The organism is Streptosporangium sp. DT93 (assembly GCF_049844535.1).
Classification (GTDB): domain Bacteria; phylum Actinomycetota; class Actinomycetes; order Streptosporangiales; family Streptosporangiaceae; genus Streptosporangium.
The window spans coordinates 167192-224096 of record NZ_JBNCLF010000016.1; the positions used below are offsets into that span (position 1 = coordinate 167192).

A 56905-nucleotide genomic window follows, 5' to 3' on the forward strand; every position below is an offset into this window, starting at 1 on the left:
TGCCCCGCGCGACCATGTCGTCGACGAGCCGGTCGGCCATCTCCGTCATCACGGGCCGCAGGGCGGCCATGCGCTTGGCGGTGAACCACTTGACGACCAGGCGCCGCCAGTGCAGGTGCTCCTCACCCCCGTCGGGGATGATCTGCGCCATCTCGCTGCTGAAGACCCCGCCCCCGTCCGCGGACAGCCGGGCCGCGTCGGGCGCGTTGAGCTGGCGGGTGAGACGCGGGTCCGCGAGCACCCGTTTGACGTCCTCGTAGCGGGTCAGCAACGTCGCCCGGTCGCCACTGGGCAGCGTCACGTGGCTCACCGGGCACCGCCGGCGCAGCTCCGCCCACTCCGCGGGCGGCTCCAGGGCCGCGTCGCTGGAGATCGGGTAGCTCAGGACCTGCTCGCTGGTACTCATTCGGCATCTCCTCGTGAACGGATGGCGTGAATGTCGTCGCTCTCCTCACTCGCTAGCCGTCAGATTAACCGACAGCTGTAGGAAAACCTACAAATGTAGTGAGAAGGTAAAGTAGGGGACGTGGCGACCAGCAGAACGAGCGGTGCCCCCTCGGGTGACCGGCGGGTGCGCCGCACCCACGCCGCCCTGGCGTACGCGCTGATCCGGCTCGTCGAGGAGCGGGACCTGTCCCGGATCAGCGTGGCCGACGTCGCCGAACGCGCCGGGGTGAGCCGCTCGACCTTCTACGACCACTACCGGGACGTCCACGAGCTGGCCGAGGCCGCCTGCACCGCGATGATCGACGACCTGATCGGCTCCCTGCCAGGACCGGGCCCGGACGCGGTGGACGTGGCGGAGGACGCGAGCCGGTCGCTGGAGGCGTTCTTCGCCAGCCTCGCCGCGCACGCCGGGCTCTACCGCGGCCTGCTCGGGCCGCGGGGCAGCGCGCGCGTCGCCGACCACATCCGCCGTCGCGTCACCGCGGGCGTCCACGACCGCGTACGCCAGGCCCTCGCCGGGGGTGACCTTCCCGAGCGGGACGGGTCCTCGCCGGAGATCCCGCACGACGTCCCCGCCGCGTTCGCCGCCGGGGCGCTCATCGGCGTGGTCACCGACTGGCTCCAGCGCGGATGCCCGCGGTCCCCGGCCGAGATGGCCGCCCTGACCATGCCCCTGCTGAGCGCGATCTACGGCGTCGGCGGACCGCCCGGGCGGTGATCGCGCCCCGGACTCGCCCCGGGCCCGCTCCAAGCTTTCCCGGGCCCGCTCCAAGCTCTCTCGCGTCCGCTTCGGGGCAGCGTACGGTCAGGTACCGAGAATGAGAAGGCGGCGCAATTCTCATTACCCGGAGGTAACATGTGGCGCCTCCGGTCCGCCGGGCCGGGCTCGCGGGTACGCTCGGCGGGCCCGTCCGGTCACAGCAGGGAGCCAGGATGACGAAGCCCCGCAAGCCCGGTCCCGTCGGATGTCTCGTGCTCGCCTACTGCGGGCTCGTGCTGATCCTGGGCCTGTCCTCGATCGTGATCCTGCTGACCGCGCAGGACCCGATCCTGCTGACCGGGGCGGCGCTGCTGTACCTGACGTTCCCCCTCGGCTGGCTGGTCCTGCAGGGGTGGGACCTGCTGCTGGCCGGGGCGGCGAGCCCGACCCTGTTCATCCTGCTCCTCATGGCCGCGGGGTTCCTCCAGGCGTGGGCGGTCACGCGCCTCGCGCGGTGGTGGTCGGCCCGCCGCCGCGGGGGATCCGCCTGAACGCGCGATCGGGACGGGCTCTCCTGAAGGCGCGTGACCGGGATGGACTCGCCTGAACGCGCGCCACCGGGACGAACTCTCCTGAACGCGTACGCCCGGGACTGATCCGCCTGAACGTGCACGACCGGCCGGGAAGGGCGGATCCACCCTTCCCGGCCGGTCGACGGGGCGTCGTCAGTTCCCGGACGCGCGCAGCGCGGCGATGAACCATTCGAAGACGTGCGCGACGGGCGCGAACGGCGCGTTGCCGTTGAGCACGCCCATGAGCTGCCAGTACCGCTCCACCCGCCGGTCGGTGAACGTCTCCACCTCGTCGGCGAGCCGGCCGCGGTCCTCGGCGGGCAGGGCCGGGTCCACGATCCGGTCCAGGAACGCCCTGCCCTCGGCCGACCCGGGGGCGACACCGGCGGCCACGGCACTCCCGGCGTGCTCGACGACCAGGGCGGAGTCGAACGGCAGCGGCTGCCTGGACGCGTTCTCCGGCGCGGAGCCGGCCACCGCCATCCGGCGCGCGCTCTCCTGGAAGCCGGTGTCGGCCACGAGGTCGGCGAGCTCCAGCCAGGCCTCCGCCTGTTCCGGGGTGAGGTCGTCCGGTAACTCCGGGAGCCCCCGCATCAGGCCCGCGATGTGCGCCCCCGGCGCCTGGGCGTCCGTGCCGTCGAACGTGCGGTCGACGAAGTCGTCGATCATCCGCTGCCGTTCCCTGGCGGACAGTCGTGCCATCCTGTTCATGAGAATCATCTCCTCGGTCGTGCTCTCCGGACGGGTGATCGACCGCAGCACCGCCCGGCGTAGCCGGAGGGAGCGGATCTGGACGTCCAGCGCCCGCACATGTGCCTGCGCGACCTCGGCCACCGTGCACCGGCTCGTCAGGACCTTCCGGACCGTGTCGAGGTCCAGTCCCAGCTCGCGGAGCGTCCGCACCAGGTCGAGCCGGACGGCGGCCTCCGCGTCGTACAGGCGGTAGCCGCCGGCCGACCGGCACGTCGGCGGGATGACACCGATGTCGGACCAGAAGCGGATCGTCCGCACCGGCAGGCCCGTGCGATCGGCGAGCTGTCCGATGGTGAGCAGGTCGTCGCGGTCGTTCACCACATCAGCATCGACCTTCCAGCCACTGGAGAGTCAAGCCGGCCGTTCCGGCGACCCGTGGAAGTCTCGCGTTCCTCCGGTGTCACCGTCCGTGGCCGGAGGGCGTGCGGGTGGTTTCCGGAGGGAACCGGCGACGTCGCCGGATCGTTGACGCGGCATGACGGCGATGGCGACCGCCCTTCCCGCGCTGGTGCTCCTGCTGCTCGCCGTGGCCGTGCTGGATCGGCTGTGGAGACGCGTCACCGGTTCGGACCTGATCTCATGGTTGCGCGGTCGTTCCGGCCCGTCCCTGTCGGCGACCGGGTTCGACGAGTTCACGGCCGCCTTCCACGGCACGAAGAGGACGGAACTGGAGCACCGGCAGGTGCGGTCGGTCCTTCGCGACGACGGGTCCGACGGCGCGCCGCCCCACGACCGCGTCGACCTCGACCGGGGCCTCGTCGTCATCAGGCTTCCGGGCGGGCGCGGGGACGCGGCGTCGTGACGCGTCCGGAACGGCCGGTCGCCGTCGACCGGGTGCGCTCGGGGCCGTCCGCGTACGCGGCGTACGCGGTCTGCGTGTGCACCGCCGCCTACGGACTCATGAAACTGGCGCAGGCGCTGGGCGCGAACGCCCTGGCGGACAGGGACCCGCTCCCGCCCGAGCTGCGGCAGCGGCTCCTGGCGAGGGACCCGTTCTTCGTGGCAAGTCACTGGATCATGTTCACCGTGGCGGTCGCCGGCATCCTCGTCGCGCTCGCGGCCGTACGCCCGTGGGGGCGGCGGGTGCCGCGACGTCTCCTGCTCGTCGTGACGTGGACGGCGGGGGTGTTCATGGTCGTACGGGCGTTCGGCCCGGTCGGTTACGGGTTCGTCGGCGACACGCTCGTGCTCACGGGGCTGCAGCCGTCGCCGTACCAGGACGCCGAACTGGGCCGGTACCTGGCCCGCTGGGACCTGATGCTCTGGTCGCCGTTCTTCCTCGTCTGGGGCCTGCTGTGGCTGGCGACGGCCTGGCGCCTCACCCGTGCCGGGCGGGCCTGACCCGTGCGGGGCGGGCCTGACCCGTGCGGGGCGGGGCCGGCCTGTGCCGGGCGGGGCTGGCCCGGCCCGGGGTGCCGGGCCGGGCCGGGTCCGCCGGGACGTGGGCTCAGGTGCCGGCAGGCTCGGCGGTGACGAGGGTGAGGCCGTGGGGCAGGGACGCGGTGGAGGAGACCGTGAAGCCCGCCTCGCGCAGCAGTGCCTCGTACTCGGTGCCGGTGCGTTCGTGGCCCTGGGGGAACAGGCTCATCATCCGCAGGTTGATGCCGTACAGGAGGGCGTTGTGGGAGGCGGCCGATCGTGGCCGCTCGGGGAGCAGCGCCTCCACGCACAGCAGCCGGCTGGAGCCGCCGCCGATCGCCGCGCGAACGGCGCGCAGGAGGCGCAGGGCGTCGGTGTCGCCCCAGTTGTGCAGGACGCTGCCGAGCAGGTAGACGTCCCGGGCGGCCGGGAGGTCGGTGAAGAAGTCCCCGGCGACGAGTTCGCACCGGCCGGCGACGCCGTGTCCGGCCAGGTAGGCGCGAGCCTGGGGGATGACCACGTCACGTTCCACCAGTACCCCGCGGCAGGTGTCGCGGGCCGACAGGACGGCGGCCAGGAGCGTGCCGCGGCCACCGCCGACGTCGACGACGACGCTCCCGTCGGGCACCGTCGCCGTGGTGGCCCAGGCACCGAGCCGTTCGGCGATCGGGGCGCTGCGGTGCGTCATGAACCGGTCGAACAGGTGCTGGGCGTCGGGATTGTCCGCCAGGTACTCGTACCCGGACCGGTAGGGGGGCGGCAGGGACGGCCTGCCGGTGCGCACGGCCGTGGACAGGCTCCACATCGCCTCCCACCACACCCGGTCGGCGCCCATCAGCACCGCCGTCCGCATCGAGTCGGGCCGGTCGTCGTGCAGGGTACGGCCCGCGTCGGTGAGCGCGTAGCCCTCCTCCGGTGACGACGCGACGACGCCGAGTTCGACCAGCGCGTGTGCGATCACCTCGATGTCGCCGGGAGGGGCCCCGAGGCGTCCGGCGAGGTCGAGCAGGGGCAGCGGGCCGTCGTACAGGTGCCCGGCCCAGTCCTGCCGCGCGGCGACGAGCAGGGCGGCGAAGTCACCGAAGGCGTTCAGCATGGTGAGGATGTGCCGTCGCGCGTCCATCGTCTCGCCGCCCGTCGTCGACGGTGAGGCGGCGTCGGTGGCATCGGTGCCGCCGCCGTCGGCGAGCGCGGCACCGATGGGGGAGAAGGTGGGCACGGCCGCCGGACGGGAGGCGACGTTGTCGGGCAGCGTCCGCAGCATCTGTCCGTAGGCGGGGTCTCCGTGGCGCCATACGGTCGACTGCAGGGAGTCAGGGCGGTCGTCGACGAGCGCCTCTCCCGGAGGGAGCAGGTACCACTCGTCCCCGTCGGCCGCCACCAGGCCGGCCGGGGCCATGGCCCGCAGCAGCCAGGTCAGCGAGTCCGGGTCGGCATGGCACCGCGCGGCCAGCCGCGCGACGCCCAGGCGCTCACCGGCCAGGGCCTGAGCGACCCCCACCTCGACGAAGGCCAGCAGCCCGCACGCCAGCCAGTGACGCCCGATGACGGCCTGGATCACCTCGCGGGGGTGACCGGGAGCGGGGACGGCGGGAGACGCGGAGGGAGCGGCAGGGGCGGGGGACGCGGCAGGGGCGGGGGACGCGGTGGGGGTGCCGGCGGAGTCCGGCGACCCGGTGTCGGGCGTGATCGTCACTGTCGCTCCGCCGAGGTCGCACCGGCGGGCAGGGGCACCAGTATCGCGTTCACGTCGACCGTGGCGCCCTCGTCGAGGTACCCCTCGTAGGAGTGCATCAGATCGGCGACGCGCTGCAGCCGGCCCGCCTCGAGGGTGACCGGGTAGGTCCCCAGCGCGATGACGCCGGCGACGGCGGGCGGGATCCTGGTGTAGGTCGGAAGGATGTCGGTGACGGCCTTGCGGTCGCCCGCGGCGAGCCGCTGCGCGCGGGTGATGGCGCGCTGGAACGCCGCGACGGTACGCGGGTTCTCGGCCGCGTACGCCGCGGTGATCCCCCATCCCGCCACGGGGAAGTCCGCGGTCGGGCTGTCGGAGGCGGTCATGTCCTGGACGAGCCGGGCGCCCAGGGTGGTGGTCGCCTGGGTGATGAACGGCTCGGTGAGCCAGGCGGCGTCGATGATCCCCCGCCGGAGCTTGTCGACCATGTCCGGCAGGGGGAACTCCAGGAGTTCGACGTCGCTCTCGCTCAGGCCGTGGGTGGCCAGCGCGGCGGCGATCGTCAGCGATCCGATGCTCCTGCGGCTCGCGACCCCGATGGTCTTGCCCTTCAGGTCCGCCATGCTCTTGACCTTCGAGTCGTCCAGTGTCATGACGACGAAGGTCTTGGGCGCGGCCTGGTAGGCGTCGGCGACCACCCTGAACGTCGCGCCCCTGGTGACGGCCTGGAAGGTGCTGACGTAGTTCACCAGGGCCACGTCCAGGGTGCCGCCCTCAAGGGCGGGAAAGGCCTGGGCGGCGCTCTGGGTGGGCTCGATCGCGACGGTGAGCCCCTCGTCGGCGAAGTAACCGCGGGCCTTGGCCAGATAGAGCGGTGCCGAGTCCGGGACCGCCAGGGCACCCACCTTGATGGAGGCTTTCTCCAGGCCCCCGTCCGGGACGGGGGCCGCCTCGCGGGCACAGCCGGTCGACGCCGTCAGAAGCACGGTCAGTGCGGTGATCAATCGTATGGGGAAACGCAAGGAGAACTCCGAGGATGAGAGACGAGATGCCGGGGGCGGGCGTGGACGACCGTCGCCCGGCGGGGAGAGCGCGGTGCGGCCTCCCGGGCCGGACCGGGTGACGGCCGGACCGGGTGACGGTCAGGTCGTGCGGAGGCCGGGCCGGGTGACGGCCGGCGTGTGGAGACCGGGCCGGACCGTGCGACGGCCGGCCCGGCCCGGGGACGCGCGCCCGCCGGCGGGAAAAGGCCGTGCGGGTTTACCCGGCCGTCCGGAGGTTGTCACCCCGCGATGTCCGGAGCCTCGCGGGACAATGACCGGCGCGGGAACCGCGAAGGCGCACCTATAGCGGGCACTGCTTTTAGACGGTCCGCGGAGAACGGGCATTGCGCGCTTCCTCTCCGGTAATGCGATCCGCGAACACCAGGCTTGACAGGCCTGTCATTGAACAGCCCGTGTGCGGCGATGAACAGGTCTTATCTCCTCCGAAGCGGCCGTGCGGCGCCCGTTGAGCGGTCCTCCGGTGGCCTTTACGCGGACGTTCCGCAATTCCTTCGATCACGGTTCGTCAGCGCCGCGCTTGACGGCGCCGAACTCCGTTACGCTCGGAAACGGTCGATCAGTCGGGAGGATGAATGCGTCAGGGCAGGGACGAGAAACGGTCTTTCAAGCGTGCGCGACAGGACGTTCATCTCACTCAGGAAGGGCTGGCGGAGAAACTTTCCGATGTGGCCGAGGTGATGCGAAAGGCCGGCAAGCTGTCGCGCGAGGTGCGGTTCAGCGCCCGGCAGATCCGCCGGTGGGAGAGCGCGGACCCGCCCTATCCCCGCCCGGCGCACCGCAGGGTCCTGCAGGAGTACTTCAAGCGGTCTCCCGTGGAGCTGGGCTTCACCCCTGCCGTTCCACCGCCGGACGGGACGACCCTGACCGCGGTGTCCAGGACGGCCGCGGGACGGCACGACACGCGGGCGGGCGCCCTCTCCCACCGCAGGGGGTTCGCCGTGAACGCGGCGACGAGCACCGCCGCCGTCCCCGGCCCGCCGCCCTGGACGGCCCCGGCCGCCTCCCTGGACTCCGACGGCCCCAGGGTCGGGATCGACGAGGTGGAGTTGCTCAAGGCCACCGCCCGCGATCACGACGCGATCGACCAGCGCCTGGGCAGCGAGGTCCTGTGGCGTACCGCCCACGCCCACCTGGGGCTGGTGCGCTACCTGTACGAGCAGGGGACCTACAGCGACGCGATCGGTGAGGAACTGACCCTCATCGCCGGCCGGCTGACCACGTCACTCGGCTGGTACGCCTACGACGCCGACCGGCAGGCCGAGGCGCGCGTCCACCTGTCGGAGGGGCTGAACGCCGCCATGCTCGATGACGACACCTCCCTGGCGACGCGCACCCTGACCGTCCTGGCCCGCCAGGCGATCGACCTCGGCGCACCGAGGGAGGCGGTGCGCTTCGCCCGCTCCGCCCACCGGCGCGCCCTCACCTGGCGTACGCGGCCGTACGCGAGGACGGCGCCGCCCCGGGTGATGGCGCTGATCGCCATCAGGGAGGCGCACGGGCACGCCGCCGGCGGCGACGAGGCGGCGTTCGAGAGCGCGGTCAAGCAGGCGTGGACGGCCTTCGAGCGGGGGACCGCCGACGACGACCCCTACTGGATCGCCTTTCTCAACGAGGCCGAACTGACCTGCCTGGAGGGCATGGCGCGAGCCGACGCCCACCAGCACAGGCGCGCCGTGAGGCTGCTGGAACGGGCGGGACGCGACCAGAGCGCGGAGTTCACCCGCAACCGGGGCATGTCCCTGGTGCGCCTGGCCGGTGCCACGCTGGCGTGCGGAGAGGTGGACCACGCCGTCGCCGCCGGTCAGGAGACGATGAACCTGATGGATCGGGGCCTGAGCTCCGCGCGGATCCGCCGGCGTCTGTCGTCGCTGGCCGGCGATCTCGTCGCGCACGCGGCCAGTCCTCCCGTACGGGACCTGCGGGCGCGTCTGGCCGAGGTCACCGTCAGACCCTGAGCGAGATCGCCGACGAGATCCACGGCTGTGCGTGCGGGAACGGGAGAAGGTCGCTCGAACGCGCTCCTCCCGGGCGAGAGCGGCCTTGAGTTCCGGTCGTTCGGGGGATTCGTCGCCGAACGGCCCCGAGACCCGCCCGGCGGTGCCCGGCGCCCACACGCCGGGCCGCGGCCGGACGGTCGTAGAGGCACATCCGGAACCGGGGAGGACGACATCGAACGCGCCCGTGTGTCACCGGCGGGCCGGGTGAGGGCCGAAGGTCGGGATACGCGGGTGGAAATACCTGAAACCCTTCGGGGGCGCCGTGTAACCGCTGGTAGACGCGTTTCCCGTCGGCCGGAAAAACTTAAGCATTGACATTCCACAGGGTGTCGACGAAGGTCAGGGTCATGCAGGGAACGACCCGTGCCAGACCGCTGCGAAAGTGATAACGGTCCGGCCGAAACTCACGAAGGACGCCAAGTCGCTTGGGAAAACCGTCTGAAGACCGCCAAATCCAAGAAACGTTCGACGATGTGATTTCGGTCGACCAGACAGGGAAGCGCCTGGAAAGGCTGGCCGGTCTGCGAAAGGCCGGGATAGACCCTTATCCGCCTGCGGAGAGTGGCGTGGAGGTGCTGCGTCACCTGTTGCCCGAGTTCGTCGGGCTGCCACCGGGAAAAGAGACCGGAAGAAAGGTGAAGACGGCCGGTCGCCTGGTGGGCCTGCGGGATTTCGGGCACCTGTGCTTCGCGACCCTGCGCGACGACGGCGAGGAGATCCAGCTCATCCTCACCAGGGACACCACGGGCGACGCGTACGGGATATGGAAGGCGCACGTCGACCCGGGGGACCACGTCGTCGTCGAGGGTGAGGTCGTCACCAGCCGGAGCGGCACCCTGTCCGTCCGGGTCGACGCGTGGAGCATCGCCGCCAAGGCGCTGCGGCCCCTGCCGGAGAGGACCCGTGGCCGCCGCCCGCGCCCGCGCTACGAGGAGATGCTGGCCGACCGCGCCCTCCTCGACCGGATACGCGGCCGGGACGCGATCCTGCGCCACCTGCGCCGCCACCTGCACGACGACGACTTCGTCGAGGTGGAGACGCCGCTGCTCCAGCCGGTGCACGGCGGCACCGCGCGTCCCTTCGTGACCCGGCTCAACGCCTGGGGGGCGGACCTCTACCTGGGGGGAACGTCCGAGCTGTATCTGAAACGACTGGTCGTCGGCGGCCTGGAGCGGCTCTTCGAGATCAGCCGCGCGTTCCGCAACGAGGGCGTCGATGCGGCGCACTTCCCGGAGTTCACCCTCTTCGAGGGATACATGGCCCACGCCGACCACATGCGGATGGCCCGTCTGGTCGAGGACATGCTGCGCGGCGCGGCCCGCGAGACGACCGGTGAGGACGACGCGCTGCGGGAGCCGTTCGCCAGGGAGGACATGTACGACCTGCTCTCCCGCGAGTTCGGCGTTCGCATCGGCCCCGAAAGCCCGCGCGAGGAGCTGAGTCGTGCCGCCGATTCCCGTGGCGTGGCCCACGGGCCCGGCGACTCGCCGGCGCGGATCGCCGTGCTGCTGCTGCGCAAGGTGGTCCAGCCCCGGTTGCTCCGGCCCACGTTCGTTCTCGGCCTGCCGAGGGACGCCGCGATCCTGGCCCGGCCCTCCCCCGGCGACGAGAGGGTGGCGGAGGCCTGGAAGCTCATCGTCATGGGCACCGAGGTGAGCCAGGGGTGCAGCGAACTCACCGACCCGGCCCGGCAGCGGGAACGCTTCGTGTCACAGGGAGTGGGGACCGGGCGGGACAAGAGGATCGACCACGAGTTCCTTCGCGCGCTGGAGTACGGGCTGCCCCCGCTGGCGGGTTTCGGAATCGGCGTGGAACGCCTTTTGACGGCTCTGAACCCGGGCACCCGGCTGCTGGACCACCAGGCACATCCGATAAGCCGGCCGGGCGGCCGGAGAAGGACGTCCCGGCCCTGAAAGAACGACGTCCCCCTGTTGTCCCGTGCTCGGCCGCCGTTTCTCGTGACCGTACCGCGAAGGCGAACGGCGGGCACCGTGGCCCGTTCACCCTCTTTTCGCGTTGACCAGGAGGATTCCCATGACCGGCCCGGTTCTCTCCGGCGACGTCGATCGGCCTTTCGAATCCGCGAGAAGCGTCCGCGAAATCGACCTGCGATATCTGAACCGCCCGCCCGCGCTGAACCACCGTCCCTATTTCCCCTTCGTCGCCTCCCACGCGTTCGGACCGGCGGCCGGCGGGGCGCCGGTCTCGCTCCTCGACATCGGCTGCGCGAACGGCGCGTTCCTGCATTTCGTCACCTCCCGGCATCCGCGCGTCCGCTGCACCGGGATCGACGCCCTGGCGCCGCTGGCGGAGTACGCGGCGGCGCACGTGCCGGCGGCGGACTTCCTCCACGCGGACATCTCGGATCGCGAGTCGCTGCCCACCGGCCGGTACGACCTCGTCACGATGCTCACCCTGCACAGCCATTTCGACCGGCTCGACGGCTGGCTCGACAACGTGATGCGCCTGGTGGCCCCGGGCGGCAGGGCCCTGCTGTTCGGCCCCTTCAACGACAGGCCCGTCGACGTGCTGGTCAGGCTGCGGTACGCCGGCGACCGGGACGGCGCCGGTGACGGCGAGAGGGGCTGGATCCCGGGGTGGAACGTGCACTCGCGCGCCTCGTTCGCCGGATACCTCGACGCGCGGGGCCACCGCCATGTCTTCCACGACTACGCGCCCCCCGCCGACCCGCCCGTCACGCGCGCGGCGTCTCCCGGCCCGCCCGTCACGCACGGGGCGTCTCCCGGCCCGCCCGTCACGCACGGGGCGTCTCCCGGCCCGCCCGTCACGCGCGCGGCGTCTCCCGATGCGCCTGTCACGCACGGGGCGTCTCCCGGCCCGCCCGCCGACCCGCTCTCCACCCGGGTGGCGATGCTGGACGGGCGCCCGGTGCTCACCAACGACTCGGGCCTGTGCCTGCCCTTCGCCCTGCTGGAGGTTCTCGGATGAGCGCCGGAACCCGGTACGCGGCCGACTGGGCCGGGCTGCTGCGCAGCCCGCTCAACGGCGAGAGCCTTCGGGCCGAGGGCCCCTGGCTGCTCGGCGACGGCGAGACCCTGTGGCCGTGCCTGGCGGGCATTCCCTACCTGCGGGTCGGACGCGACGAGCTGCGCGAGGCCGCCGTCTCCGCGATCTCACGCGGGGACCGCGCCGGAGCACTGGCCCTGCTGCTGTCCGATCGCAAGGACGACACGATCCCCGCCGTGGAACCGGCCTCCGTCCTGCGGGCGATCGGCACGGGCCTCACCGCGCGGGAGACCATGGACCTGCTGGGCTACGGCGCGCTGGCCCCGTACTTCCTGCACCGGTGGTCCCTGCCGACCTTCCTCAGCGGGATCGCGCTGCTCGAAACGCACGCGCGGGCCGGTGACGTCGTCTGCGAGATCGGGTGCGGTCTCGGCCAGTTCCTCTACGCCTGGACGGCGGCGGGAGCCGGGACGACGGTGTTCGGATCCGACCTGGTCTTCTCCCACCTCTGGCTGGCCCGGCGGTACACCTGTCCCGGAGCCCGGCTCGTCTGCTTCGACGCCGACGCGACCTTCCCTCTGGTGGACGCGGTGGCGGACGTGATCTTCTCCCACGACTCCTTCCACTACTTCCGGCGCAAGGCGCACGTCCTGTCCGAGATGCGGCGGATCTCGTCGAGACGCGCGCTCCTCCTGGGACACGTGCACAACGCCGAACACCCCAACCACTCCCCGGGCAGCCCGCTGTCCCCGGAGGAGTACCGCGACCTGATCGAACCCGACCTCGTCTACGACGACGCCGACCTGACGGAGGCCGCCCTGACGGCCACCGCCCCCCGTCCGCGAAGCACACGGTCGCCGCCGCCGTCCCCGGCGCTGGCGTTCGTCCGCGAAGGCGCGTCGTCCGCGTCCGGCCCGTCGCGCCCGCCCGGCGTGTCGCACCCGTCCGTGCCCCGCACGCCATGCCTGTCCGTGCCCGCGCCCGGGGCCCGGCTGCGGGTGAATCCGCTCATCGGCGCGGCGGGCGTGGAATGGCCGGGCGCCAGGTTCGAGGACGAGTTCGTCGACGGCTGGCCCTACCTGTCGGAGCTGCGCGCTCCGCATCCCGACGAGATCCGCCCCGGCGAGATCCGCCTCATGGAGGAGAACGACGAACGGCTGGCCGTCCTGGCCCGCCGGCGGGTTCTCCTGCAACTGCCGGACCGATGGCTGTGACCCGCAGCCCTGCGCCCACGTGTGAGGAATGCCCGTGACGAACCAGCTCAACGTCCAGCCGGTCGCGCTGGACCATCTTCCACCCGGCTGTCGCGTGGGGCGGAACGTCCGTGTCCACGCCGCCCGCTGCCGGATCGGGGAGAACGTCTCCCTCGGGGACGGCGTCACCCTCGTCGCGGAGGACATGGTGATCGGCGACGGTGTGACCATCGGGGCGGGTACGGACCTGCGCGCCACCTCCCTGCACGTCGGCGGGGACTCCGAGATCGCCGCCGGTGTGAGGGTCCTGGTGGCCGAGCGGTTCCGGGTGGAGGAGGCGACCCGGATCGCCCCGGGCGCCGCGATCGTCTGCCGGGACTTCGTGGCCGGGCGGCTGCTCTACTTCGGCGACGGGTCCACCGTGGGCTACGGGGGGACCGCGACCTCCACGGCCGTCGTGCGGATCGGCGACCGGGTGACGATCGGCCAGCACTCGATACTCAACGCCAACTGCGAGATCCGCATCGGCGACAACGTGGGGACCGGCTCCTACCTGGCGATCTGGACGCACGGCTATCACTTCGGGCACGGGCCGCTCATGGGCGTGCGACCGGCGTACGCCCCGGTCAGCGTGGAACGCAACGTCTGGCTCGGCTTCCACGTGACGATCCTGCCCGGAGTGGAGATCGGGGAGAACACGATGGTGGCGGCCGGTTCCGTGGTCACCGCACCCGTTCCCCGCGACGTGCTGGTCGGCGGCGTACCGGCCAAGATCAAGAAGCGGCTCGACAACGAGGCCGTCACGGGTGAGCGGGCGGACGAGGCCGTCGCGGAGGTCTTCCGTACCTGGCGCGGGGAACTGCTCTGGAAGGGCTGCGAGATCACCGGGGACGATCCGGAGAGGGGGCTCGTCGTGGCCACGCCGGACGGCGGCGACAGGCTCAGGGTCGTCTTCCTGCCACACGACCGGAAGGCCGGCGCCGAGGGGACGGAGAGGCGCGACGATCTCCCGCTGGCCGTCGTCACGGTCGAGGACCGTCCCGAACTGGGCGTGGACGACGACACCCTCACCGTCTTCGAACTCCGTTCCGGAGTGCTGCGCGGTCCCACGTCGCCCATCGTGGAGGATCTGCGCGACCAGTTGCGGCGGCACGCCATGCCGTGCGGTGACACCAGATGTTTCACCTCCATCCCGCCGGCGCCCTTCGCCGCGCTCCTGGCCGCCGTCCCCTAGCGCCGCGCGAGGAGGTCGTCCCGCACGGAGTCCGCCGAGGGGTGCCGGGAGACGTCCGCCCGGTTCCGCCCCTCGCCACCCTCTCAGCCCGGCCCCCCGCTCCCGACTCCGCCTCTCCCCGCCCGGAACCGTGACCGGACCGCGGCGGCGATTTCAGCGATGAATCGACGACCACGACTCAGAACGGCACCGGTTCGAGAAACATCGATATGCTCGGAGATTCAAAAGGCATGCCCTGAATAAATGCCGGAAACGAAATTCCGGCCACCGGTGAACCAATCTTGACGGCACCGTCCGACGGATTTACTCTGACAATTGTAGAAGCGCCACCTGATGCGCCTCCCCAGAGCGGTGAAAGAGGATGAAATGAAGGACGGAAACACCATCGGCAAGATCGTAAAAGCGGCTGGAGTCGCCGCCGTCGCCTCCGCGGCCATTTTCGGCTCGGTGGCCGTGGTCAGTGTCGCCTCGGCGGACGTCGAGGGCACGGTGATCGGGCCGGCGAACGTGCTGGCAGGCGGCCCCGGCTTCGTTCGCTGGTAGGTCGGGTCATGGTCCGCCGCGGAGGCCGGTGCTCCGCGGCGGGCGGCGCCCGGAGCCGGGGGTCCGCCCCCCGGCTCCGGGTCTCAACCATTTGCGAAAAACGGAAATCCGAGTATGACAATGAACCAGCCTCAGCTCATTCTGGCCGACCCGTCGTGCCTGTCCGCCGTCAAACCCTATGTGGACGCCGTCGGGGCGTCATTGTTCGTGGCGGACGACTGGAAAACGCTGACGGAGGCGATGAACGACCGTCCGGAGCGGGACGTCCTGGTGGCCGCGGGAAAGGACGTGGCCGTCTGGGAACTGGCCGAGCTGGTGACCCTTGCCACGAATCGCCGCAAGCACATCGGTTTCGTCGCCGGCTGGGCCGGCGAGGAGTCGATCCGGCTGCAGGTGCGGAAACTCCTCGAACCGGTCACCGCGCGACGTGAGGGCACCCTGCTGTGCAGCGAGTTCTCCTTCGCCGGCATCGCCCCGCGCTCGCACCCGGATCTGACGGTGCTCGCGCTCGAGGACCCGGCGCTGGTCACGGCGGTCGGCGAGGGCTACGAACTGGTCGGGCTCGTCAGCCACGGCAGCGGAGCCGACTCGCCGTTCGGCGAGGCCGTCCTGTGCACCCTGGCGGACGGGAACGCGCGCGACACCGACGACCCCTGGTTCCTGCCCTGCGGTCACGACGCCGACAAGTGCGTCAGGCGGCGCCGTACCGGAGACGGCTGGGTGACGCCGGAGAGGGTCGGCGCCGCCATGTTCGCCGCCGGGACGATGGTCTGGCAGACGTGCACCGGAGTGCCGCCGCACGGCAGCACGTTCCCTCCGGCGGCCACGCTCGGCCAGCGCATGCTGGAGAACCCCAGGGTCGGCTCCCTGCTGACGACCTTCCAGATCGTCGACGCCGACGACTCCATGCTCCTGTACGCGACCGCGCTGCTGAGGAGGGGCCACACCCTCGGTGAGACCTGCATGCGGCTCAACGCCGCCACGCTGAACAGCACCGGTGACACCCCCTGGATCCTGCTCGGCAACCCGGCGAAGAGGCTCGGCGACCCGGCGACCGGCCAGGACCGGGACCGGGAACGGGAACGGCCGGAGGGCGCGCGACCGGCCGGTTCCACCCCCACCCCGCCCACGCTGACCCCCCTCACCCTGACCCCGGGTCTCGTCGACACGGCACGGGGGTCGGGAAGCCCGGGAGACGACCTGCTCATCGTCCGCCCCACCACGGACACCGCGATCGCCTCGGACGACCTGCGCCTGGGCCATGTCCGGGGCAGCGACGACTACGTCCTCCTGCACACCGGACCGCGACCGGTCGAGGTCGTCGTCGAGGCCTACCCCGACCACGCCCTGCCCGACCAGGCCAAGGCGGTCCTCTCGATCTGGGGGAGCGCCCGGAGACTGCAGTTCTCCACCCGTCTCCTGGCCATGCTGGAGCGCCACCCCAAGGCGGCCCAGATGCGGGACCTGCCGGCGACCAGGGCCGCCGCGGAAAGGCTGCTGGAGTACTACCTGCCCGCCCACGCGACCACCGTGCGCAAGAAGACCCTGCTGAACGGGACCGCCCGGGGTCTCGACGACAGATGCGCCTACGAGGTCGGCCAGTGGCTGGCGCTGCAGCGCGGCCTGGTGTCCGTCGCCGGGGACATGTGCCGGTTCGCCACCTCCCGGATCGACGAGTTCTACCTGCGCGAGAGCCTGCCCGGCCCGTACGAGCGGGACGCGGCGCCGTGCCACTACTGCGAGAACAAGGTCATCGGCGCGCGCTTCGACCTGCCGGGCTTCGGCCACATCGGCCGGAGCCAGATGGAGTGCCACCGCTGCGAACGGGTCCTCGACGCCTCCACCGCGTGCCGGGACGCCTGGCTGGCCGGACCGGATCTCCTGAAGCGCGGGACGACCTACTCCTTCGACCTGCGCGCGCGGCTCGCCGAGCCGGTACGGGGATTCCAGTTCTTCGCCGCCGGGCTGGCCTTCCGCCGCTGGTCCTGGGGGGATCCGCCCGAGGCCCCGGTCGAGGAGTTCGTGCTCGGCGAGGGCGGCACGGAGATCGAGGACGTCACGCTGGAGGTCGACGTCCCCCGGCACATGCCGGTCGGCGCGCACACCGTGTGCGCCGCGATCGCCGCGCACGGGGACGTGTGGATCGTGACCAAGCCGGTCGCGGTCGTGGCCTAGGCCCCGCTCGTGCGACGAGCCGGGGCCCGGGCCGGGCGGTACGTCCGAGGGGCGGCCTCAGGCGCCGAGCAGCTTGCGCACCCGCTCCGCGCCCACCGCGAGCAGCAGCGTCGGCAGGCGGGGGCCGGTGTCACGGCCGACCAGGAGCTCGTAGACCAGCACGAAGAACTCGCGCTGCGCGGTCTTCACCTCGGGCGTCGGCGCGGCGTCCGCGGGCAGCCCCGCCTGGACCTTGGGCACGCTGTAGACCAGGGACGTGAGACCGTCGAGCGACCAGTGCGCGTCGAGGCCGTCGAGCAGCAGCCGCAGCGACTCCCGCTGGGGCTCGTCGAGGGAGGCGAGCCGGGTGACGTCGGGCTCCTCGCGGATCCGGGTGCGCTGGTCGTCGGGCACCTGGGTGTTGACCCAGCGCCTGGCGCAGTCCAGCCGGGGGCGGACCTCGTCCAGGGAGGTCACCGGGATGTCGGGGTTGAGGTCCCGGATGATCCGCAGCATCTGGTCCTCCTCGCCCGTCGTGATGTCGGCGATGGAGGCCAGCGTCCGGTAGGGCAGCGGCCGGGGCGTGGCCGGCAGCGCTCCGCCGGCGGTGGCGACCGAGCGGTGGTAGGCGATCTCGGCCGACTGCCCGTCCCCCCCGGCGATCTTCCGCTCCAGCGCGTCCCACTCGTCGTAGGTGCGCTGGATCTCCTGGTTGAAGGCGATCTTGAAGGACTGGGACGGCTTCCTGCGGGCGTACATCCAGCGCAGCAGCGGCGCTTCCATGATCTCCAGCGCGTCCGCCGGAGTCGGCACGGCACCCTTGGAGCTGCTCATCTTGGCCATGCCGGTGATGCCGACGAACGCGTACATCGGGCCGATCGGCCGCTGCGCCCGGAACACCTCGGAGATGATCTCCCCGCCGACCACCCACGCGGAACCCGGCGAGTGGTGATCGACACCCGAGGGCTCGAAGAGCACGCCCTCGTGGGCCCAGCGCATCGGCCAGTCGACCTTCCACACCAGCTTGCCGCGGTTGTGCTCGGACAGGTACACGGTCTCGGAGTGCCCGCAGGCGCAGACGTAGGTGAGCTCGGTCGTCTCGTCGTCGTAGGACGTGATGGTGGTCAGGTCGCGGTCGCACACCGAGCAGTACGGCTTGTAGGGGAAGTACCCGGCGCTCGCCACGCCGTCCCCGTCCCCGTCGTCGGCGGTGTCGGCGGTGTCGGCGGCGTCGGTCCCCTCGCCCGCCGGCGGCTCCTGCTGCTTCACCTTCGTGCGGTAGCGGGCCAGGATCGCGTCGATCGTGGCGCGCTCGCGCATCGCGTGCAGGATCTGCCGCCGGTAGACGCCGGAGGTGTACTGCGCGGTCTGGCTGATCGGCGTGACCTCGATGCCCAGCTCGGCCAGCGCGGCCGTCATCGGCGCCTTGAAGTGCTCGGCCCAGTTGGGGTGATCGCTGCCGGGAGGGGCCGGTACGGAGGTCAGCGGCTTGCCCACGTGCTCGCTCCAGGCGGGGTCGATGCCCTGCGGCACCCGGCGGAAGCGGTCGTAGTCGTCCCACGACAGGATGTGCACGCACTCCAGGCCCCTGCGCCGGATCTCGTCGGCGACCAGGTGGGGCGTCATGATCTCGCGGAAGTTGCCGAGATGGATCGCCCCGGAAGGGCTGATCCCCGAGGCGCATACGATGGCCCGGCCCGGGGCGCGACGCTCCGCCTCGGCGATGACGTCATCCGCGAAACGCGAGACCCAGTCGGCTTCGCTGTTGTGCACCACGATCGGTGTTTCCTTCCTGGGAGGCGGGCTCATCGCGTCGCGGGACCCCTGCGGGCGGGCCGCGACCAGGCCAGCGGGATTGGGCGAGCCCTCAAGACCGAGCCTCTGAGAGAGGTGAACTATACCGCGCGCGGAGGCGGCGCCTCCGCCGGGGAAGCGCCGGTGATCGCGCCGGGCCGGGCACGCGGCCGCCGCGGCGCCCCGGCCGTTCCCCGATTCCCGGCCGGACGCGGAGCGCCGTGGCGGTCGCGGGGGGGGGCGGCCCCGGCGGCGGGGCCCCGCGCGGGGGGGGGGGGGGGGCGGGCGCCCCCCCCCCCCCGCCCCGGCGGCCGGGCACCTCGGGCGGGGGCCGGGGATATCGCGGCGACCTGTTCCGCCCGGCCTTTTCCCGCATCCGGGACACGTGGCGGGGATGCCTTTCATCGCCGCGGAGGAGGGTGGGGTGCGCCATCGGGTCAACGGCCTTACCGGGTGTACGCGCATTGTGCTCCACCGTGCCGATTCTTTCGGCAGTCCAGGTGAAGAAGTGCTCTGACCTGCGCTTATTTGGACGGTCGCGGATGCCGATAAATGCGGGAAACGGGTGTTGACAGTCCCTCGCACCCTGATTCATAATCGCCATGATGGTTAATCGGTCACCCCGGAATGAGGAAATGGAGAAGCGGGCGGCGTCCTTTTTGTTTTTGTTTCCCGTCAATCTGGACGATGGCTCCGCGATGCTTCGGGGCTCGTATTCGTAATTTCTCGTGGAATGGACGTTGGCCAGTTGAGCGAACCTGTTCGGCTTTCGGTGGACACATGACTGACAATCTCGGCGGCCGACGGCTCGACGCCCTCCTGGACGAGGCCTGCGCGCGGTTCGCCGGCTCGCCGGCCCTCGTGGACGACGCCTCCACGGTGACCTACGGTGTCCTCGCCGAGCGGGCGCGGCTGCTCTCCGGGAGGCTGGCCGCCGCCGGGCACCGGCCGGGCCGGCCGGTCCTGCTGGCCGTCGACAACAGGTGCGCGGACCTCGTCTGCCAGCTGGCCGCCTGGCGCAACGGCGCCGTGGTCGTCCCCGTGCACCGCGGGTCCCCGGCCGCAGCCGTCGCGGAGACCGCCGGACGGACCGGAGCCGAGATCCTCCTGGGGGACCCGGCGGGCACGCCGGAGTCGTGGGAGGCCCTGCTGGAGACGGGCCGGGACGACTGGGTACGGCGGCTCGGCGCCCCGGCGTCCGGTGTCCCCGCCGAGCTCGACGCCGGCCAGGCCCTGGTGATGTTCACCTCGGGTTCCACCGGCCGCCCCAAGGGCGTCGTCGTGCCGCACGACGCCTTCGCGGCGAAGCTCGACGCGATCGCCGCCGTCCTGCCGTTCGGGTCCCGGGAGACGACGCTGCACGTCCTGCAGCTCAACTTCGCCTTCGGGCAGTGGACCTCGTTGCTGACCCTGCTCACCGGCGGGACGGTGCACCTGGTGCCGCGCTTCACGGCGGAGGACGTCCTGCGGCGGCTCGCGGCGCGGCCCTTCGACCGCGTCGCCGTGGTGCCCAGCATGATCAGGATGATCCTCGCCGAGCTGGACGACCCCGCGGTACGGCGACGGCAGGCCGCCGCCGCCGGATCGCCGGGCGTGTGGATCACCGGGGGAGAGCCGCTGTCCGCGGGAGCCGGCCGCCGGCTGCGGGAGCTCCTCCCCGGTTCCGGCATCGCCGACGTCTACGGCCTGAGCGAGACGTCCACCTCCGACTTCATCCTCACCGCCGACCGCTACGACCTCGACGCCGGCACCATCGGCCGTCCCGGCCCCCGGGTGACGTTCATGATCGCCGCCTCCGACGGCACCCCCTGTCCCGAGGGCGTCACCGGCGAGCTGTGGCTGCGCACCCCCTACCTCATGACCGGCTACCTCGACGACCCCGAGGCCACCGCGGCGACGATGACGGACGGCTGGTTCCGCACCGGGGACCTGGCGCGCGTCCCGCCCGGCAGGGACGTCGTCGAGCTCATGGGACGGTCGAAGCACCTGATCGTCCGCGGCGGGATCAAGATCTCCCCGCTGGAGATCCAGGCCCGCTACGCCGAGCATCCGCGGTGCGCGGGCTGCCTGGCCGTCGGCATGCCGGACGACCTGCTCAACGAGCGGGTGCACCTGCTGTTCGTGCCCAGGGGGGACACCCCGCCCGACGAGGCGGAGCTGCGGACGTGGGCCCGGGACAGGCTGGAGCCGTACAAGGTCCCGGACCGGGTGCACATCGTCGCCGACCTGCCGGCGGGAAGGACGGGCAAGGCCGACACGGACGCCGCCCGGCGGCTCGTGGCGGAGCTTCTGGGGGCGGCCGGCGGTGGGACGGCATGACGCTGCTCGGCGTCTCCACGAGCGTGCTGCCCCGTCGCGAGGACCTGGAGGACCTGCTCGTCTACGAGCCCGACGTGGTGGAGTTCTACAACTATCCCTCCGAGCTCCTGCCCGGGGTGGAGAGGTTCTGCGCGCGGCACGGCATCCGCCCGGCCCTGCACACCCCCACGCCCTACGACGAGCCGGAGCCGCTGCGCCGTTTCGCGCCCACCGGCCCGGACCCGGAGGGGGTCTCGGCCGCGATGCGGCTGACCGAGCGCACCGTGCGCTACGCCGCCCGCGTCGGCGCGCTCCACGTGGTGGTGCACTTCCCGAGCCCCTACCCGCCGTTCACCACCGCCGGTTTCGCCGGACGGTGCGAGCGCTTCCTGCGCTGGCTGTCGGATCTCGCCCGCGACCAGGGGGTTCCCGTCCTGCTGGAGAACCTCTCCGCGAACCCCCTGCTGCGCGACCCCGACCAGTACGGCCGGCTCATGAGGGCCCACCCCGGCCTGGGATTCTGCCTCGACCTCGGGCACGCCCACCTCATGGGAGCCCGGGGCGACCCCCTGGCCTACGCCAGGGCGCTGGCGGGCTCCGTCCGCAGCATGCACGTCTACAACACCACTGCGGACAGGTACGCCGAGCACGGCCACGAACTGGCCAGGCCCGAGCAGAGCGCCCGGGACGGCTACCTCGACCTGTCCCACGTCATCCCGGCCCTGCTGGGGCACACCTCGCCGCGGGTGCTGATCCTGGAGCACACCCACGCGGGCGTCGGTGCCGGGGACGCCGCCCGGAGCGCCGGATGGCTGCGCGATCTGCTGAAGGAACGAGATCCGCCGGGCGAGCGAGACGCGCCGAGAGAACAGGATCCGCCGAAGCAACAGGATCCGCCCAAGGAACGGGAGAGGAACGCGGTTGACGATCAAGGATCATCTTGACCTCGTCCGAAGGCTGGCGCACGCGGAGGGCTCCGAACGCGAGACGGTCGTGAAGGAGGTCTCCGAGCGCACCCGCACGCTGGTGGAACTCACCGGCCGGGGCCTGCAACTGGCCGAGGCGGACCTGGGAGGTCTCGACCTCACCGGCGCGGACCTGCGCCGGGCCACGCTGAACCGGGCGATCCTGCACGGCACCTGCCTGCGGGACGCGGACCTCGGTGAGGTCACCATGGTCTGCCCCGGCATGGAACGCACCAACCTGTCGGGGGCCAGCCTGCGCTCGGCCTACGTGCACGCGCTGGCCGCCCAGACGTGCGTCTTCGACGGCGCCGACCTCACCGGTCTGCGCGACGCCACCGGCACCCTCTTCCACGGGTGCAGCATGCGCGGCGCGCGGCTGGGCGAGAGCCACCTCGCCGGATCGGCCTTCTACCAGTGCGACCTGTCCGGCGCGACCTTCCGGCGGGCGAACCTCCAGGGGGCGGTGCTGAACGAGTGCCTGCTCGACGAGGCCGTGCTGGACGAGGCGTGCGTGGACCAGCTCACGGTGACCAAGACGAGCATGCGGGGCGCCTCCCTCGCCCGCTCCACCGGCCGGGGCGTGGTCCTGCAGCGCATCACCGTCGGCGACGGGCTCGTCCTCACCGGGGCCGGCCTGGCGGAGCTGCGGCTGGACGGCGTGCGCGGCCACGACTGGCGGGCGCGCGGCCTGCGCGCTCCGGGCGCCGACCTCGTCGACGTCTCCGTCACCGGCATGGACCTGCGCGAGGCGGACCTGACCGGCTCCCGGCTGCGCAACTGCGACCTGCCCGAGGCGGACCTGACCGGCGCCGTGCTCAACGACGGCAAGGTCTCCGGCAGCCGCCTGCGCGGTGCCCGGCTCTCCGGCGCCCACGGGGAGAACCTGCACCTGGTCGAGAGCGACCTGTCCGAGGCGGACCTGAGCGGCTTCACCGGCCGGTGCCTGACGGCCAGGGACGTCAACCTGACCGGTGCGAACCTCCGCAACGCCAACCTCTACCGCGCCATGCTGACCGGCGACCCGCCGCGCGGCATGAGCCTGCGCGGGGCCGACCTGGAGAACGCCACCCTGGTGCAGGCCTACCTCGCGGCCGACCTGCGCGAGGCGCGGCTGATCGGCGCGAACTGCGCCTACAGCCGCTTCAGCCAGTCCGACCTGTCGGGCGCCCTGCTCAACGGGGCCGCCATGTACCAGTCGACCTGGGTCAAGGTGACGCTGCACGGCGCCACGCTGACCGGGCTCCAGGCCCCGGTCTTCGTCGACCGGTGCGCCGGGCTCGAGGAGGCGCTGGAGAGCGGCGGCGGGGCGGGGACGGCCGAGTTCACGAGGTTCACCGGAGGACTCGCCGCCCTGCTGGCGGGCGTACGCAAGGGATCCACGTGACCGAGGTCCTGGTGGTCGTGGCGCATCCGGACGACGCCGAACTCGCCGTCGGCGCGACGATCGCCCACCTCGTCGCGCGCGGCGTCGGCGTGACCGTGGCCTGCTTCACCGTCTCCGAACCGAGGCCGGGCCCGCGTCGCGAACGCGTGGCGGCGGCCGGGCGCGCGGCCGCCGTGCTCGGTCACCGCCTGCTGTGGGTGGCGGACGCCACCCTCGACCAGGTCGAGGACATCCCGGAGTACGAGGCCGTCCGGCACGTCGACGCCCTGGTCGAGCGGGTGCGGCCGGACGCCCTCATCACCCACTGGGAGAACGACTCGCACGGGGATCACGTCCGGGTCGCCCGGGCCGTCGTCTCCGCGTCCCGTCGCTGCCCGGGAACGAGCCTGCTGCAGTTCGGGCCGAACGAGTACGCCACCGCGCGGCACGCGGAGTTCGTCCCGAACGTCTACTTCCCGATCGCGGACCAGCTCGACCTGAAGAAGGAGGCGATCGCCTGCTACAGCTACCCCGGCCAGGGATTCCGTGGCGTCGACGCCGACGCGGTCGAACTCCTGGCCCGCGCCCGGGGCCTCGCCGTGAACGTGCCCGCCGCCGAAGGGCTACGCCTCGTCCGGCACACGGCCGGCCCCTCCCGTGCCTCGTTCCTCTAGTCACCGATCCACGTCGAGTCGAGAGGCCGCGCATGACGGTTCACGACATTCCTTCCACCGGGTACGGCGACGGCCTCCCGCGATCCGGACGTCCCGTCCCCGGCGAGCCGCCGGAGCTCTACCGGGAGGCCCTGCTGGGAGGTCACGCGGCCGCCTGCGTGTGGGGCCTGGGCCACATCGGGTGGTCCACCGCCACGGCGCTGTCCGCCGAGGGCGTCCGCGTCGTGGGATACGACACGAGCCCGTCCCGCGTCGCGCGGCTCACCGGCGAGGGTGTCCCGGAGACGGTGACGGTGAGCCACGACCGGCGACGCGCCCTGGAACCGGACATCCTTGTGCACTTCATCGCGGTGCCGACCGAGAGGCACGCCGAGCCGTACACGGAGGCGTTGCTCGACGTCCTCTCGGCCGTCGCGGCGGCGACGGCGGCCAGGAGGGGCCAGCCGCCGCCCCTGGTGGTCGTCGAGTCCACGATCACCCCCGGCACGGTCGAGACCCTGCTGCTGCCCCTGCTGCGCCGGGCGGGACTCACCCCCGACGTGGACCTCCTGCTGGCCCTGGCGCCGCGCCGGGACTGGTTCACGGCGGAGGGCTACGGCCTGCGCGAGGTGGACCGCGTCTACGGCGGTGCCGGCCCCCGGTCGGCGGACGCCGCCTTCGCCGTGCTTTCCGTGCTGTGCGACACCCTGCACCGCGCCTCCGGCCACGTGGCGGGCGAGCTGGTGAAATGTGTGGAGAACGCCTACCGCCACCTGGAGATCACCCTGGCCAACCAGCTCTCCCTCGCCTTCCCGTCCGTGGACATGGTGGAGGTGCTGCGCCTGGCCGGCACCAAGTGGAACATCGGAACCTTCCACCCGAGCTTCGGGACCGGCGGGTACTGCATCCCGCTCTCCAGCCGCTACCTGCTGCAGGGCGCCGAGGAGGTGGGCGAGCTGTCGCTGCTGCGGCAGGCCGTCGAGACGGACGACCGGATGCGCGTGCTCGTGGCCGAGGCGGTCGCCGGGCACGGGCCCGTCCTCATCCTCGGGCTCGCCTACAAGGGAGGCATCAAGGTCTGCACCCACAGCCCGACGGTCCGGATCGCGGCCGAGCTCGCCCGCTCCGGCGTGCCGTTCAGCGTGCACGACCCCCTCTACGACGGCGACGAGATCGAACGGGAGCTCGGGCCGGGCACCGCGGCCCGGGATCTCACCGCCGCGGTTCGCGGTGCCGGAACCGTCCTCGTCGTCCCCGACCATCCCGAGTTCCGCGGCGAGCCCTACGCCACCCTGCTCAGGGAGGAACGGGAGACGACGCTGTCCATCCTGGACAACCACGGGGTCCTGGCGGGCCAGGAATGGCCGGCGCACGTCGGCTACCGCCGCGCGGGGAACGCGGCGTGGCTGGGGACGGCCGTGCCGGACCGGCCGTCGGAGCCGGCCGGGACCCCGGACACCCGGTGGGCGGAGGCGAGCGGCACATGACGGCACCCGTACCGGAGATGGGGGTCATCGGCCTGCTCGGCGGGATGAGCTGGCCCTCCACCGTCACGTACTACCGCGAGCTGAACCGCGCCGTGGCGGCCAGGCTCGGGGTGCCGCACTCCGCGCGGGTGCTCCTGTGGTCGGAGGACTACGCCGAACTCGAACGCATGCAGCTGGCGGGCGAGTGGGAGGCCGCCGGGCGGCGCGTGGTCGCCGGCGCGCTCCGCCTGGAGGCCGGCGGAGCCGACCTGCTGGGCATCGCCTGCAACACCATGCACCGGGTGGCCGACTCCGTACGGGAGCGGTGCGGGCTGCCGCTGGTCGACCTGGTCGAGGCCGCCGCCGCCGAGGCGGCCGCCCGCCGGATGACGAACGTGGCGGTCCTCGGCACCCGCTTCACCGCCCGGATGACCGCCTACCCGGCCGAGCTGGGCAGGCGCGGCGTGGCGACGGCGGCGATCACCGAGCGGGCGCAGCAGGACCTGGACCGCATCATCTACGAGGAACTCTGCAGGGGCTCGGTGACGCCGCGGGCGGGCGAGCGGCTCCACGAGATCATCGGGGAGCTCGCGGCCTCGGGCGCCGACGGCGTCCTGCTCGCCTGCACCGAGCTGAACCTTCTCGTGGACGACGGCCCGCAGGCGGAGATCGGCCTGATCGACACGGTCCGGACGCACGTGGGGGCACTGGTCGACGCCTCGTTCGCGACCCGGCCCGGGACGTCGCCGTGCTGAGGGACGTCGTGCCGGGAAAGGACGCCGTGCGAGGGGACGTCCCGCCGGGGAACGCCGTGCCGGAGGACACCGGGCGGGGGAACGCCCCGCCGGGAGACACCGGGCGGGGGAACGTCCCGCCGGGGGACGTCGGACCGGGGGACACCGCCTCACCGGGCGCCACGGCCGGGGTCGGCGGCGAGCACCGCGAGGCGGCGCTGGAGCGGATCGCGGCCCTGGCCGCCGAGGCCGAGGAACTGCGCAGGCTCCCCGACGAGCTCGTCGGCCTCCTGCGTGCCCACGGCTACCTCAGGATGACCCTGCCGCGCCGCCACGGCGGCGAGGAACGCGACCTGCCCGGGCTCATGGCCGATCTGCGGGTGCTCGCCGGGTACGACGCCTCCGTGGCGTGGACGGTCATGGTGTGGGCCCAGTCACAGATCACGATGGCGCGCCTGCCCCCGGAGGCGTTCGAGAGCGTGCTCGCCGGCGGTCCCGACGTCATCGTGTCCGCCTCCTCCGCGGGGGAGGGGGAGATCGCGGCGGGCGCCGGAGGCGTACACGTGCGCGGGCGCTGGGGCTTCGCGTCCGGCGTCCACCACTGCCGCTGGATCCTGGTGCACTGCCGCCCGCCCGGCGGCGACCCCCGGGGGGTCCTGCTCCCGATGGGGGAGGTGGAGATCGAGGAGACCTGGAGGGTGCTCGGCCTGCGCGCCACCGGCAGCGACACGGTCCGGGCGAGGGGGATCACCGTCCCCGGGCACCACCTCTACGATCTGCGCGGAACACCGCCGGCCCTCTCGCCGGGCCCCCCGCGGGGAACGCGGCGGGGAACACCGTCGCACGCGGCCACGCCGCACAGCCTGCTGCCGGTACGACCCGCGTTCGCGCTGCACATGGGCGCGGTCGCGCTCGGTACCGCGGAGGGAGCGCTGCGCGACCTGCTGGACCACGTACGCGAGCGTGGCGCCGCGGGGGAGCGGGCCGAGCACCGGCTCGGGCTGATCCGCGTCCGGCTGGACGCCGCCGTCGCCCAGCTCGAAGCCGTCGCGGCGGTGGCGTGGCGTCTCGCCGCCGGCGGAGCGCCGTTCCCCGCGGGCACGGCGGCGGCCATGGCCGCCTCGGCGGCGCACGCCGTACGCACGGCGACGGAGGTGACGGGAACGAGCTTCGCGCACCTCGGAAGCCGGGCCCTGTTCGACTCCAGCGTCACCCAGCGGCGGCTCAGGGACGTCCTGACGATCGCCCAGCACGCGAACGTGTCCGCCGACGCCCTCGGCGCCCTCGGCGGAACGCTGCTGCGGGAACGCCCCTGACGTACCGCCGGGACCTCACGGCCGGCGGCGACGGAGATCTCCGGATCACCCGGCCCGGCATCCGCCGACGTGATCGGCCGGGTGGTCCTCCCACCCCTGTGCCGCAGGGCGGCTCGGCCCGGGCACCCGATCCGGGGGCGGCTCCGAGTGATCTTCCTCGCGTGACCCGCCTCGCCCCGCCAAGACTTGAATGAGTCAACATATTTAGCTATTCATTTTATTGGGGTATGTTGGGGCCATGACCGCATCCCAGCCCCCGACCACCGCCGAGGAGCTGCGAGGTGCCGGCCTGCGGGTGACGGCCGCCCGTGTCGCGCTGCTCGAAACCGTACGGAACGGTGATCACCTCGGGGTCGAGGCGCTCACCTCGGGCGTGCGCGACCGTATCGGCCAGGTCTCCCTCCAGGCCGTGTACGAAGGACTCCACGCGCTCACCACCGCGGGGCTCGTCCGCCGTATAGAACCGCCGGGCAGCCCGGCCCTGTTCGAGGGTCGGGTCGGCGACAACCACCACCACATCGTGTGCCGGTCGTGCGGCGTCGTCGCCGACGTCGACTGCGCGGTCGGCGAGGCGCCCTGCCTGACCGCGTCCGACGATCACGGCTTCGCGATCGACGAAGCCGAGATCATTTACTGGGGCGTGTGCCTCGACTGTTCCACCGCAAGCTGATCCGGAAGGATTTTCATGACCGAGAACAACGACGCGACCGGCTTCGACCCGAAGAGCGGGGGTGCAGCAGGCGGTTGCCCGGTCGCGCACGACTCCGTGACCGCGCACGGCAGCGAGAGCGAGAACCCGGCCATCGACTCGCCGACCCCGAAGACCGGCGGTCGCCCCCACACCAACCGGGACTGGTGGCCCAACCAGCTCGACCTGTCGATCCTGCGCACCCACTCCTCCAAGAGCAACCCGCTGGGGGAGGACTTCGACTACGCCAAGGCGGTCGAGCAGCTCGACGTCGAGGCTCTCAAGCGGGACATCACCGAGGTGCTCACCACCTCGCAGGACTGGTGGCCGGCCGACTTCGGCCACTACGGCGGCCTGATGATCCGGATGAGCTGGCACGCCGCCGGCACCTACCGCATCCACGACGGCCGCGGCGGCGCCGGTGACGGCTCCCAGCGCTTCGCCCCGCTCAACAGCTGGCCCGACAACGCCAACCTCGACAAGGCCCGCCGCCTGCTGTGGCCGGTCAAGCAGAAGTACGGCCAGAAGCTCTCCTGGGCCGACCTGCTCGTGCTCGCCGGCAACGTGTCCCTGGAGTCCATGGGCTTCAAGACCTTCGGCTTCGCCTTCGGCCGCGAGGACATCTGGGAGCCCGAGGAGATCATCTGGGGTCCCGAGGACGCCTGGCTGGGTGACGAGCGCTACGTCGCCGACAACGAGATGTCCCCGGACGTCGGCGCGGCCGAGATGGGCCTCATCTACGTCAACCCGGAGGGGCCCCGCGGCAGCGCGGACCCGCTCGCGGCGGCGTACTTCATCCGCGAGACCTTCAGGCGGATGGCGATGAACGACGAGGAGACCGTCGCCCTCATCGCCGGTGGTCACACGTTCGGCAAGACCCACGGCGCCGGGCCCGCGGACGACCACGTGGGCCCCGAGCCCGAGGCCGCACCGCTGGAGACGCAGGGGCTGGGCTGGCTGAGCACGTACGGCAGCGGCAAGGCCGGGGACACGATCACCAGCGGTCTGGAGGTGACGTGGACCGACGTGCCGACCCAGTGGAGCAACCGCTTCTTCGAGATCCTCTTCGGCTACGAGTGGGAGCTCACCACCAGCCCCGCCGGCGCCAAGCAGTGGGTCGCCAAGGACGCCGAGGCGATCATCCCCGACGCCCACGACCCGTCGAGGAAGCACCGGCCGACGATGCTCACGACGGACCTGTCGCTGCGCGTCGACCCGGCGTACGAGAAGATCTCCCGCCGCTTCCTGGAGCACCCCGAGGAGTTCGCGCTGGCCTTCGCCAAGGCCTGGTACAAGTTGCTGCACCGCGACATGGGTCCGGTCAGCCGCTTCCGCGGACCGTGGGTCGCCGAGCCCCAGCTGTGGCAGGACCCGGTGCCGGCCGTCGAGCACGAGCTGGTCGGGGAGGGCGACATCGCCGCCCTGAAGGCCAAGGTCCTGGAGTCCGGCCTCACCACCGCCCAGCTGGTCTCCACCGCCTGGGCCTCCGCCGCGAGCTTCCGTTCCACCGACAAGCGCGGCGGCGCCAACGGCGCCAGGATCCGCCTGGAGCCGCAGCGGAGCTGGGAGGTCAACCAGCCCGAGCAGCTCGGGAAGGTCCTGGACACCCTCGAGGGCATCCGGAGGGAGTTCAACGAGGCCGGCGGCGCGAAGATCTCGCTCGCCGACCTGATCGTGCTGGCCGGCTCTGCCGCCGTCGAGAAGGCGGCGCGCGACGCCGGCGTGACGGTGACGGTGCCGTTCCGCCCGGGTCGCACCGACGCCACCCAGGAGCAGACCGACGTCGAGTCCTTCCAGGTCCTGGAGCCCCGCGCCGACGGGTTCCGCAACTACCTGGCCGACGGCGTGAAGCTCCAGCCGGAGACGCTGCTCGTCGACCGTGCCTACATGCTCAACCTGACCCCGCCCCAGATGACCGTCCTCCTGGGCGGCCTGCGCTCCCTCGGGGCCAACGTCGGCGGCACCGGGCACGGCGTCCTCACCGACCGTCCCGGCGTGCTCACCAACGACTTCTTCGCCAACCTGCTCTCCCCGGGCACCCGGTGGAAGGTGTCGGAGTCCGAGGAGCACGTGTACGAGATCCGTGACGTGAGCACCGGCGAGGTGAAGTGGACCGCCACCGCGGTCGACCTCGTCTTCGGCTCCAACTCCCAGCTGCGGGCCCTCGCCGAGGTCTACGCCAGCCAGGACGCCTCGGAGAGGTTCGTGACGGACTTCGTCGCGGCCTGGACCAAGGTCATGGAGCTCGACCGGTTCGACCTCGCCTGATCCGTTCCCCCGACGAGCCCGGCCGGGCACCACGCCCGGCCGGGCTCGTCCGTCGTCAGCCCCGTTCGGGCCACCCTCCGCGGCGCGGTCCTCACGTTCCCCGAGGACCGGTACGACCCGTACCGGCCGCCCGGCGGGATCAGGTGAGGTTGCGCAACCGCGTCCCGATCCCGCAGTTCTGGGACACCGCCCCCAGCCTGTGGTCGTGGCCGGTGGTGAGACCGTTCACCTTGGGTGACGTGGTCCCGGGGTGAGGCGGTCGCCAGTACTCGCGCCAGCGCCCGTTCCCGCACACGCGGCCGACGAAGCCGGCTCCGTGCGGGAGGTAGCGAGGCTTGATGTCGGTCCCGTCGGGGAAGGTCGCGTCCGAGAGCAGGTTCGGGCCACGGCAGGAGCCGTCCGGGGACGCGTGGACCGGAGGCGTGAGGCCGAGCGGCGCCTGGCGGTCATCCGTCACGTCGAACAGGTCCCGGGCAGCGTCGCGCCGACGTGCCACCACCACGGAACCAGCCGACGGGTCTGCCACATCACCGTCACGAGACATGGGACCGGTCCCGCCGATCACACGGCGGGACCAGAACCCAAGATCTTCATCGGCCTTCCATCGGCCCTTTCCGGCTGCTCAGTATCCGCGCGCCCAGGGCGAACAGTTCGCGGTGCCCGAACCGGCACACACCCTGAGCTGATCGATGCTGCCACCGTCGGCCGGTCGCTCCGATCCACAGCCGTCAGCGGACCCGTTGGCGTCGCCGACGAAGTCGCGCAGTCCCTTGGAGGTGACGTACTCCGTACGGATGCCGAGGTTGTCGGCCCTGACGTCGCAGGCCCGAACCATGGTGCTGCCGCTGTATGACGTACCGGAGCCGGCCTTGGCTCCATTGACGTACGTGACCACCGTTACGTCCGCCGCGCTCGCCGGAGCCGCGGAGAAAAGCATTCCCAGTGCCGCCACCGCGGTGAGCCCCATCATGCGCACTGACTTGCCCATACTTCCTCCCTGCATCAAGCGGCGAACACCTCACCGAAATTACTCGTGATGGATCCGCCGCGTTCCCGTTGAACAAGAACATCGCAATCATCGGGCGATCTGTCATTGACCGGTCGCGCCAGGTCCTTGCCGTTCAGCGCCTGATCTCCGCCGGCGGCACCGCCACGGTCGCCGGCCAGAAGATCCGGGCCGGCAGTGCGCACGTCCGCAGGACCTCGGACGTGAGCGGTCGAGGCCCCCCATCTCACCGTCCACGTCGACGACGTGAGACCTGACGATCTCTCGCCTGATCACGCAGGAGCACGGCCGAGAATCGACGTCGTCCCGAAGGGCGAACGTGTGGTCGTCCAAACGAAGATCACGCGGAGGACGCCCGTCAGGAAAGACGTGGCCGAATAACTCGTCGCAGGAATCGAGCGGTACAAGGGGCGCCCGGATTCCGGGGCTGTCGCCGGCCTGACCTGAGATCCAGGCATCGCATCGATGATTCCCACGGATTCGAGCACGATCCGGCACGCAGGCACGACGGCCTCACGGCCTACGTACATGCGATCCGATGAAAAACGTCTCGGCCCGTCTGCGATTTCAAGCGGCGGCCAAACCTCTCGATCTTCAAATCGCAAGGGGCCGGCCTGAAACGGCCCACCCTCGTCGCGCATACCGGGATCATGCCGTGCGAAAGATCCTCAAGCGTGGGTGGGCTGCACCGGATCGCGTCACTCCTCGCCGGAGAACCGCTCCCACGCGGACTGGCGGGTGATCCCGAGAGCCTCCCCGAGCCTGGCCCAGGTGACGCCGCGCCGGCGCAGTTCCTGTGCCCACGAGCGCAGGTCGGCCTCGGCCCGGTCGATGTGCGCGGCGACGCGCGGAATGTGGCTCAGCATCTCCTCGTCGGTCAGCGACTCCCACATGGGCACGTGCGGTCCCGCGGTGCTTTCGGGGCTTCCGCCGATGATCGACGCGGACAGAGCCACGCACTCGTCGCAGATGTACACGCCGGCGGCCGGGTGCTCAGGGCGGTGGGGGATTCGCCCTCAGCGCGCGCACCTGGGGTGCGCAGACGGTGAACGCGGCGGCCGCGCAGACGAGCACGGCACACCCCGCGAGGGTGGGCCGGACGCCCAGTTCGCGCGCCCCGATGCCGGCCGCCGCCACCGCCACCGGAGCGAGCGCCAGCGACCCGAACCAGTCGTAGGCGCTCACCCTCGACACCGCGTGAGCGGGAACGTGCTGCTGGACGACCGTGTCCGCGACGACCATCAGCAGGCCGTTGCCCACACCGGCGACGACGGCGCCGGCCACCACGACGGGCACGGGCAGGGCGGCGGCCAGCAACGCGATGGGGACGGCGCCGGCGGGAAGGAGCAGTGCCGCGACGAGGGCGGGGCGAGGGGGCCGGACCCAGCGGGCGACGACCGCGCCGGCCAGGGTGCCGACCGCCTGACCGGCGAGCACCGCGGACCACGCCCGGGGCCCGCCCAGATAGGACTGGGCGGCGAACGGCCCGAGCACCCCGGTGACGGCCGAGGCGACGGCGTAGGCGACCGAGTAGCCCGTGACGAGGACCCACAGCCACTGGCGGCCGGTGAACTCCCGCCACCCCGCGACGAGCTCCCCGGCCATCCCGGTCCCCGGGAAGGAGGCCGGGGCGGCCGGTCGCAGCGCGGCGAGGAGCACGGCCGCCAGCAGGTACGTGACGGCGTCGACCGCCAGCGCCCACCCGGCACCGGCCCACGCCACCGTCGGACCGGCGACGACGAGTCCCACCGTCCGCGCCGTGTACGTGGCGGAGCGCAGCACCGAGTTCGCCCGGGGCCGCTCGGACGCGGGCACGACGTGCACCACCATCCCGGTCAGCGCCGGTCCCACCGGGGCGGCCGCCGCACCGGCGACGACCGCGCAGGCCGCCAGGAGGGGGACGGGTGCGCTGCCGGTGCCCACCATGACCGCCATGCCGCCCCACGCGAGACCTGCGGTCACCTCCGCGGTGGCCAGCAGGACGGTTCTCGGGAGACGGTCGGCGAGCACACCGCCGAGCAGGACCAGCAGCAACTGGGGAAGCGTCTGGCAGGCCACGACCAGCGACAGCGTGCCGGTGTCGGCCCCGGGCAGGCCGAGGACGCCGAACCCGAGCGCGACCGGCCCGAAGCCGGTGCCCGCCGAGGAGACGACCCGCGCGGCGAGCAGCAACCGGAAGTCGCGCCGCCACCCCGCCGCGTCCGGCCGCCGGGCCGTCGCGACCCGCCGCGCGTTCGTCATGGACCCGCAATGTACGCCCAAGATCCTGTGACGACGCTGAGCCGGACCGGGAGGATCCGGCGCGGCCCTCCGGTGGCGGAAGAGGCCGAGCCCGTGAGCGGGAGGAGCACCTCCGCCTCATGGATCAGGGTCTCGGTGGCCGCGAGGCGTGCCGGATCATCCCGGGCCGTGGCGCTCCGGGCCGTGGCGCTCCGGGCAGGGGCACTCCGGGCAGGGGCACTCCGGGCAGGGCGACGCCGGGTCCACCTCGCCGTCAGGTTCGCCCGGATGATCCTCCGGCCACGGTGCCTGATGGAGTGACGGCCGGTTCACATCGTGACCGTCTCCCGCGAGAAGGGGATGTGTCGAGCACCCACCGAGCGAGCACGGGCCCTTACGACTCCGCGGACGAGACCACCCGCGCGGCCGTCGAGGCCGCGTCCGCTCCGCGGGAGGTTGGAGAAACGGTGGTTCCCGGCGTGAGGAACGACCCCGCAGGGGTTGCCGTCCAGCTTGTTCTGCCTGGTCAGAAGGCACTTTTGAGTAGGGCGCCTGGGACTCGAACCCAGAACCTACGGATTAAAAGTCCGCAGCTCTAACCATTGAGCTAACGCCCCGCAGGTGACAGCGTACCGAGGATAGTGTCCACTAACGTCCGTCGCCAGGCCCATTCATGGTCACCTGTTTGCGGAACGGCAGGTGGAGGGCCGGGGCGGCTCCTAGAGTGGCAGGCATGACGAGCTCGGGGCCTGAGCCCGCCCGCGGTCCCCATGTCTCCACCGTGTCCACGCGGCAAGGGTATGTCGTGGTGGACGTGGAGACCACCGGATTCTCCCCGGCGAGGGGCGACGGGATCTGCGAGATCGCGCTCGTCTCGCTGGACGCCCGGGGCGAGACCGTCGGCGAGTGGCACTCGCTGGTCGACCCCCGCCGCTCCACCGGGGCCGTGCACGTCCACGGCATCACCGGCGCGATGGTCACGGGCGCGCCGGTGATCGAGGAGCTGCTGGACGAGATCTGGCGGCGGGTCGCCGGGCGGGTCCTGGTGGCCCACAACGCCTCCTTCGACCTGCGTTTCCTGCGGCCGCTCCCCGGCAGCGAGTGGGTGAGCCAGACCCTGTGCACACAGCGGCTGGCCCCCTCCTTCCTGCCGGACGGCAGGTGGACGCTGGCCGCGTGCTGCGAGCGCGCGGGCATCCCGCTCACCCGCGCCCATGCCGCCCTGGCCGACGCCCGCGCCACCGCCGAGCTGCTCCGCTTCTTCCTGGCGAACGGCGCCTCCTGGGAGGACGAGCTCCGCAAGGCGGACGAGACCCCCGAGTGGCGGCCCTCCGGCCTGCTCCAGAGGCTTCCCCGCCCGCGCTGAGCCCGCGCCGGCCCAGGCCCGCCTCGACGTCCAGGCGGGCGCGGCGCGGACGCCGACGTGGACCTGGACGTGAGGATCCGGGCGGACGTCAGCGGTAGGCGGCGATCCCGGTCAGCGCCTCGCCGAGCACCAGCGTATGGATCTCCTGCGTCCCCTCGTAGGTCAGCACGCTCTCCAGGTTGTTCATGTGCCGGATCACCGGGTACTCCAGCGTGATCCCGTTGCCACCCAGGATGGAGCGCGCCTGACGGGCGATGTCCAGGGCGGCGCGGACGTTGGCGAGCTTGCCGAAGCTCACCTGACGCGGCGTGAGCGTCCCCGCGTCCTTGAGGCGTCCCAGGTGCAGGGCGGTGAGCTGCGCCTGCCCCAGGCCGACGTACATCCAGGCGAGTTTCTCCTGGGTCAGCTGGAAGCCGCCGATGGGCCGCCCGAACTGGACGCGGGAGGTGGAGTAGTCGACGGCCGACTCCAGGCAGGCGCGGGCGGCGCCGACCACGCCCCAGACGATCCCGAAGCGCGCCTCCGACAGGCACGACAGCGGGCCCTTGAGCCCCTGCACGCCGGGCAGTACGGCCGACGCCGGGAGGCGGACGTCGTCGAAGAAGAGGGAGGAGGTCACCGAGGCCCGCAGCGACATCTTCTTGTGGATCTCCGGGGCGGTGAAGCCCGGGGTGTCCGCCGGCACCACGAAGCCGCGGACGCCCTCCTCGGTCCGCGCCCAGACCACGGCGACGTCGGCGATCGAGCCGTTGGTGATCCACGTCTTCGAGCCGTTGAGGATCCAGTCGCCCGAGGCGTCCCGCTCGGCGTGGGTGCGCATGCCCGCCGGGTCGGAGCCGTGGTCGGGCTCGGTCAGGCCGAAGCAGCCGATCGCCTCGCCCGCGGCCATCCGGGGGAGCCACTCCTCCTTCTGCTCGTCCGAGCCGTACTTCCAGATCGGGAACATCGCGAGCGAGCCCTGCACGGACACGAACGACCGCAGCCCGGAGTCGCCGGCCTCCAGCTCGCGGCAGGCCACGCCGTAGGAGACCGCGTCCAGTCCCGCGCAGCCGTACCCGTCCAGGTGCATGCCCAGCAGGCCGAGCGAGCCGAGCGCCGGGGCGAGCTCGCGGGCGGGGAAGGCGGCCTCCTCGAACCAGTCGCCGACGTGCGGGAGCACCCGGTCGGAGACGAGGTCCCGTACGGTGTCGCGGATGAGCCGCTGCTCCTCGGAGAGCTCGTCGTCGATGCGCAGGAGATCGTCCATGGTGTCCCTCTCTCGTCGGCCCTGTCAGGGTATTGCCGAGCAGGACGGGGTGCATGTCAGGGTCGCGCCAGGGGGAATCCCGATGTGAGGGAGCCCCGTCTCCGGGCATCCTCGATACATGAACGAAAACGACTTCTCAGGCGTCAAGAAGCTCCAGCGGACCAGGGACGGGCGCATCGTCGCCGGTGTGGCCTCCGGCCTCGGACGGTACGTCGGCGTCGACCCCAACATCATCCGCGCGGCCCTCGCCGTCGCGACCTTCTTCGGGGGTCTCGGCGTGGCCGTGTACGCGATCGGCTGGGCGCTCCTTCCCGAGGAGGGGCGGCAGAGGTCGGTCCTGCAGGACGTGATCGACAAGAACAAGGACAACCCGATCTGGGTGGACGCCAGGACCAAGGCCGAGCAGAGCTGGGCCAAGGCCACCAGCCGCCACGCCGGGCCGCAGTCCGCGCACGACTACCCCACCCACCAGGAGCCCTTCCCGCCGGCTCCCGAGCCCATCGTCTCCCCGACGCCGTACCAGGCGCCGAGGCAGGGCGACGACACCCGCCTGCAGGGGTGAGTCAGGTGTCCGCCTCCGCGCGGACCCTCTCGATGATCTCCCTGCGGGATCCCCTCCAGAGCACGGCCAGCGCGGCCGCCGTGACCAGCCCGGCCGCGCCGGCCAGTGCCACCACCGTCTCGGGGCCGAGATGGTCGGCCGCCACCCCGCCGGCCAGGATGCCGATGCCCTGGGAGGCCAGCAGGCCCGACTGGACGAGCCCGAAGGCCTGGCCGCGCTGCGCGGCCGGCACGCACTGCACGAACGCGGCGTTGGCCGCGAGCTGGTAGGCCCCGCCCAGGCCGGAGACGAACCACAGCAGCAGCACCACCGCGAGCGGCGGCCTGACCGCGCAGAGCATCAGGGGCGCGCAGGTCAGCATCGCCATCCAGCCCATCGACCGCAGCCGGTTCGACGGGCTGACGTAGCGGCTGAACAGGAACGCGCCGACGACCGTCCCGGTGGGCATGGCGGCCATCAGCAGGCCGGTCACCAGGGAGAGCCGCCGGGGATCACCGGTCAGCTCCCCTGCGTACGGGGTCGCGATCCCCTCGGGCAGCACGTAGAAACCGCACAGCCACGCGAAGAGCACCAGGGTCCGCAGCCGGGGGTCGCCGAAGACCAGCCTGGCGCCGGCCCGGGTCATCCTCCACATCGAGGGCCGGCTCTCGTCGGCGGAGACGGGCGCGGGACGCCGCCGTACTCCCGAGACGATGATGAGCGCGGAGGCCAGGTAGGTGGCCGAGTCCAGGGCCAGCGCGCGGTACGGGCCCATGCTCATGATCAGGACGCCGCCGAGGGCGAAGCCCAGCATCTGCGCGCCCTGGTTGGTCATGTTCTGCAGGGCCGAGCCCGCGACGTAGCGGTCGCCCTGCAGCAGTTCCGGCAGCAGGGCCGCCCGCGCCGCCGAGAACGGCGCGCTGAGCAGCACCACGCAGAAGACCAGCACGCACAACGTGGAGAACGAGGTGCCGGGGAGCGCCATGAGCCCGACCAGGACGGCCCGCAGCAGATCGCAGGCGATCATGACGCGCCGCCGGGCGTAGCGGTCGGCGAGTCCCGCGAGCAGCGGCCCCCCGACGATCGGCGGCAGGTAGGTCAGGGCGTAGACCGACGCCGTCGCCAGGGGGGAGTCCGTCCGCTCGAAGACGAGGACGGACAGGGCGACCCGCGAGAGCTGGTCGCCGAGGAGGGAGAACCCCTGGCCGATCCAGAGCGCGCGGAACTCCCTGACGGCGATGACCTCGCCATAGGTCGCTCGGCGTTCCGCCGGACGGCGGTGCCGACCGGGTAGTCGGCCGGACTTGGTGGCCGCCATAGGACTCCGCTGAGTTCGCAGGCACACTGACTGTGGGTGGTCGCTGTGTGACCTACGGTGCCTTCTGTGGAGCCTGCGCGCAACCGAAAGCAATCAAACGCATGCAAACCGTAACGATAAGCGATGACATTTCGGAACGGCCGCATTTGGTGGGTGTTCCGGGGGTACCTACCAGCCCAGCTCGTGCAACCGGTCATCATCGATCCCGAAATGGTGAGCGATCTCGTGAACGACGGTTATCTGCACCTCCTCGACGACCTGATCCTCGGAGTCGCACATCGCGCAGATCGGCCCCCGGTAGATCTCGATGCGGTCGGGTAACACTCCCGCGTACCAGTCCCCGCGCTCCGTGAGTGGAATACCGGTGTAGAGACCTAGAAGCCCTGGTTCGGGCGGATCGTCCACGACGACCATCACCACGTTGTCCATGACCTTCGTCAGCTCGGGGGGGATGGTGTCCAGAGCCTCGGCCACGAGTTCCTCGAACTTCTCCCGCGAGATCTCGATCACACACGTCATTCTGCCTCCGTAATCGGGGGTAGAGGTGGAGGCGCATGAAACTCGCTGATCTGGCCCCCCGGGCCCGCCGTCTCGCCGGCGGGCGTCTCTCCCGCGCTCTCGCGCGGGCCGTCGCCGTCGCCGCCGTCGCCCTGGCCGGCGCCTGGCTGGGCATCATGCTCGGCGGGACCGTACGGGCCAACGTCGGCCCGGTGGAGCTGGGCATGGCGGCCGAGCCCTCCTGGAGCGGTGAGACCGTCGTGGACGCCCACCCCTTCGGCACCCTCCTGTTCGACACCCACAACGCCCCGGTCGGCCTGCGCGTGACCCTGGAGAACATCAACCCCGACCGGGCCAGGGGCTTCCTGGACGACCCCAGGTACTCCGCGGACCGGCTCCCCGCGCTCCTGGAGGAGGAGCTGGGCGCCGGGGTCAGGACGCTGATCCTGCGCGCCGCGTTCTGCGGCCTGGCGGGTGCCCTGGTCACGTCCCTGGTCGTCTTCCGCAGGCCGGGGCCGGCCCTGGCGGGCCTGCTGGGCGTCGCCGTGGCGATCGCCGGCACGGGCGCGGCCATCGCCCTGACGTTCCGGCCCGACTCGGTGGTGGAGCCCAAGTACACCGGCCTGCTGGCCGGGGCGCCCTCCCTGGTCGGCGACGCCGAGTCGATCGTGACCAGGTTCGAGTCCTACCGGGTGCAGCTCGCCAAACTGGTCAACAACGTCTCCCAGCTCTACGACGTGGTCTCGGCCCTCCCCGTCTACGACGCCGACCCCACCTCGATCCGGGTGCTGCACGTCTCCGACGTCCACCTCAGTCCCATCGCCTGGAACCTCATCCGCTCCGTCACCGCCCAGTTCAAGATCGACGCGATCATCGACACCGGCGACATGACCGACCACGGCACCGGCCCCGAGGACAGGTTCGTCGAGGAGATCGGCACCTTCGGCGTCCCGTACGTCTTCGTCAGGGGCAACCACGACTCCGCGACCACCCAGCGGGCGGTGGCCCGGCAGAAGGGGGCGGTCGTCCTCGACGGCCAGGCCGCGACCGTGGCCGGGCTGAGGATCTACGGCCTCGGCGACCCCCGGTTCACCCCCGACAAGACCGTCCCGGTCGACTCCGACCTCGAATCCCTGGCGGCCCTGGGCCGCTCGCACGCCGACAGGCTGGCGCGGCTCCCCAAGCAGGTCGACCTGGTCGCCGTGCACGACCCCACGATCGCCAAGGGGTTCTCCGGCGCGGCCTCGCTGGTCCTCACCGGTCACTCGCACGTGCGCTCCACCGAGCTGCTGCCGTCGGGGACCCGGGTCCTGGTCCAGGGATCCACCGGAGGCGCGGGCCTGCGGGCGCTCGAACACGACGAGCCCACCCCGGTCGAGGCCTCGGTTCTCTACTTCGACGCGCAGACGCACCGGCTGCGGGCCTGGGACGACATCACCCTCGGAGGGCTCGGCGAGCAGTCGGTGCAGATCCAACGTCACGTGGAGACCGACCCTGGCCGTACAATTTCTCCTGTGCCGACGACCGCTCCGTCTCCGACGGGGTCGGTCGGCGTCACACCGACGCCGTAGACCGCTAACCGCTTTGGCATCGGGGCAAAAGTCCCCTATGCTTCAGAGGTCTCCAGCGGAGCACGGCGAAGGAACGGGACGCGAGTCCCGGGCCCCCATCGTCCAGTGGCCTAGGACACCGCCCTTTCAAGGCGGCGACACGGGTTCGAATCCCGTTGGGGGCACGCTGAGCCAAGGCTCACCAGGGAAACGGAAGGTCGAAGACCTCCGGAAAACTGGTAGGCTAAGCAAGGCAAGAAAGACCGGGACGAAAGCCCCGAAACGCAAGGTCCTGTAGAGCAGTTTGGAGTGCTCGCCACCCTGTCAAGGTGGAGGTCGCGGGTTCAAGTCCCGTCAGGACCGCTCTGGTAGGTGTTCGATCCACCACCGAGGTCAGGTAGCTCAGTCGGTACGAGCGTCCGCCTGAAAAGCGGAAGGTCGGCGGTTCGACCCCGCCCCTGACCACAGTAACTAAGCAGGAAAGACGCCCCGAACGAACATCGTTCGGGGCTTTTTTGAATCCTCGGTGACAGCAACATCGCCGGAGCATGGTGGGCGGCAGAGGAACACCAGGACGTGTCAGGAACCGGCTGATCTACGAATCGTTCACCACAAGCCGCAGCCCTAAAGCCCGGTAGATCAGCAGGGCTTGCAGATCCGTGTCGTCGTCTACTCCTTTGACCAGCGCTGTTCTATAATCGCACAGTGAGCACCGCAGACGGGGATGAGCTGGGCGAGCGCATCGCACATGCTCGGCAGCGCGCTGGAATGACGCAGGCCGACCTGTCCGTCGCGGTGGCGCTCGACCGTTCCAGCCTTGCCAAGATTGAGAACGGCAGTCGCCGGGTGTCCGCCCTGGAGTTGGCCCGCATTGCTCGCGCAGTGAACGAACGGATCGAATGGTTTTTCCGGCCTGCGCCACCCGTTGTGATCTCTCACCGCAACCTTCAGGAACCCGGTGCGGCCAGCCCCGCCATTGACCGCCTGATCGAGAGGGTTGCGCGAAACGTCGAGTTCGTCGTCGAGCGCGGCAGACAGGCACAGCCGGACACCCCCGCTCTCAACAGGCCCGGCACTGCGGCGCAGGCTGAGGACATTGCCGCGAGAGCCCGCGCCTTATTGGGCACCGATCCCACTGATCCCGTCTCGGCGCTGGTCGATCGTATGGCCGCTCAAGGCCTGTTCGCGTTCTCCTTCGATTTGGGCACCGATGCCGCCGATGCCGCCTCCCTGCTGCTCCGCGCAGGCGGCGTGGCAATCGTCAATGGTGCCCGTCACGTAGGCCGCCGCCGCTTGGCCCTGGCGCACGAGTTTGGCCATTTTCTGTTTGCTGACGAGTACACCGTGGACTGGCGGATCGCCGAGCAGGACGGTGTCGAAGGCTGGGAGTCGCGCCTGGACCGGTTCGCCCGCGCGTTTTTACTGCCCGAGGCCGGCCTGCGCGAGGAATTTCGCCGCCTAACCAACGAGGGCACCGACCTGCGCACGATCGCGGTGAAGCTCGGCAGCTTCTACCAGGTGGATATGGCGACGTTGGCGCGCCGCATGGTTGAGATCGGGCTGATCTCTGTCTCGGATGCTCGCCTTGTCCGATCGGTACGCACCGGCAAGGCTGACATCGTCGAACTGAACCTGGTGGTCAAACACGAACTCGAACCGCCCTGCCTGCCTAATCCTTACGTCAAGTCTGTCCTTTCCCTGTATCGCGGCTCTGAGATCTCTGCTGCCCGTGCGATCGACCTGCTGTTCGACACATGGACCGAGGACGAGCTTCCCCAAGTGCCGGAGCTGCCAGAGAAGGCGATCTGGGAGTTCGTCTCGTAATGGAAGATACGGGCGAGGCATTCGTCTTCGACACGGGCCCGCTGAGCGCCTTCGCCACCAACAACTGGTTGGGTGTGCTCAAGGCGGTGGTCGGTAAACGCCGTGCCCTCGTTCCGGATGTCGTAGTAGCGGAACTGATGGAGGGTGAGGCGAAAGATTCGCGCATCGGCGCCGCGCTCACTGCGGATTGGATCGAGCACTACGGGCTGAGGTCCCAAGCTGAGATGGAGGCGTTCGCTGACTTCTCCGAACTGCTGGTCGTCGGCAACAAGAACGTCGGTGAGGCGGGCGTGCTTGCCTTGGCGCGTACGATGGGGGCCACGGCTGTCCTGGACGACAGTGCAGCGAGGAAGGCTGCGGCCTCCTTTAACGTCGACTGCTGCCCCACTTTGCGGCTGCTGTGCTGGTCTATCAGGGACGGCCTGCTGACTGTCCCGCTCGTCGCCGAACTGGCTGATGACTTGTTGTCCAGCAAGTATCACCTGCCGTTTCGGCGTGGTGGTTTCCAGCTGTGGGCTGAGGAGAACGGCCTTCTTGACAGCCCCTGAGCCACGCCACTGGATTCCGGGTGCACATGCATGGATATCGATCAAGTGGAAAGAGCTGTCGAGCAGGCACTTCTGGTGGCAGCAGGCGCTACAGACCGTCTCGACCTGACTTGTAGTGCATAAGTTGTGGCGGATGAAGTGACAGCACTGCTGACATCGCCGTCCTGACGTGACGGCCACGCATCACCCAAAGCAGACCAGCCGAAGCCGCACTGTCAAGCATCAGCCGAAGTAGGACAATTCCACGATGTCGAATGATGCTTTACAGGAAGTCTCGCGCTCTGATCCATCATCCTGCGCCCAGACGCAGCGACGAACAAGGCGAACCGATCGGCCGGGAAGCGACGTCTATGAATCATGAAGCTTTCCACGTCGATCGGTCTTGGCCTGGCGGCAGCCGGGGTGTGCGGGGCGGCCCTGCTCCTCTTGGGAGCGGTTGGTGAATCACCACCCGTACCGTCCATCTGTCCGCAATTCTGGGGCGGCAACGACATCGGTGGCTGGGTGCCCGCGCGCGCCGACATCGACGGCGTGGAGAAGTCGCTCGTCCCCGGCTCGCCCATGAAGGCTCTCATTTGCGCCTACCCCGGGGACAACGCGCGTCCGGGTGGTGAGCGGCTGGCCGGTTCGCGCACGCTGACGGACCAGGCGACGGCGATGGCCCGTGACCTCGCATATCTCCCGGTGACCACCACCCCCATGGGCCGTCCATGTGGGCTGGTGGGGGGACCGATGACCAATTACCTCATCCGGTTTGCCTACCCCGACGGCCGCGCCCTGTGGATGGGCAGCGCCGAGGAGGTCAACCGCTGTGTGAGAACCACCAACGGCACCGCCGGCAGCAACTCCTACGTCGGGTCCGCCATCACCACCGCCTACAGGGACGGGATCTGGCGGCCCGTACCCCCGGAGGACCCCTGCCGAGGCCCCGGCGACCGCCGAGGGCAGGACGAGCTGATGGTTCCCGGACGCCCCGGCCGGCTCACCGTGTGCAGGGAGGCCACGTACTCAAGACCGCCCTACCGCAAGCGGCACAACAGGGACATCGCCCGCGTCCTGGCCGCGACACTGAACTCCCTGGACACCGTACCGAGCGAGAACACCTGCAAAGGGCTCGGAGCCACCAGCGAACGCGGCATACGACTCATATTCGACTACCCGCAAGGACCCGCCGCCGTGGTCGACATCTCGACGAACTGCGCCCCCGCCATCAACAACGGCCTGCTCCAAGCCGACCTGGACGCCTCCGTCCGCGATCAGATCCTTCGTCTCGCCCCACCGTGAGGATGAAACATGCAGGCGAATTCCGATGATCTTGAGCGTATGGCGACTGTCGTGATGCCCTCATCCGGTGCTTCACGAGGTGTCGCTGAGCGGGCCACCGTGGTCGCGGGTCCAAGCCCAAGGGGTAGGCCGGGAGAGGCACCGACGCCAACCTCGCCAGGGAATCAGCTGCACCCGTTGTGTCGGTCGACGCTGAGAGCATGACGAGATGATCGCAAAACCCGCCGACTACACCTGGCTCGTTGAATCGGTGGACGGCGCCTGCCTCACCTACGTCCACGGCCTGACGCCCGAGGAAGTGATAGCCCGGCGCGGTGGCCGGCCGGAAAGCTTCACCCCCACGTCGTTCTGGGACATGGGCGGCACCGTCGAGTCCGGCGAGCCCCTCGGCGTGACGACCATCGGCGACTGGGTGCTGACCATCGAGTCCGGTGGGAGCGGCATCGCCGAAGAAGTGATCATGCCCTTGTCGGCCGGCACCCGCGTCGTGTCCCACTATTTTCTCAGCATCAAGGACCTCGACCACTTCTACTGGATCGAGGACGGCGAGCTCCGGTTCTGCTTCATCGCCCAGGAGGGCTACAGCGAGGAGGTGCCAGATGAGCTCGTGGAGACCATGGAACGGATCGACGCCCTTTATCCCCCACTCCCCACCCCCCACAGAGGGCCGATGTTCCTCCTGGCCGAGCGCCTCACCGGGATCACGCTGACACCACACCTACTGGAGGAGCCCACATACCTGGGCGGAGCCGTTCCCGAACCCCGGTCCTGGACGGTGCCCTGGCCGCAACGAGCCGGATACGGCGGGAACAGCCCTGACCGATAAAGATCATCAAAGCTTGTGGACTTGTCAGGGCTCAGGACACGTGTGACAGAGCCGAAAACCGCACGGTGCCGCGCAGCGCGGAGAGGTGGAGCTGGAGCCGGATGCCGTCTTGGGGATCGCGTGACGGCGGTCGGCGGAATCCTGCTCGTCAGGTCTACCGGTAGAGGGTGGACTGGGCGTCTTCCCTCAAACGCCGCGCCACGCGTCCGGCCGCCCTGTCGAGTTCCCCTTCGATCCGCTCCCATCCCGCAGCGGACACTTCAGGCGCCAGATATGGCAGTGCCAGTACGCGTTGTATGCGCAGGTACGTCGGCGGATGGGTCGTGTCGACCCCGATCCGCTCAAGGCGGGCGAACTCGCGGTGTCGTTCGAGCTCGGTCTCGGCAACGGCGTCCACGTGGGACCGGAGAGCCGTCCACAGGTTCCCCGTTCTGACAGCCACCGCGCTGGATGCGAGGAAGTCGCCGACCGAGTGCGTCCTGGTGGCCAGGACGTCCAGAAGAGAGGCTGCGGCTGCGGTGCCTGCTATCTGGGCCTGCATCTCGTCGGCACGGTATTCGGCGTGCTGGGACGAGCGGTTCAGCAGGAGTTCCAGCAGGAAGATCAAAACGCGGACGGGAATGCCCAGGATCGCGAGGAGGCACCCGGTGACGAGCATGGACACGCCGTCGCCGGGGTGCCACCCGAAACCGGTAACGATGCGGAGTTCGTGGAGTGAGTGCAGGGCACTGCCGACGACGAGGCCGTGCCTGGCGTCGCCGTTCTTGGAGTGGGCCATCTCGTGGGCCAGGAGGGCGACGCGTTCCTGCGGGGTGAGGATCAGCCAGAGAGGGTAGCCGAGCTCCACCAGACGGTCGCGTCGCCAACCGTAGGTACGGAATGAGGCATTGACCGCTCCGCTGACGGCGATCAGGTCCGCCCGGGGGCTCCCCAGCTCTTCGCCGATGCGGTCGACGAGAGCGTACAGATGGGGAGCGTCCTCGCGAGCGAGGGGTACGGCGGAGGCGGGGAAGGGGGCGGGGCGGGGACGCAGCAGCCAGGCAAGGTCGAGGACCACGAGACCGAAGAGAACGCCGCCCACCGTCAGCCGGGTGACCAGGTACATGCCGGTGACCAGGAGGGCCGGTGCCAGAAGGTGGACGACCGAGGCAAGGATGTAGCCGCCGGCTCGGGACACGCGACCGGTCGCTCGGCGCGCCTGGACGGGGGCTGACGGAGGGGGTGGGAAGGGGGCGGGGGAGAGCGGAGGCTCCTGAGACGCGCTCGGTGTTTCGGCCGGTAGATCGGTGGACACGACGCACAAGGTGCCAGAACCCGAGCGTGGCGGCAAGACGCCGGTACGCCGAGAGACGGTGTGGTTCCGGGGGCTGGGGTGGTCCTGGGCCATCCGGTTCGCGGTTACCGATGAAAGGGGGTGGGGTGATGGCGTCCCGGATCGGCTGTCGAGGTCTTTTCGTCATCGTGCCTTGCTGTCCAACAGCCATGGCCGAGAAGCGCGAGAGATGACGACGGCAGTGACGACGTACGCCAGGTGGCCGGGGAATCACGTGGAGCCTTCCGGGCGAGCTGGATTCTTGTGGTGAGACCTCTTCTACCGGAGGCTCCGCGCCCGTTTTCGGCCGTCACCGGCCTCTCCCGATGAGCCCGGAATTTTATCGTTCGTGTCTCGGAAATCTCCGCTGTCGGAACCATTCCTCTGGGATCAACTCATTGAATAGCTGAAACTTTCAGTGCCGTTGACGGTATTCGACACCGACCGTATTGTTCGATCATCGCCTATGCGCGCGTCTTTCGTCGCGCGCACTTCCTGACAGGAGAGGCCAATGGCAGAACGGTACGTCCGTCGGCGACGGCGCCTGACCATGTGGCTGGTGGCCGCCTTGCTCGGCGCGTTCACCGTTGTCACACCCGCCGATGCCGCCGCCACCACCTGCACGCTGACGTTCCAAGCCAACTACCGGGGGACCGTCGGCGGGCAGTACAGGTGGCAGATCGACGCGCGGCTGACCAACACCGGCACGACATCGTCGACCACCTGGGGGGCGGTCATCGACTTTCCCCTCTCGGCGGGCGCGGCCGTTCACCTGTTCTGGAACGCGAAGAGGCTCTCGACGAACGTGTGGGGACCGGCGTCGTGGAATGGCCCCATCCTGCCGAACCAGTACGCGTACTTCGGGTTCGAGGTCGGCATGCCTATGACGACCACCGCGCCGCCTCTTCCCACTTCCAGTCAGTGCACCATCACCTACTGATGAAACGGGCGAGTCCATGGGGCTCGTCCGTTCGTCGGTTTTCGATGTGTCATGGGATGGGGAAGTTCTCGTATTCTCCGACGACGTCCGTCCGGGCCATGAGCGTGGCGTGGTCGTCGCCCGCATAGGTCAGATCGGCGCTCATGTATGTACCGTCGGCGAGGAACGTGATGGTGTCAATATCCGGACGAGCTGAACGAGGCCCTCGACATGCTGAAGGGCCTGGATCACTTTGATACGTCCAGTTCAGGCCCATTTTGGCATTGAACAGGGCGAGAAACCGCAGGTCAAAGCATAGTGAAGCACGACGCGTAGCGAATGAGTGTCCATATGTGGACATATCCGTGATGTTCTGGTGCCATCGGGCAAAGCGTCTAGGCCGCCCGCGTGGGGCCAATGCCCAACCGGTAACGGTGAAGGTCAGGAAGTGAGGCAAGAAGAAAGGACTCGTCGTGAAGATGTCCGCGACCGCCGGCCGGAAGGCCGGGCTCGTACTGCTGGGAACGACGCTGGTGGGAGGACTGTTGGCCAGCCCTCCGCCGGCCAGTGCCACCAGCTGGAACTGCCGGGTCGTCACCGCACAGGACGTGCGGTGGTTCACCTCCTCCACCGGAAGCGCGACCAACCCCCCGCACACCCTGTACAACGGCTACCTGTTCAAGAGCTTCGGCGTGTCCAACGGCCGGTACAGCGCGCAGATCGTCTACCCCTACGCGGCCGCCGGCTGGGTGACCGCCGACAGCCAGTACGTGTCGCGCGTGCCTGACAGCACCTGCAACTGGTGATGCCGGCCCGCCCGCGGCGGGCGGGGTGACCGCCGTCCCCCGGACATTCAGGGCCGTGTCCGGGGGACACTCCGCTGCCCTGCCATGAGGAGGGACACGACGACGTCCCGCCTCTTCGGGCGGCGGGACGTCGTCGTCTCGTCAGGAGCCGGTTCGACGGAGGCGTTCGGCGAGGGTGTCGTCGTGGGGCAAGCTGATGGCGTGAGTGTCCATGTGCCCTCCGACGACGCCGGAGCCCCCCGGGCGCAGGCCGGTCCCAATCCGCAGCACCTGCTGACGACCCTGCTCGGCGAGTACCTCGACTCCTCGGACGCCGACCTTCCGTCGACGGCGGTGGTCGCGATGCTCGGGGAGTTCGGCATCAGCGAGTCCAGCGCGCGGGCCGCGCTGTCCCGGCTGACCAGGCGCGGCCTGATCGCCGTGCGGGGAGCCGTGCGGGGAGCGGGGCGGGGAGCGGGGCGGCCGCCGGTGTACCACCTCACGCCCCAGGCGATCGCCAGGCACCGCTCCCGGATGGATCATTTCCTGAGCTTCGGCGCGCGCCCGCCGCGCTGGACCGGTGAGTGGGTGACCGTCTCCTTCTCGATCCCCCAGCCCGGCCAGGCGCCACGGCACGCGGTCCGCAGGGCCCTGGGGGCGCTGGGGTTCGCGCGGCTGTACGACAGCGTGTGGATCCGGCCCGGATCCGACTCCGGTCCGGTGAACCAGGCGCTGCACGACATCCTGAACGACGTCGACGTCGACGGTGGTCGGTGATGCACGCCCGTTTCGACGACGAGACCCGCCCGCACGGCCCGGCCGCCGCCTACGACCTGGCCGGCCTCGCCTCGGCCTACGAGGCTTTCGTCGCGCGGTACGCGGACCTGCGGACGGCCGTACGCGACGGGGAGGTCGACGCGACCCGGGCGCTGGTGGCCAGGACCTCCGTCATGGATTCCTGGCGCAGGTTCCCCGACACCGACCCGGACCTTCCCGAGCACCTCCCGCCGGCACCGTGGCCCCGCCGGGCCGCCAGGGACCTCATGCTGGAGATCCACTCCGCTCTCGGCTCGCCCGCCGAGGCGCGGCTCGTCCGGGTCGCGACACCGTACTGGCCCGACGCCGCGTCCTGGATCACCCACTTCCGGGTCTCGGAGACCTTCGTACCGGTCCCGGCCGGCGGGGACGGCTGAGGGAAACTTTCATTCGCCCGGACGACCGATCGGCCGCCGAAGCGCGTTTCCCTACGGCCGCGGCACGCCGGTCTCCCGACCGGCCACCGTCCGCCGCGGTCCCCTTGGAGCGCCGGACCGGCCGGGCGTCGTGACCTGCGCCGGAGCCGCTCGCACCGGCGCGTCCTTCCGGTGGCGCCGTCGCGGGGACGGCCGGCCCAGGCCCGGAGCCGGGTAGGCCAGGAGCGTTCTCGGCCCGCGCGCGTACGACTTGACCGGCCGGGTGCGATCGCTTGACGCTTTTTATTACCGCGGTGATAGTAACTGCACATTGCTCTCGTCGGCTCGTTCCGCCTCATGCGAGCGCGACCTGTGGTCGACGATCCGCCATGTCGATCTCCGGATCCGGCCGGTGCCGACCGGCCCGGCCACGGTGGGGGTGGTCGTGCCGCTGCCGGGCTCCTCCGGTGTGCGCCGCGCGCGCCGCATCCGACATGGAGCGCTGTCGTGACACCTTCGGAGGGCGAAATGAGAAGACGCTCGATCATCGGCGCGGTCCTGGCGACCGTGGCCGCCCTGGCCGGTGCCGGAACGGTGGCGCTCACCACGACGCCGAGCGCCGCGGAGACACGCGCCGCGGGTCCCTACCCGGCCGGCTACGAGACCTCGGCCGGCCTGCCCAACCACACCATCTACCGGCCAGGAACCCTCCCGTCCGAGAAGCTTCCCGTCTTCGTGTGGGGCAACGGGGGGTGCTCCGCCAACGGGACGTCGCAGCTGAACTTCCTGCGCGAGATCGCCTCGCACGGATTCCTGGCCATCGCCAGCGGCGGCCCGAACGGCTCCGGCTCGACGACGTCCCAGATGCTCACCCAGTCCATCGACTGGGCGGTCGCGGAGAACAGCCGTCAAGGCAGCAAGTACTACGGCAGGCTCGACACCGGCAAGATCGCCGTTGGGGGCTTCTCCTGCGGGGGACTGGAGGCCTACGCCGTCTCCAACGACCCGCGCATCACCACGACCACCATCTTCAGCAGCGGGTTGCTGAACGACGCCGACGACTACCAGCTCCGCCGGCTGACGAAGCCGATCGCCTACTTCGTCGGCGGGCCCAGTGACATCGCCTATCCCAACGCCATCGACGACTGGGGAAAGCTGCCGGCCGGGCTGCCCGCGTTCATGGGCAACCTGAACGTCGGGCACGGCGGCACCTACGGCCAGCCCGACGGCGGCGAGTTCGCCCGCGTGGCGGTGCTGTACCTCACGTGGCGGCTGAAGGGCGACACGACGGCCGGCGCCACCTTCGTCGGCCCCGGCTGCGGGCTGTGCAACACCCAGTGGCAGGTCCAGCAGAAGAACCTCACCCTCGACGGCGGCACCCCCTCCCCGTCACCCACCGTCAGCCCGTCCCCGTCTCCTTCCCCGTCTCCGTCTCCGTCCCCGTCTCCGTCCCCTTCCCCGACACCGGGTGGGCCCGGGGGCTGCTCGGCGACCTACTCGGTTCAGGATCAGTGGGCAGGCGGGTTCGTCGCGGCCGTCAACGTCACCGCGACCGGCACCGCGATCAACGGCTGGAGGGTCACTCTCACCCTGCCCGCCGGGGCCACGATCACCTCCCTGTGGAACGGCGTCAACTCAGGCACCAGCGGTACCGTGACCGTCGTCAACCAGAGCTACAACGGGCGGCTGTCGGCCGGGCAGAGCACCGTCCTCGGGTTCCAGGCCGGCGGGACCGGCGCCGGAGCCACCGTCACCTGCGCCGCAGGCTGATCCCGGCCCGCCGCGGGCCTGACGGTGGCCCGCCGTTCACGGCGGCGTGGCCCGCGGTTCGCGGCGGCGGTGGTCAGGCGGGCCGGGCCCGGGTCAGCTCCACCAGCTTGACGACGGTGTTCCAGTTGCGGCTGGTGGCGACGACACCGTCGGCGGGCGGGATCTTCGCCAGGGCCTCCGCGAGCTTGGAGCGGCCGATGCCGTCCGGAAGGTAGAGGTAGAGCGCGCGGTCGCCGAGCCGGAACTCCTCGGGGAGGTACCTCGTCGCGTCGAGGGACGCCAGGTGCGACGAGGTGACCGGCTCGGAGAAGTACGTGACGTGCAACTGCCTGCCCTCGAGCGAGGCCGCGGGGAACGGGCAGGTGTCGGCCACCGCCCTCAGATACGCGTGATCACGCACCAGGACGTCGACGCCGAAGCCGAAACGCTCCTCGACGGCCTGCTCCAGCCGTGCCGCGAGCTCCCGCTCGTCGTCCACGGCACTGGTGAAGACGGCGTTGCCGCTCTGCAGGTAGGTGCCCACGTCGCCGTGGCCGAGCTCGGTGAGCAGCGCTCGCAGCTCGGCCATCGGGACCTTCTTGTGGCCGCTCACGTTGACGCCCCGAAGGAGCGCCGCGTACGCCTTCGTCGTCATCCCCCCACCCTACCGGCGCCCGATGCGACGCTTCGGGTCACAGGCGGCTCAGCGCCCGCATGGCCTCCCCCTCGATACGGGAGAGATCGTGGAGGATGACGCCGGCCCGTTCGAGGTGCTCCGCGTCGCCGCTCTCCCCGGCCTTCGCGATCAGGGCGGACACGTCGGTCCACAGGGCGGCGGCCTCGGCGTACAGCCGGTGACCGGTGCGGAGGTGGTCGTCGTCGATCAGCCGGGTGCACTCGTCGAGGAAGTCGCGGTAGAGGATGCGGAACAGGGCGCCGCCGGTGCCGCCCTCCTCCATGAGGAACGCGGCCTGCGGCAGGTCACGCCGCGGTTCGTCGGCGCGCAGCAGCCATCCGGGCACCCGTTCGGCGGCTTTCCCGATGCCGCGGTGGCCCAGGTTCGCGATGGGCGCGGCGAGGAAGGCGGCGGCGCAGTCCCTGACGGCGGGGACGATCCGCTCCTGCCAGGAAGGCGGACGAGCCGGGAGGGCGATGGTGAAGGATCGGTTCCTGGCGGTCATCGGGCCGCGTTCGGCGCGCGCCAGGGCGAGGCCGGCCCGGCCGGTGCGTACCGCTCCTCCCTGCTGCCCGGTGTCCACGAGGTAGGCGTCGTGCTCGTCGTAGCCGTACATGGCGACGACATGACCGCCGAAGTGCGTCGTGGGGCGGAAGTAGTCCAGGTGGTGGCAGTCGAGCTGGAGGCCGACCGGCCGGCCGGCGTCGATGGGGGCGGCCACGTTCTCCCACGCCCTGCGCGCCGAGGTGGTCTCCTTGGTCGTCAACGTCAGCCCCAGCCTGGCGGCCAGGTTCCTGGTGAGGTCGAAGGGCTTGACGCGGCCTCCGAGGAAGGGGAACGCCATGTTCCTGCCGTCCCAGTAGACGAAGGACAGTCCCGAGCCCAGCCCGAACAGCATGGGCTCGGACAGATCGAGCCCCTCGTGCCGCAACAGCACCCCCAGCGCCGTCGTCTCGCAGTGGCGCGTGTCACGGGACTCGACGTCCTTCACGATGGGCATGGGTCGCTCTCCTCGGGCCGGCGCGCGAACGGTCACACCGTCCTCACCCCTGACCCCTTCGTGACCAACGGCTGAGGACCGCTGGGACGAGCATGAGGCCTCCCACGGAGGGAGAGTCCAGCCGAGGTGGATCACCGCGGGTCTGCCTCGACGCGTCGTCGCTCATGTGGGTCACCGGCGGGTCTTCCTCGACGGCTCGTCGCTCATGCCGCAACGAGCCGACGGCGTCTCAGGGCGCGTTCACGCTTGCTGCCCGGCGCCGACGATGAGCGTGTAGTCGACGCCCGTGCGGAAGTCGCCCGAGGACCCGCGAAGGGTCAGCGTATGACGGCCGGGCGGCAGCGGCGGAAGGCGCACCCACAGGCCGCAGGCGTAGGAGGAGGTCGTTCCCTCCTCGCCGGTCAGCGGGTTGCCCGCCACACCGGTCACGGCGACGTCGTCGTCCTCGATCCGTTCGGGCGTGACCGGCTCGCCGTCGAGGGTGGCCCTGCCTTCGGCGACGGCCATGAGCTCCTTGCACACCGCCTCGGAGCAGAGCCGGTTCACCAGCGGGAAGACCACCGGCCGTCCCGGGGGAACGGCGCAGGTCCGCCGTACGGTGCCGCCGAAGGTTCCGGCGAGGAACCACACGTCGTCCGGCTGGTTCCGGTCGCAGAGCCTGCCGGTCGTGTCCGTCACGGGGTTCGTGCTCTCGCCCTCCGAGGCCGCCCAGGTCCACCAGCGTCCCTGGATCGTGTCCGCCGGCGGGGCGGCCGCTTTCGAGGAGGCGGCTGTGGTCGTTCTGTTCGCGTCGCTCCCGGAGGCCGTTCCGCAGCCGGTGAGGAGACATGCGGCCAGCAGAAACGATATGGCGGATCTTGGAGGCATTCGGGAATCATAGCTTCGGAGGTGATTTCCATCTGGCCGGCCGGTGAGCACACGAGCGCCGATGCGCAGTCCTTCCACCAAGGAGCGGTGACCGGTCCCGCACCCACGGCGCCGGGACGTACGGTCAAAGCCTTCCTGACCGGGGCCGCGGAGACGCTGGACGCCGGTTTCGAGGCCGATGTCTCGGCGGCCCGGGATGCGGTCGGCCACGAGACGAGGGACGCGTGGCCCGACGCCTGATCCATGCGCCGATGTGCTGATCGCGGCAGAACGGGGCACCCACCGTCTCGGGGGACACGGCGATCGGGGCGTCGCCGGTGTGGTTCAGCGTTCGACACCCGGGAGGATCACCTCGTCGAGGACGACCGAGGCGGTGCGCTGGCCGGGGCTGTCGTACCGTCCCGCGGTGACGGCGACCACGAGGTCAAGCGGGGGCGCCACGTGGAGGAGCTGGCCGCCGTTGCCGGACACGGCCGCCCACCCCTCGCCCGTGTACCAGTGGTAGCCGTACCAGGAGTCCTCGTCGATCCGCACGTGCGGGCGCAGTGCCGTGGCGAGCCAGGACGCGGGTACGACGCCGCCGCCGTCGTCGAGGACGAGCCGCCCGATCGCGAGGAGGCCGCGGGGGGTCAGCCGCAGCCCGGCGGCGGCCATGGCCGTCCCGTCCGCGCCGGTCGCCCACTCGAAGCGCGTGATGCCCAGCGGCTCGAACAGCCTGGCACGCGCGTAGTCCGCGAGCGCCGAGCCCGTGCCCTTCTCGACGAGCCGCGCCAGCAGCGCCGTGGCGCCGCCGCAGTAGGAGCGGCGAACGCCGGGCTCGTCCGCGATCGGCCGCTCCAGGACGTAGCGGTGGCGGTCGGGGGCGCGCTCCATCGCGATCTCGCTGTTGGCCGCGCTCGTGTAGGGGACGTTCTCGTTCCACTCCAGGCCGAGGGTCATCGTGAGGGCGTGCTCGACCGTCAGCGCGGCGCGGCGGGGGTCGCCCGCGAGGTCCGGGTACTCGGGGAAGTGCCGCAGCAGCGGCTCGCGCGGTTCCGGCACGTGGCCGCCGGCCAGGGCGATGCCGTACAGGAGGCCGACGACGCCCTTGGTGATCGAGCGGACGTCGTGGAGCGTGTCCGGCGTGAAGCGCACGTGGCCGAGCGGCTCGTCCAGCCTGACGTCCTCGCCCTCGCCGTAGTGCTCCAGGACCACCCGGCCGCGGTGGGCGACGACGACGGCGTGCAGGCCGGGCAGCCGGCCCTGCTCGACGGCGTGGGCGAGACGGTCGGTGAGGGCGCGGTTGTCCATGATCTCCTTCTACCGTCCGGCGCCCTCACCGGCCAGCGGTTTTCGGGAGGGGGCGGCCTCCGCGGACGCCCTCCATACGGACGGGGTGGCCCTGCGGAGGCCGGTCGGCCGGGCGGGGCCGCCCCAGGGGGCCCGTCTGCCGGGCGGGGCGGCGTCCGTGAGGGACGCCGCCGTCATCCGGGGCCCGGGGCCGCCTCCTCACCCGGGCCGGGGCCGTCCTCCTCGTCCGGGACGGAGGGTCACCGTGAGGCGCCGGTCAGGCTCCGGGTCTCCTTCGGGGTGTCGGTACGGCTCAGGCGGCCGGGCCACCAGGCGCGCGGGCCCAGGTCCCGTACCAGTGCCGGGACCAGCAGGGACCGCACCACCAGGGTGTCGAGCAGGACGCCGAAGGCGACGATGAAGGCGATCTGCGCGAGGAACGCCAGGGGGATCACCACCAGCGCGGCGAAGGTCGCGGCGAGCACGACACCCGCCGAGGTGATGACCCCGCCGGTGGTGACGAGCCCGCGCAGCACGCCCTGCCGCGCTCCGTGGCGCGCGGTCTCCTCGCGCACCCGGGACATGAGGAAGATGTTGTAGTCCACCCCCAGCGCGACCAGGAAGACGAAGCCGTACAGGGGCACGGACGCGTCGACGCCGGTGAACCCGAAGAGGTGCGTGAAGACCAGCGTGGAGACCCCGAGGGTGGCCAGGAAGTTCAGGGCCACGGTGACCACCAGGAGCAGGGGCGTCACCAGTGAGCGCAGCAGGACGATCAGGATGAGCAGGATGATCGCCAGGACGATCGGGACGATGAGCAGCGTGTCCTGCTCGGCGGTCTCGGTCGTGTCGTACCGCTGGGCGCTGTACCCGCCGACCAGGACGCCGTCCTCGGAGGCGAGCGCGGTGCGCAGGCGCTCGACCGTCTCCTGGGCGGCGTCGCCGTCCGGGGCGTCGTCCAGCGTCGCCTCGACCAGGGCGAGCCCGTCGACGACCTTGGGGGAGTCACCGGGGCGCCCGCTCCGGCTCACCACCGAGGCGTCGGACACGCCCTCGACGTCCTCGGCCGCCTTCTGTACGGCCTCGGCGCGCCCGGCCGGGACGACGATGACCGCGGGCTGTCCCGAGCCTCCGGGGAAGTGCTCGCTCAGCGCCGCCTGTGCCGCGACCGACGGCGCGTCGTTCACGAAGGTCTCGTCCAGCGGTACGCCCGCGGCGTTGAGCTGCGGCGCGAAGAGGGCGAGGCCGATGAGGGGCAGGATGGTGGCGATCCACAGGAGGCGCGGACGGCGGTCGACCAGGGCGGCCACGCGGCCCCAGATGCCGCGGGCCCCGGTGCCGGCCGGAGGGGCGGTCGAGCCGTCGGCCGAGCGGCCGTCCCGGTGGTCCGACGAGGAACCGGTCGTGCGGTCCGACGAGGAACCGTCCCGGTGGTCCGGTGAGGGGTCCGAGGGGAGGCCGGCCGGCAGGTCGGCCGGGCGCGGCTTCGTCGGCCACAGCGCGGCGCGGCCCAGCAGCATGAGGACGGCGGGCAGGAAGGTGAGCGCGCTGAGGGCGGCGCACACGATGCCGATGGCGCCCACCGGGCCGAGCGCGCGGTTGTTGGTCAGGCCGCTGAGCAGCAGCGCGAGCAGGGCCAGGGCGACCGTGGCGGCACTGGCGACGATGGGCTCGAACGAGCGCCGCAGCGCGACGCGGCCCGCGGCGACCCGGTCGCCGGTCGCGGCCAGCTCCTCCCGGAAGCGGGCGGTCAGCAGCAGCGCGTAGTCGGTGGCCGCGCCGATGACCAGGATGAACAGGATGCCCTGCACCTGGCCGTCGACCCGGACGATGTCGCGGTCGGCCAGGACGTACACGATGGCGCACGCCAGTCCCAGGGCGAAGACCGCGCCGAGGATGATGACGAAGGGGAGCAGCACGCTCCGGTACACCGCCAGCAGGATGACCAGCACGGTGATCAGCGCCACCCCGAGCAGCAGGCCGTCGATCCCGGCGAAGGCGTCGGACAGGTCGGCGCGGGTGGCGGCCGGTCCGGCGAGCCGGGCCTGAAGACCGTCGACCGCCACCGCGGAGCCGATCCGCTCCAGGGTCTGCCCGAGCGCGTCGTCGAGGTCGGGGCTGAGCTGGACCACGCCCTGCAACGCCCGGCCGTCCTCGGACCCGATGGCGGGTGTGGGCGTGCCGACGACGCCCTCCGTCCCGCGCAGCGAGGCCAGCGTCCGGGTCGCCTCGGTGGTCTGCGCGGGGGTGACGTTCCCGCCGTCCCCGCCGTCCGCCGTCCACACCACGATGAGCGGCTGGGTCGCGCCCTCGCGGAATTTCTCCTGCACGTCCAGCACGCGCGTCGACTCCGCGCTCTGGGGCAGGAAGGCGGCCTGGTCGTTGGTGGACACCTCCGCGAGCCTGCCGGCGAACGGGCCCAGCCCTCCGCCGACGACCAGCCAGACCAGCACCAGCAGTGCCGGGACGAGCAGGCGGATCGATCGTCGCGCCATGGGACCGTCCTTCCGTGATGCCATATAACTCAATGATTGAGATAGCCAATGATTGAGTTAATGTAGCATGGCCCCATGACCGGCGACAGCGGGGAAGGCATCGACCTGTACTCGTTCGCGGTACGGCTGCGCCGGATGAACACCGAGTTCAACCGCATCGCCCACGAGTTCGCCAACGAGCACGGGCTGCACGTCACCGACGTCCAGGCCCTGGTCAGGATCTTCGACGCC

Annotated in this window: 53 protein-coding genes and 4 tRNA genes (2 of these 57 cut by a window edge); 37 read left to right on the forward strand and 20 right to left on the reverse strand. The window is 71.1% G+C overall.

Translation table 11 applies throughout. The features are described from left to right. Nucleotides 1-406, reverse strand: partial view of a cytochrome P450 gene (locus tag ACLQ2R_RS29650; protein WP_425964169.1) — the 5' end (the start) only. Its footprint begins 806 nt before the window's first position; only the first 406 of its 1212 coding nucleotides appear in the window; its start codon is at nt 404-406; the stop codon falls past the left edge of the window. Nucleotides 407-526: 120 nt separating this feature from the next. Here ACLQ2R_RS29650 and ACLQ2R_RS29655 point away from each other — a divergent pair, with 120 nt between their 5' ends. Further along, a complete protein-coding gene (locus ACLQ2R_RS29655; RefSeq protein ID WP_425964171.1) occupies nt 527-1165 on the forward strand; it encodes a TetR/AcrR family transcriptional regulator in 639 nt (212 codons plus the stop codon). Between the two features lie 215 nt (nt 1166-1380). After that, nucleotides 1381-1698: a hypothetical protein gene (locus tag ACLQ2R_RS29660; RefSeq protein ID WP_425964173.1), complete on the forward strand. Its 318-nt coding sequence runs from the start codon at nt 1381-1383 to the stop codon at nt 1696-1698. Nucleotides 1699-1872: 174 nt separating this feature from the next. Here ACLQ2R_RS29660 and ACLQ2R_RS29665 read toward each other — a convergent pair whose 3' ends face one another. Continuing rightward, nucleotides 1873-2790 (reverse strand): MerR family transcriptional regulator, encoded by a 918-nt coding sequence (locus ACLQ2R_RS29665; protein WP_425964174.1) that lies wholly within the window; start codon nt 2788-2790, stop codon nt 1873-1875. Nucleotides 2791-2947: 157 nt separating this feature from the next. Between ACLQ2R_RS29665 and ACLQ2R_RS29670 the strand changes: the two genes are divergently transcribed. After that, nucleotides 2948-3274 (forward strand): DUF6191 domain-containing protein, encoded by a 327-nt coding sequence (locus ACLQ2R_RS29670; RefSeq protein WP_425964175.1) that lies wholly within the window; start codon nt 2948-2950, stop codon nt 3272-3274. Then, the gene (locus ACLQ2R_RS29675) at nt 3271-3813 is read left to right on the forward strand and encodes a DUF3995 domain-containing protein (RefSeq protein ID WP_425964176.1); all 543 of its coding nucleotides are present in this window, start codon (nt 3271-3273) and stop codon (nt 3811-3813) included. Before ACLQ2R_RS29670 ends, ACLQ2R_RS29675 begins: the two co-directional genes overlap by 4 nt. A gap of 106 nt (nt 3814-3919) precedes the next feature. On the opposite strand, the gene ACLQ2R_RS29680 is transcribed toward ACLQ2R_RS29675, so the two are convergent. Beyond that, nucleotides 3920-5527: a methyltransferase gene (locus ACLQ2R_RS29680; RefSeq protein WP_425964178.1), complete on the reverse strand. Its 1608-nt coding sequence runs from the start codon at nt 5525-5527 to the stop codon at nt 3920-3922. Then, nucleotides 5524-6492 carry an ABC transporter substrate-binding protein gene (locus ACLQ2R_RS29685; protein ID WP_425964179.1) on the reverse strand — a complete coding sequence of 323 codons (969 nt, stop codon included), beginning with the start codon at nt 6490-6492 and terminating at the stop codon, nt 5524-5526. The genes ACLQ2R_RS29680 and ACLQ2R_RS29685 overlap by 4 nt, the downstream gene beginning before the upstream one ends. A gap of 743 nt (nt 6493-7235) precedes the next feature. Here ACLQ2R_RS29685 and ACLQ2R_RS29690 point away from each other — a divergent pair. The 7 genes from ACLQ2R_RS29690 to ACLQ2R_RS29720 all read left to right on the forward strand — a co-directional run bounded on the left by ACLQ2R_RS29690 (nt 7236) and on the right by ACLQ2R_RS29720 (nt 16679). After that, nucleotides 7236-8525 carry a hypothetical protein gene (locus ACLQ2R_RS29690; protein ID WP_425964181.1) on the forward strand — a complete coding sequence of 430 codons (1290 nt, stop codon included), beginning with the start codon at nt 7236-7238 and terminating at the stop codon, nt 8523-8525. Nucleotides 8526-9133: 608 nt separating this feature from the next. After that, nucleotides 9134-10480, forward strand: a complete 1347-nt coding sequence (locus tag ACLQ2R_RS29695) for an amino acid--tRNA ligase-related protein (protein WP_425964183.1) — start codon at nt 9134-9136, stop codon at nt 10478-10480. Nucleotides 10481-10601: 121 nt separating this feature from the next. Further along, nucleotides 10602-11516 carry a methyltransferase gene (locus ACLQ2R_RS29700; protein ID WP_425964185.1) on the forward strand — a complete coding sequence of 305 codons (915 nt, stop codon included), beginning with the start codon at nt 10602-10604 and terminating at the stop codon, nt 11514-11516. Then, the gene (locus tag ACLQ2R_RS29705) at nt 11513-12748 is read left to right on the forward strand and encodes a class I SAM-dependent methyltransferase (RefSeq protein ID WP_425964187.1); all 1236 of its coding nucleotides are present in this window, start codon (nt 11513-11515) and stop codon (nt 12746-12748) included. Before ACLQ2R_RS29700 ends, ACLQ2R_RS29705 begins: the two co-directional genes overlap by 4 nt. A gap of 34 nt (nt 12749-12782) precedes the next feature. After that, complete coding sequence (locus ACLQ2R_RS29710; RefSeq protein ID WP_425964188.1) at nt 12783-13961, forward strand: DapH/DapD/GlmU-related protein; 1179 nt, start codon at nt 12783-12785, stop codon at nt 13959-13961. 366 nt (nt 13962-14327) lie between these two features. Then, nucleotides 14328-14504 (forward strand): hypothetical protein, encoded by a 177-nt coding sequence (locus ACLQ2R_RS29715; protein ID WP_425964190.1) that lies wholly within the window; start codon nt 14328-14330, stop codon nt 14502-14504. A 120-nt stretch (nt 14505-14624) separates the two neighbouring features. Next, nucleotides 14625-16679 carry a hypothetical protein gene (locus ACLQ2R_RS29720; RefSeq protein ID WP_425964192.1) on the forward strand — a complete coding sequence of 685 codons (2055 nt, stop codon included), beginning with the start codon at nt 14625-14627 and terminating at the stop codon, nt 16677-16679. Nucleotides 16680-16736: 57 nt separating this feature from the next. On the opposite strand, the gene lysS is transcribed toward ACLQ2R_RS29720, so the two are convergent. Further along, nucleotides 16737-18434, reverse strand: a complete 1698-nt coding sequence (lysS, locus tag ACLQ2R_RS29725) for a lysine--tRNA ligase (protein WP_425964194.1) — start codon at nt 18432-18434, stop codon at nt 16737-16739. 798 nt (nt 18435-19232) lie between these two features. On the opposite strand from lysS, the gene ACLQ2R_RS29730 reads away from it, so the two are divergent. The 9 genes from ACLQ2R_RS29730 to katG all read left to right on the forward strand — a co-directional run bounded on the left by ACLQ2R_RS29730 (nt 19233) and on the right by katG (nt 30203). Beyond that, nucleotides 19233-20771, forward strand: a complete 1539-nt coding sequence (locus ACLQ2R_RS29730) for a class I adenylate-forming enzyme family protein (RefSeq protein WP_425964196.1) — start codon at nt 19233-19235, stop codon at nt 20769-20771. Next, nucleotides 20768-21694, forward strand: coding sequence for a sugar phosphate isomerase/epimerase family protein (locus tag ACLQ2R_RS29735; protein WP_425964197.1), 927 nt, complete (start codon nt 20768-20770; stop codon nt 21692-21694). Before ACLQ2R_RS29730 ends, ACLQ2R_RS29735 begins: the two co-directional genes overlap by 4 nt. After that, on the forward strand, nt 21672-23099 hold the full coding sequence (locus tag ACLQ2R_RS29740) for a pentapeptide repeat-containing protein (RefSeq protein ID WP_425964198.1): 1428 nt from the start codon (nt 21672-21674) through the stop codon (nt 23097-23099). The genes ACLQ2R_RS29735 and ACLQ2R_RS29740 overlap by 23 nt, the downstream gene beginning before the upstream one ends. Continuing rightward, nucleotides 23096-23752 (forward strand): PIG-L deacetylase family protein, encoded by a 657-nt coding sequence (locus tag ACLQ2R_RS29745; protein ID WP_425964199.1) that lies wholly within the window; start codon nt 23096-23098, stop codon nt 23750-23752. Before ACLQ2R_RS29740 ends, ACLQ2R_RS29745 begins: the two co-directional genes overlap by 4 nt. Before the next feature lie 32 nt (nt 23753-23784). Next, on the forward strand, nt 23785-25218 hold the full coding sequence (locus tag ACLQ2R_RS29750) for a UDP binding domain-containing protein (RefSeq protein ID WP_425964200.1): 1434 nt from the start codon (nt 23785-23787) through the stop codon (nt 25216-25218). Further along, nucleotides 25215-25952 carry an aspartate/glutamate racemase family protein gene (locus ACLQ2R_RS29755; RefSeq protein ID WP_425964202.1) on the forward strand — a complete coding sequence of 246 codons (738 nt, stop codon included), beginning with the start codon at nt 25215-25217 and terminating at the stop codon, nt 25950-25952. The genes ACLQ2R_RS29750 and ACLQ2R_RS29755 overlap by 4 nt, the downstream gene beginning before the upstream one ends. Continuing rightward, nucleotides 25946-27247, forward strand: a complete 1302-nt coding sequence (locus ACLQ2R_RS29760; RefSeq protein WP_425964203.1) for an acyl-CoA dehydrogenase family protein — start codon at nt 25946-25948, stop codon at nt 27245-27247. The genes ACLQ2R_RS29755 and ACLQ2R_RS29760 overlap by 7 nt, the downstream gene beginning before the upstream one ends. Nucleotides 27248-27485: 238 nt before the next feature. Further along, entirely contained in the window at nt 27486-27917 is a 432-nt protein-coding gene (locus tag ACLQ2R_RS29765; RefSeq protein WP_425964205.1) for a Fur family transcriptional regulator, read from the forward strand. Nucleotides 27918-27932: 15 nt separating this feature from the next. After that, nucleotides 27933-30203 carry a catalase/peroxidase HPI gene (gene katG, locus ACLQ2R_RS29770; protein ID WP_425964207.1) on the forward strand — a complete coding sequence of 757 codons (2271 nt, stop codon included), beginning with the start codon at nt 27933-27935 and terminating at the stop codon, nt 30201-30203. A 139-nt stretch (nt 30204-30342) separates the two neighbouring features. Here the strand turns inward: katG and ACLQ2R_RS29775 are convergent, their stop codons facing one another. The 6 genes from ACLQ2R_RS29775 to ACLQ2R_RS29800 form a co-directional block, all read right to left on the reverse strand. Beyond that, nucleotides 30343-30705, reverse strand: coding sequence for a hypothetical protein (locus ACLQ2R_RS29775; protein WP_425964209.1), 363 nt, complete (start codon nt 30703-30705; stop codon nt 30343-30345). 120 nt (nt 30706-30825) lie between these two features. Next, nucleotides 30826-31191, reverse strand: coding sequence for a hypothetical protein (locus ACLQ2R_RS29780; RefSeq protein ID WP_425964211.1), 366 nt, complete (start codon nt 31189-31191; stop codon nt 30826-30828). 14 nt (nt 31192-31205) lie between these two features. Continuing rightward, a complete protein-coding gene (locus ACLQ2R_RS29785) occupies nt 31206-31394 on the reverse strand; it encodes a hypothetical protein (protein WP_425964213.1) in 189 nt (62 codons plus the stop codon). A gap of 513 nt (nt 31395-31907) precedes the next feature. Continuing rightward, the gene (locus ACLQ2R_RS29790) at nt 31908-32165 is read right to left on the reverse strand and encodes a hypothetical protein (protein ID WP_425964215.1); all 258 of its coding nucleotides are present in this window, start codon (nt 32163-32165) and stop codon (nt 31908-31910) included. A 37-nt stretch (nt 32166-32202) separates the two neighbouring features. After that, nucleotides 32203-33450, reverse strand: a complete 1248-nt coding sequence (locus ACLQ2R_RS29795; protein ID WP_425964217.1) for an MFS transporter — start codon at nt 33448-33450, stop codon at nt 32203-32205. A gap of 523 nt (nt 33451-33973) precedes the next feature. Continuing rightward, a tRNA-Lys gene (locus ACLQ2R_RS29800) sits at nt 33974-34046 on the reverse strand. Between the two features lie 164 nt (nt 34047-34210). On the opposite strand from ACLQ2R_RS29800, the gene ACLQ2R_RS29805 reads away from it, so the two are divergent. Beyond that, nucleotides 34211-34795: an exonuclease domain-containing protein gene (locus ACLQ2R_RS29805; protein ID WP_425964219.1), complete on the forward strand. Its 585-nt coding sequence runs from the start codon at nt 34211-34213 to the stop codon at nt 34793-34795. An 88-nt stretch (nt 34796-34883) separates the two neighbouring features. On the opposite strand, the gene ACLQ2R_RS29810 is transcribed toward ACLQ2R_RS29805, so the two are convergent. Continuing rightward, nucleotides 34884-36041, reverse strand: coding sequence for an acyl-CoA dehydrogenase family protein (locus ACLQ2R_RS29810; RefSeq protein WP_425964221.1), 1158 nt, complete (start codon nt 36039-36041; stop codon nt 34884-34886). A 118-nt stretch (nt 36042-36159) separates the two neighbouring features. Between ACLQ2R_RS29810 and ACLQ2R_RS29815 the strand changes: the two genes are divergently transcribed. Next, nucleotides 36160-36603 (forward strand): PspC domain-containing protein, encoded by a 444-nt coding sequence (locus ACLQ2R_RS29815; protein ID WP_425964223.1) that lies wholly within the window; start codon nt 36160-36162, stop codon nt 36601-36603. Between the two features lies 1 nt (nt 36604). On the opposite strand, the gene ACLQ2R_RS29820 is transcribed toward ACLQ2R_RS29815, so the two are convergent. Together ACLQ2R_RS29820 and ACLQ2R_RS29825 are read right to left on the reverse strand one after the other, a co-directional pair. Beyond that, entirely contained in the window at nt 36605-37900 is a 1296-nt protein-coding gene (locus tag ACLQ2R_RS29820) for an MFS transporter (protein ID WP_425964225.1), read from the reverse strand. Between the two features lie 168 nt (nt 37901-38068). After that, nucleotides 38069-38419 (reverse strand): metallopeptidase family protein, encoded by a 351-nt coding sequence (locus ACLQ2R_RS29825; protein ID WP_425964227.1) that lies wholly within the window; start codon nt 38417-38419, stop codon nt 38069-38071. Between the two features lie 35 nt (nt 38420-38454). Here ACLQ2R_RS29825 and ACLQ2R_RS29830 point away from each other — a divergent pair, with 35 nt between their 5' ends. From ACLQ2R_RS29830 to ACLQ2R_RS29865, 8 genes are all read left to right on the forward strand, one after another. Further along, nucleotides 38455-39969 (forward strand): metallophosphoesterase family protein, encoded by a 1515-nt coding sequence (locus ACLQ2R_RS29830; protein ID WP_425964229.1) that lies wholly within the window; start codon nt 38455-38457, stop codon nt 39967-39969. Between the two features lie 91 nt (nt 39970-40060). Then, nucleotides 40061-40133 (forward strand) — tRNA-Glu (locus ACLQ2R_RS29835). A 103-nt stretch (nt 40134-40236) separates the two neighbouring features. Continuing rightward, nucleotides 40237-40311 (forward strand) — tRNA-Asp (locus ACLQ2R_RS29840). Nucleotides 40312-40339: 28 nt separating this feature from the next. Next, nucleotides 40340-40413: transfer RNA gene (locus ACLQ2R_RS29845), tRNA-Phe, on the forward strand. A gap of 240 nt (nt 40414-40653) precedes the next feature. Then, nucleotides 40654-41772, forward strand: a complete 1119-nt coding sequence (locus tag ACLQ2R_RS29850; RefSeq protein WP_425964231.1) for a helix-turn-helix domain-containing protein — start codon at nt 40654-40656, stop codon at nt 41770-41772. Next, nucleotides 41772-42320, forward strand: a complete 549-nt coding sequence (locus ACLQ2R_RS29855; RefSeq protein ID WP_425964233.1) for a hypothetical protein — start codon at nt 41772-41774, stop codon at nt 42318-42320. Before ACLQ2R_RS29850 ends, ACLQ2R_RS29855 begins: the two co-directional genes overlap by 1 nt. A gap of 504 nt (nt 42321-42824) precedes the next feature. Continuing rightward, nucleotides 42825-43604: a hypothetical protein gene (locus tag ACLQ2R_RS29860; RefSeq protein WP_425964235.1), complete on the forward strand. Its 780-nt coding sequence runs from the start codon at nt 42825-42827 to the stop codon at nt 43602-43604. A gap of 208 nt (nt 43605-43812) precedes the next feature. Next, nucleotides 43813-44430 (forward strand): DUF6461 domain-containing protein, encoded by a 618-nt coding sequence (locus ACLQ2R_RS29865; RefSeq protein ID WP_425964237.1) that lies wholly within the window; start codon nt 43813-43815, stop codon nt 44428-44430. A gap of 154 nt (nt 44431-44584) precedes the next feature. On the opposite strand, the gene ACLQ2R_RS29870 is transcribed toward ACLQ2R_RS29865, so the two are convergent. Next, nucleotides 44585-45607: a M48 family metalloprotease gene (locus ACLQ2R_RS29870; protein WP_425964239.1), complete on the reverse strand. Its 1023-nt coding sequence runs from the start codon at nt 45605-45607 to the stop codon at nt 44585-44587. Between the two features lie 646 nt (nt 45608-46253). Between ACLQ2R_RS29870 and ACLQ2R_RS29875 the strand changes: the two genes are divergently transcribed. The 5 genes from ACLQ2R_RS29875 to ACLQ2R_RS29895 all read left to right on the forward strand — a co-directional run bounded on the left by ACLQ2R_RS29875 (nt 46254) and on the right by ACLQ2R_RS29895 (nt 50388). Further along, nucleotides 46254-46682 (forward strand): cellulose binding domain-containing protein, encoded by a 429-nt coding sequence (locus ACLQ2R_RS29875; protein WP_425964241.1) that lies wholly within the window; start codon nt 46254-46256, stop codon nt 46680-46682. A 452-nt stretch (nt 46683-47134) separates the two neighbouring features. Further along, nucleotides 47135-47467: a hypothetical protein gene (locus ACLQ2R_RS29880; RefSeq protein WP_425964243.1), complete on the forward strand. Its 333-nt coding sequence runs from the start codon at nt 47135-47137 to the stop codon at nt 47465-47467. 201 nt (nt 47468-47668) lie between these two features. Further along, a complete protein-coding gene (locus tag ACLQ2R_RS29885) occupies nt 47669-48223 on the forward strand; it encodes a hypothetical protein (protein WP_425964244.1) in 555 nt (184 codons plus the stop codon). Beyond that, complete coding sequence (locus ACLQ2R_RS29890; protein ID WP_425964246.1) at nt 48223-48639, forward strand: PaaX family transcriptional regulator C-terminal domain-containing protein; 417 nt, start codon at nt 48223-48225, stop codon at nt 48637-48639. The genes ACLQ2R_RS29885 and ACLQ2R_RS29890 overlap by 1 nt, the downstream gene beginning before the upstream one ends. A 507-nt stretch (nt 48640-49146) precedes the next feature. Next, the gene (locus ACLQ2R_RS29895; protein WP_425964248.1) at nt 49147-50388 is read left to right on the forward strand and encodes a cellulose binding domain-containing protein; all 1242 of its coding nucleotides are present in this window, start codon (nt 49147-49149) and stop codon (nt 50386-50388) included. Nucleotides 50389-50461: 73 nt separating this feature from the next. Here the strand turns inward: ACLQ2R_RS29895 and ACLQ2R_RS29900 are convergent, their stop codons facing one another. The 3 genes from ACLQ2R_RS29900 to ACLQ2R_RS29910 form a co-directional block, all read right to left on the reverse strand. After that, the gene (locus ACLQ2R_RS29900; RefSeq protein WP_425964250.1) at nt 50462-51022 is read right to left on the reverse strand and encodes a DUF1697 domain-containing protein; all 561 of its coding nucleotides are present in this window, start codon (nt 51020-51022) and stop codon (nt 50462-50464) included. A gap of 37 nt (nt 51023-51059) precedes the next feature. Continuing rightward, complete coding sequence (locus tag ACLQ2R_RS29905) at nt 51060-52043, reverse strand: BtrH N-terminal domain-containing protein (protein ID WP_425964251.1); 984 nt, start codon at nt 52041-52043, stop codon at nt 51060-51062. A 240-nt stretch (nt 52044-52283) separates the two neighbouring features. Beyond that, nucleotides 52284-52721, reverse strand: coding sequence for a signal protein (locus ACLQ2R_RS29910; protein WP_425964253.1), 438 nt, complete (start codon nt 52719-52721; stop codon nt 52284-52286). Nucleotides 52722-52997: 276 nt separating this feature from the next. Here ACLQ2R_RS29910 and ACLQ2R_RS29915 point away from each other — a divergent pair, with 276 nt between their 5' ends. After that, nucleotides 52998-53150, forward strand: coding sequence for a hypothetical protein (locus ACLQ2R_RS29915; RefSeq protein ID WP_425964254.1), 153 nt, complete (start codon nt 52998-53000; stop codon nt 53148-53150). Nucleotides 53151-53234: 84 nt separating this feature from the next. Here ACLQ2R_RS29915 and ACLQ2R_RS29920 read toward each other — a convergent pair whose 3' ends face one another. Continuing rightward, complete coding sequence (locus tag ACLQ2R_RS29920) at nt 53235-54200, reverse strand: serine hydrolase domain-containing protein (protein WP_425964255.1); 966 nt, start codon at nt 54198-54200, stop codon at nt 53235-53237. 239 nt (nt 54201-54439) lie between these two features. Beyond that, nucleotides 54440-56674, reverse strand: a complete 2235-nt coding sequence (locus tag ACLQ2R_RS29925) for an MMPL family transporter (RefSeq protein ID WP_425964256.1) — start codon at nt 56672-56674, stop codon at nt 54440-54442. Between the two features lie 75 nt (nt 56675-56749). Between ACLQ2R_RS29925 and ACLQ2R_RS29930 the strand changes: the two genes are divergently transcribed. Beyond that, nucleotides 56750-56905 carry the 5' portion of a MarR family winged helix-turn-helix transcriptional regulator gene (locus tag ACLQ2R_RS29930; protein ID WP_425964258.1) on the forward strand. Its footprint extends 315 nt past the window's final position, so the window shows 156 of its 471 coding nt (coding positions 1-156); it begins with the start codon at nt 56750-56752; its stop codon lies beyond the right edge, outside the window.

Excerpts from the sequence above, each read along its gene's own strand:
- ACLQ2R_RS29660 (WP_425964173.1), top strand. The coding sequence starts at position 1,381 with ATGACGAAGCCCCGCAAGCCCGGTCCCGTCGGATGTCTCGTGCTCGCC.
- ACLQ2R_RS29670 (WP_425964175.1), top strand. The coding sequence starts at position 2,948 with ATGACGGCGATGGCGACCGCCCTTCCCGCGCTGGTGCTCCTGCTGCTC.
- ACLQ2R_RS29700 (WP_425964185.1), top strand. The coding sequence starts at position 10,602 with ATGACCGGCCCGGTTCTCTCCGGCGACGTCGATCGGCCTTTCGAATCC.
- ACLQ2R_RS29705 (WP_425964187.1), top strand. The coding sequence starts at position 11,513 with ATGAGCGCCGGAACCCGGTACGCGGCCGACTGGGCCGGGCTGCTGCGC.
- ACLQ2R_RS29715 (WP_425964190.1), top strand. The coding sequence starts at position 14,328 with ATGAAGGACGGAAACACCATCGGCAAGATCGTAAAAGCGGCTGGAGTC.
- ACLQ2R_RS29720 (WP_425964192.1), top strand. The coding sequence starts at position 14,625 with ATGAACCAGCCTCAGCTCATTCTGGCCGACCCGTCGTGCCTGTCCGCC.
- ACLQ2R_RS29730 (WP_425964196.1), top strand. The coding sequence starts at position 19,233 with ATGACTGACAATCTCGGCGGCCGACGGCTCGACGCCCTCCTGGACGAG.
- ACLQ2R_RS29735 (WP_425964197.1), top strand. The coding sequence starts at position 20,768 with ATGACGCTGCTCGGCGTCTCCACGAGCGTGCTGCCCCGTCGCGAGGAC.
- ACLQ2R_RS29750 (WP_425964200.1), top strand. The coding sequence starts at position 23,785 with ATGACGGTTCACGACATTCCTTCCACCGGGTACGGCGACGGCCTCCCG.
- ACLQ2R_RS29755 (WP_425964202.1), top strand. The coding sequence starts at position 25,215 with ATGACGGCACCCGTACCGGAGATGGGGGTCATCGGCCTGCTCGGCGGG.
- ACLQ2R_RS29765 (WP_425964205.1), top strand. The coding sequence starts at position 27,486 with ATGACCGCATCCCAGCCCCCGACCACCGCCGAGGAGCTGCGAGGTGCC.
- katG (WP_425964207.1), top strand. The coding sequence starts at position 27,933 with ATGACCGAGAACAACGACGCGACCGGCTTCGACCCGAAGAGCGGGGGT.
- ACLQ2R_RS29780 (WP_425964211.1), bottom strand. The coding sequence starts at position 31,191 with ATGGGCAAGTCAGTGCGCATGATGGGGCTCACCGCGGTGGCGGCACTG.
- ACLQ2R_RS29795 (WP_425964217.1), bottom strand. The coding sequence starts at position 33,450 with ATGACGAACGCGCGGCGGGTCGCGACGGCCCGGCGGCCGGACGCGGCG.
- ACLQ2R_RS29810 (WP_425964221.1), bottom strand. The coding sequence starts at position 36,041 with ATGGACGATCTCCTGCGCATCGACGACGAGCTCTCCGAGGAGCAGCGG.
- ACLQ2R_RS29815 (WP_425964223.1), top strand. The coding sequence starts at position 36,160 with ATGAACGAAAACGACTTCTCAGGCGTCAAGAAGCTCCAGCGGACCAGG.
- ACLQ2R_RS29820 (WP_425964225.1), bottom strand. The coding sequence starts at position 37,900 with ATGGCGGCCACCAAGTCCGGCCGACTACCCGGTCGGCACCGCCGTCCG.
- ACLQ2R_RS29825 (WP_425964227.1), bottom strand. The coding sequence starts at position 38,419 with ATGACGTGTGTGATCGAGATCTCGCGGGAGAAGTTCGAGGAACTCGTG.
- ACLQ2R_RS29830 (WP_425964229.1), top strand. The coding sequence starts at position 38,455 with ATGAAACTCGCTGATCTGGCCCCCCGGGCCCGCCGTCTCGCCGGCGGG.
- ACLQ2R_RS29855 (WP_425964233.1), top strand. The coding sequence starts at position 41,772 with ATGGAAGATACGGGCGAGGCATTCGTCTTCGACACGGGCCCGCTGAGC.
- ACLQ2R_RS29865 (WP_425964237.1), top strand. The coding sequence starts at position 43,813 with ATGATCGCAAAACCCGCCGACTACACCTGGCTCGTTGAATCGGTGGAC.
- ACLQ2R_RS29875 (WP_425964241.1), top strand. The coding sequence starts at position 46,254 with ATGGCAGAACGGTACGTCCGTCGGCGACGGCGCCTGACCATGTGGCTG.
- ACLQ2R_RS29890 (WP_425964246.1), top strand. The coding sequence starts at position 48,223 with ATGCACGCCCGTTTCGACGACGAGACCCGCCCGCACGGCCCGGCCGCC.
- ACLQ2R_RS29895 (WP_425964248.1), top strand. The coding sequence starts at position 49,147 with ATGAGAAGACGCTCGATCATCGGCGCGGTCCTGGCGACCGTGGCCGCC.
- ACLQ2R_RS29900 (WP_425964250.1), bottom strand. The coding sequence starts at position 51,022 with ATGACGACGAAGGCGTACGCGGCGCTCCTTCGGGGCGTCAACGTGAGC.
- ACLQ2R_RS29905 (WP_425964251.1), bottom strand. The coding sequence starts at position 52,043 with ATGCCCATCGTGAAGGACGTCGAGTCCCGTGACACGCGCCACTGCGAG.
- ACLQ2R_RS29920 (WP_425964255.1), bottom strand. The coding sequence starts at position 54,200 with ATGGACAACCGCGCCCTCACCGACCGTCTCGCCCACGCCGTCGAGCAG.
- ACLQ2R_RS29925 (WP_425964256.1), bottom strand. The coding sequence starts at position 56,674 with ATGGCGCGACGATCGATCCGCCTGCTCGTCCCGGCACTGCTGGTGCTG.